Origin of the sequence: Pseudolysinimonas sp., from assembly GCF_049651805.1 — a bacterium.
GTDB lineage: Bacteria > Actinomycetota > Actinomycetes > Actinomycetales > Microbacteriaceae > Pseudolysinimonas_A.
Window position 1 is genome coordinate 1 of the sequence record NZ_JBASCU010000042.1, and the last position, 57,671, is coordinate 57,671.

At 68.4% G+C, this 57,671-nt stretch carries 50 protein-coding genes (1 of these 50 running past the window's edge); 30 read left to right on the plus strand and 20 right to left on the minus strand.

The annotated features are described in order from the left end of the window. The first annotated feature begins 49 nt into the window (after nt 1-49). From WBL06_RS10620 to WBL06_RS10675, 12 genes are all read left to right on the plus strand, one after another. Nucleotides 50-913 (plus strand): carbohydrate ABC transporter permease, encoded by an 864-nt coding sequence (locus tag WBL06_RS10620; protein WP_424455971.1) that lies wholly within the window; start codon nt 50-52, stop codon nt 911-913. After that, on the plus strand, nt 910-1,749 hold the full coding sequence (locus tag WBL06_RS10625) for a carbohydrate ABC transporter permease (protein ID WP_424455972.1): 840 nt from the start codon (nt 910-912) through the stop codon (nt 1,747-1,749). The genes WBL06_RS10620 and WBL06_RS10625 overlap by 4 nt, the downstream gene beginning before the upstream one ends. A gap of 34 nt (nt 1,750-1,783) precedes the next feature. Beyond that, on the plus strand, nt 1,784-2,827 hold the full coding sequence (locus WBL06_RS10630) for a LacI family DNA-binding transcriptional regulator (RefSeq protein WP_424455973.1): 1,044 nt from the start codon (nt 1,784-1,786) through the stop codon (nt 2,825-2,827). Between the two features lie 14 nt (nt 2,828-2,841). Next, entirely contained in the window at nt 2,842-3,801 is a 960-nt protein-coding gene (locus WBL06_RS10635) for a glycosyl hydrolase family 32 (RefSeq protein WP_424455974.1), read from the plus strand. Next, on the plus strand, nt 3,798-5,141 hold the full coding sequence (locus WBL06_RS10640; RefSeq protein WP_424455975.1) for a NosD domain-containing protein: 1,344 nt from the start codon (nt 3,798-3,800) through the stop codon (nt 5,139-5,141). Before WBL06_RS10635 ends, WBL06_RS10640 begins: the two co-directional genes overlap by 4 nt. A gap of 87 nt (nt 5,142-5,228) precedes the next feature. Further along, complete coding sequence (locus WBL06_RS10645; RefSeq protein WP_424455976.1) at nt 5,229-6,584, plus strand: glycoside hydrolase family 172 protein; 1,356 nt, start codon at nt 5,229-5,231, stop codon at nt 6,582-6,584. A 45-nt stretch (nt 6,585-6,629) separates the two neighbouring features. Next, nucleotides 6,630-7,886 carry an ABC transporter substrate-binding protein gene (locus WBL06_RS10650; RefSeq protein ID WP_424455977.1) on the plus strand — a complete coding sequence of 419 codons (1,257 nt, stop codon included), beginning with the start codon at nt 6,630-6,632 and terminating at the stop codon, nt 7,884-7,886. 85 nt (nt 7,887-7,971) lie between these two features. Beyond that, nucleotides 7,972-8,868 carry a carbohydrate ABC transporter permease gene (locus WBL06_RS10655; RefSeq protein ID WP_424455978.1) on the plus strand — a complete coding sequence of 299 codons (897 nt, stop codon included), beginning with the start codon at nt 7,972-7,974 and terminating at the stop codon, nt 8,866-8,868. Nucleotides 8,869-8,871: 3 nt separating this feature from the next. After that, the gene (locus WBL06_RS10660) at nt 8,872-9,675 is read left to right on the plus strand and encodes a carbohydrate ABC transporter permease (RefSeq protein WP_424455979.1); all 804 of its coding nucleotides are present in this window, start codon (nt 8,872-8,874) and stop codon (nt 9,673-9,675) included. 29 nt (nt 9,676-9,704) lie between these two features. Beyond that, nucleotides 9,705-11,714 carry a hypothetical protein gene (locus tag WBL06_RS10665; RefSeq protein ID WP_424455980.1) on the plus strand — a complete coding sequence of 670 codons (2,010 nt, stop codon included), beginning with the start codon at nt 9,705-9,707 and terminating at the stop codon, nt 11,712-11,714. Nucleotide 11,715: 1 nt separating this feature from the next. After that, entirely contained in the window at nt 11,716-12,720 is a 1,005-nt protein-coding gene (locus WBL06_RS10670; RefSeq protein ID WP_424455981.1) for a LacI family DNA-binding transcriptional regulator, read from the plus strand. After that, on the plus strand, nt 12,713-13,624 hold the full coding sequence (locus WBL06_RS10675; protein ID WP_424455982.1) for a PfkB family carbohydrate kinase: 912 nt from the start codon (nt 12,713-12,715) through the stop codon (nt 13,622-13,624). The genes WBL06_RS10670 and WBL06_RS10675 overlap by 8 nt, the downstream gene beginning before the upstream one ends. A gap of 148 nt (nt 13,625-13,772) precedes the next feature. Here the strand turns inward: WBL06_RS10675 and WBL06_RS10680 are convergent, their stop codons facing one another. Further along, nucleotides 13,773-13,985, minus strand: coding sequence for a response regulator (locus tag WBL06_RS10680; protein WP_424455983.1), 213 nt, complete (start codon nt 13,983-13,985; stop codon nt 13,773-13,775). An 85-nt stretch (nt 13,986-14,070) separates the two neighbouring features. Here WBL06_RS10680 and WBL06_RS10685 point away from each other — a divergent pair, with 85 nt between their 5' ends. The 3 genes from WBL06_RS10685 (at nt 14,071) to WBL06_RS10695 (ending at nt 17,630) form a co-directional block, all read left to right on the plus strand. Next, complete coding sequence (locus WBL06_RS10685; protein ID WP_424455984.1) at nt 14,071-15,525, plus strand: flotillin family protein; 1,455 nt, start codon at nt 14,071-14,073, stop codon at nt 15,523-15,525. Nucleotides 15,526-15,605: 80 nt separating this feature from the next. After that, complete coding sequence (locus WBL06_RS10690) at nt 15,606-16,082, plus strand: nitroreductase/quinone reductase family protein (RefSeq protein WP_424455985.1); 477 nt, start codon at nt 15,606-15,608, stop codon at nt 16,080-16,082. 105 nt (nt 16,083-16,187) lie between these two features. Beyond that, the gene (locus WBL06_RS10695; protein ID WP_424455986.1) at nt 16,188-17,630 is read left to right on the plus strand and encodes a DUF222 domain-containing protein; all 1,443 of its coding nucleotides are present in this window, start codon (nt 16,188-16,190) and stop codon (nt 17,628-17,630) included. 22 nt (nt 17,631-17,652) lie between these two features. On the opposite strand, the gene WBL06_RS10700 is transcribed toward WBL06_RS10695, so the two are convergent. Further along, complete coding sequence (locus tag WBL06_RS10700; RefSeq protein WP_424455987.1) at nt 17,653-19,548, minus strand: FAD-binding monooxygenase; 1,896 nt, start codon at nt 19,546-19,548, stop codon at nt 17,653-17,655. 83 nt (nt 19,549-19,631) lie between these two features. Between WBL06_RS10700 and WBL06_RS10705 the strand changes: the two genes are divergently transcribed. From WBL06_RS10705 to hpaD, 5 genes are read left to right on the plus strand one after another with little or no spacing between them, the layout of a single operon-like run. Beyond that, nucleotides 19,632-21,092 (plus strand): fumarylacetoacetate hydrolase family protein, encoded by a 1,461-nt coding sequence (locus WBL06_RS10705; protein ID WP_424455988.1) that lies wholly within the window; start codon nt 19,632-19,634, stop codon nt 21,090-21,092. Then, complete coding sequence (locus WBL06_RS10710) at nt 21,089-21,763, plus strand: GntR family transcriptional regulator (protein ID WP_424455989.1); 675 nt, start codon at nt 21,089-21,091, stop codon at nt 21,761-21,763. The genes WBL06_RS10705 and WBL06_RS10710 overlap by 4 nt, the downstream gene beginning before the upstream one ends. A 9-nt stretch (nt 21,764-21,772) precedes the next feature. After that, a complete protein-coding gene (dapA, locus tag WBL06_RS10715; RefSeq protein ID WP_424455990.1) occupies nt 21,773-22,720 on the plus strand; it encodes a 4-hydroxy-tetrahydrodipicolinate synthase in 948 nt (315 codons plus the stop codon). Then, nucleotides 22,717-24,213, plus strand: a complete 1,497-nt coding sequence (gene hpaE / locus WBL06_RS10720; protein ID WP_424455991.1) for a 5-carboxymethyl-2-hydroxymuconate semialdehyde dehydrogenase — start codon at nt 22,717-22,719, stop codon at nt 24,211-24,213. The genes dapA and hpaE overlap by 4 nt, the downstream gene beginning before the upstream one ends. Nucleotides 24,214-24,228: 15 nt before the next feature. Continuing rightward, the gene (hpaD, locus tag WBL06_RS10725) at nt 24,229-25,308 is read left to right on the plus strand and encodes a 3,4-dihydroxyphenylacetate 2,3-dioxygenase (RefSeq protein ID WP_424455992.1); all 1,080 of its coding nucleotides are present in this window, start codon (nt 24,229-24,231) and stop codon (nt 25,306-25,308) included. 25 nt (nt 25,309-25,333) lie between these two features. On the opposite strand, the gene WBL06_RS10730 is transcribed toward hpaD, so the two are convergent. Further along, a complete protein-coding gene (locus tag WBL06_RS10730) occupies nt 25,334-26,836 on the minus strand; it encodes a DEAD/DEAH box helicase (protein ID WP_424455993.1) in 1,503 nt (500 codons plus the stop codon). A gap of 206 nt (nt 26,837-27,042) precedes the next feature. Beyond that, nucleotides 27,043-27,924, minus strand: a complete 882-nt coding sequence (locus WBL06_RS10735; protein ID WP_424455994.1) for a DUF4349 domain-containing protein — start codon at nt 27,922-27,924, stop codon at nt 27,043-27,045. A gap of 185 nt (nt 27,925-28,109) precedes the next feature. Between WBL06_RS10735 and WBL06_RS10740 the strand changes: the two genes are divergently transcribed. Beyond that, nucleotides 28,110-28,307 carry a hypothetical protein gene (locus WBL06_RS10740; RefSeq protein ID WP_424455995.1) on the plus strand — a complete coding sequence of 66 codons (198 nt, stop codon included), beginning with the start codon at nt 28,110-28,112 and terminating at the stop codon, nt 28,305-28,307. A 33-nt stretch (nt 28,308-28,340) separates the two neighbouring features. Beyond that, complete coding sequence (locus WBL06_RS10745) at nt 28,341-29,120, plus strand: alpha/beta fold hydrolase (protein ID WP_424455996.1); 780 nt, start codon at nt 28,341-28,343, stop codon at nt 29,118-29,120. A gap of 138 nt (nt 29,121-29,258) precedes the next feature. On the opposite strand, the gene WBL06_RS10750 is transcribed toward WBL06_RS10745, so the two are convergent. From WBL06_RS10750 to WBL06_RS10780, 7 genes are all read right to left on the minus strand, one after another. Next, the gene (locus tag WBL06_RS10750; RefSeq protein WP_424455997.1) at nt 29,259-30,299 is read right to left on the minus strand and encodes a LacI family DNA-binding transcriptional regulator; all 1,041 of its coding nucleotides are present in this window, start codon (nt 30,297-30,299) and stop codon (nt 29,259-29,261) included. Further along, the gene (locus tag WBL06_RS10755; RefSeq protein ID WP_424455998.1) at nt 30,286-31,818 is read right to left on the minus strand and encodes a sugar ABC transporter ATP-binding protein; all 1,533 of its coding nucleotides are present in this window, start codon (nt 31,816-31,818) and stop codon (nt 30,286-30,288) included. Before WBL06_RS10755 ends, WBL06_RS10750 begins: the two co-directional genes overlap by 14 nt. A gap of 37 nt (nt 31,819-31,855) precedes the next feature. Then, nucleotides 31,856-32,869, minus strand: coding sequence for an ABC transporter permease subunit (locus WBL06_RS10760; RefSeq protein ID WP_424455999.1), 1,014 nt, complete (start codon nt 32,867-32,869; stop codon nt 31,856-31,858). Continuing rightward, entirely contained in the window at nt 32,866-33,897 is a 1,032-nt protein-coding gene (locus WBL06_RS10765; RefSeq protein WP_424456000.1) for an ABC transporter permease, read from the minus strand. Before WBL06_RS10765 ends, WBL06_RS10760 begins: the two co-directional genes overlap by 4 nt. Continuing rightward, nucleotides 33,894-35,441 carry a sugar ABC transporter ATP-binding protein gene (locus WBL06_RS10770; RefSeq protein WP_424456001.1) on the minus strand — a complete coding sequence of 516 codons (1,548 nt, stop codon included), beginning with the start codon at nt 35,439-35,441 and terminating at the stop codon, nt 33,894-33,896. Before WBL06_RS10770 ends, WBL06_RS10765 begins: the two co-directional genes overlap by 4 nt. Before the next feature lie 74 nt (nt 35,442-35,515). Further along, complete coding sequence (locus WBL06_RS10775) at nt 35,516-36,484, minus strand: ABC transporter substrate-binding protein (protein ID WP_424456002.1); 969 nt, start codon at nt 36,482-36,484, stop codon at nt 35,516-35,518. A gap of 256 nt (nt 36,485-36,740) precedes the next feature. Beyond that, nucleotides 36,741-37,949 (minus strand): MFS transporter, encoded by a 1,209-nt coding sequence (locus tag WBL06_RS10780; RefSeq protein ID WP_424456003.1) that lies wholly within the window; start codon nt 37,947-37,949, stop codon nt 36,741-36,743. A 287-nt stretch (nt 37,950-38,236) separates the two neighbouring features. Between WBL06_RS10780 and WBL06_RS10785 the strand changes: the two genes are divergently transcribed. The 4 genes from WBL06_RS10785 to WBL06_RS10800 all read left to right on the plus strand — a co-directional run bounded on the left by WBL06_RS10785 (nt 38,237) and on the right by WBL06_RS10800 (nt 42,543). Next, nucleotides 38,237-40,693 (plus strand): ribonucleoside-diphosphate reductase subunit alpha, encoded by a 2,457-nt coding sequence (locus WBL06_RS10785; RefSeq protein WP_424456004.1) that lies wholly within the window; start codon nt 38,237-38,239, stop codon nt 40,691-40,693. Nucleotides 40,694-40,889: 196 nt separating this feature from the next. Beyond that, a complete protein-coding gene (locus tag WBL06_RS10790; RefSeq protein WP_424456005.1) occupies nt 40,890-41,888 on the plus strand; it encodes a ribonucleotide-diphosphate reductase subunit beta in 999 nt (332 codons plus the stop codon). Nucleotides 41,889-41,926: 38 nt separating this feature from the next. Then, entirely contained in the window at nt 41,927-42,139 is a 213-nt protein-coding gene (locus tag WBL06_RS10795) for a CopG family transcriptional regulator (RefSeq protein ID WP_424456006.1), read from the plus strand. Next, a complete protein-coding gene (locus WBL06_RS10800) occupies nt 42,136-42,543 on the plus strand; it encodes a PIN domain-containing protein (RefSeq protein ID WP_424456007.1) in 408 nt (135 codons plus the stop codon). The genes WBL06_RS10795 and WBL06_RS10800 overlap by 4 nt, the downstream gene beginning before the upstream one ends. A gap of 12 nt (nt 42,544-42,555) precedes the next feature. On the opposite strand, the gene WBL06_RS10805 is transcribed toward WBL06_RS10800, so the two are convergent. The 4 genes from WBL06_RS10805 to WBL06_RS10820 all read right to left on the minus strand — a co-directional run bounded on the left by WBL06_RS10805 (nt 42,556) and on the right by WBL06_RS10820 (nt 48,320). Then, complete coding sequence (locus tag WBL06_RS10805) at nt 42,556-43,110, minus strand: NUDIX domain-containing protein (protein ID WP_424456008.1); 555 nt, start codon at nt 43,108-43,110, stop codon at nt 42,556-42,558. Between the two features lie 81 nt (nt 43,111-43,191). Continuing rightward, on the minus strand, nt 43,192-46,926 hold the full coding sequence (gene hrpA, locus WBL06_RS10810; protein WP_424456009.1) for an ATP-dependent RNA helicase HrpA: 3,735 nt from the start codon (nt 46,924-46,926) through the stop codon (nt 43,192-43,194). A 34-nt stretch (nt 46,927-46,960) separates the two neighbouring features. Then, nucleotides 46,961-47,938, minus strand: a complete 978-nt coding sequence (locus WBL06_RS10815) for an SRPBCC family protein (protein WP_424456010.1) — start codon at nt 47,936-47,938, stop codon at nt 46,961-46,963. Between the two features lie 43 nt (nt 47,939-47,981). Next, entirely contained in the window at nt 47,982-48,320 is a 339-nt protein-coding gene (locus WBL06_RS10820; protein WP_424456011.1) for an ArsR/SmtB family transcription factor, read from the minus strand. Between the two features lie 67 nt (nt 48,321-48,387). Here WBL06_RS10820 and WBL06_RS10825 point away from each other — a divergent pair, with 67 nt between their 5' ends. Genes WBL06_RS10825 through WBL06_RS10840 form a run of 4 tightly spaced genes read left to right on the plus strand, consistent with a single transcriptional unit; the run spans nt 48,388 to nt 52,452 of the window. Beyond that, a complete protein-coding gene (locus tag WBL06_RS10825; protein ID WP_424456012.1) occupies nt 48,388-49,230 on the plus strand; it encodes a sulfurtransferase in 843 nt (280 codons plus the stop codon). Between the two features lie 24 nt (nt 49,231-49,254). Continuing rightward, nucleotides 49,255-50,091, plus strand: coding sequence for an aldo/keto reductase (locus tag WBL06_RS10830; protein WP_424456013.1), 837 nt, complete (start codon nt 49,255-49,257; stop codon nt 50,089-50,091). Between the two features lie 4 nt (nt 50,092-50,095). Next, nucleotides 50,096-51,916 (plus strand): thioredoxin domain-containing protein, encoded by a 1,821-nt coding sequence (locus tag WBL06_RS10835; protein ID WP_424456014.1) that lies wholly within the window; start codon nt 50,096-50,098, stop codon nt 51,914-51,916. Continuing rightward, the gene (locus tag WBL06_RS10840; RefSeq protein WP_424456015.1) at nt 51,913-52,452 is read left to right on the plus strand and encodes a hypothetical protein; all 540 of its coding nucleotides are present in this window, start codon (nt 51,913-51,915) and stop codon (nt 52,450-52,452) included. Before WBL06_RS10835 ends, WBL06_RS10840 begins: the two co-directional genes overlap by 4 nt. Before the next feature lie 55 nt (nt 52,453-52,507). Here WBL06_RS10840 and WBL06_RS10845 read toward each other — a convergent pair whose 3' ends face one another. The 5 genes from WBL06_RS10845 to WBL06_RS10865 form a co-directional block, all read right to left on the minus strand. Continuing rightward, complete coding sequence (locus WBL06_RS10845) at nt 52,508-53,380, minus strand: sulfurtransferase (RefSeq protein ID WP_424456016.1); 873 nt, start codon at nt 53,378-53,380, stop codon at nt 52,508-52,510. 140 nt (nt 53,381-53,520) lie between these two features. Then, the gene (locus tag WBL06_RS10850; RefSeq protein WP_424456017.1) at nt 53,521-54,105 is read right to left on the minus strand and encodes a CoA-binding protein; all 585 of its coding nucleotides are present in this window, start codon (nt 54,103-54,105) and stop codon (nt 53,521-53,523) included. Between the two features lie 7 nt (nt 54,106-54,112). Further along, nucleotides 54,113-55,429: an O-acetylhomoserine aminocarboxypropyltransferase/cysteine synthase family protein gene (locus WBL06_RS10855; RefSeq protein WP_424456018.1), complete on the minus strand. Its 1,317-nt coding sequence runs from the start codon at nt 55,427-55,429 to the stop codon at nt 54,113-54,115. Nucleotides 55,430-55,438: 9 nt separating this feature from the next. Then, nucleotides 55,439-57,190: a hypothetical protein gene (locus WBL06_RS10860; RefSeq protein ID WP_424456019.1), complete on the minus strand. Its 1,752-nt coding sequence runs from the start codon at nt 57,188-57,190 to the stop codon at nt 55,439-55,441. A 154-nt stretch (nt 57,191-57,344) separates the two neighbouring features. Then, nucleotides 57,345-57,671, minus strand: the 3' portion of a protein-coding gene (locus WBL06_RS10865) for a hypothetical protein (protein ID WP_424456020.1). 3,474 nt of this gene lie beyond the right edge of the window; only the last 327 of its 3,801 coding nucleotides appear in the window; its start codon lies off the right edge, out of view; the stop codon is at nt 57,345-57,347.

The window sequence follows — 57,671 nt, forward strand, 5'->3', positions numbered from 1 at the left end:
GGCCGGCTCCGGCCGGCCACCGCTCCACCTACGACCTGAGGATCCACCCGTGCGACTCACCGATCGCCGGTTCGCCCTGTTGCTCATGGCGCCGGCCGCGCTGTTCCTGATCGCGTTCGTGCTCTGGCCGATCGTGCGCTTCGTCAGCAACGCCTTCTTCGAGATTTCACCGATCGCGGGCGGCGCGCGGGAGTTCGTCGGCTTCGACAACTTCGCGACCGCGTTCGCGTCCACGGCCTTCCAGGGCGCATCGATCCGGACGATCGCCTACACCCTGATCGTGGTGGCGCTCGAGTTCAGCATCGGTCTGATGGTCGCGCTGCTGTTTGCAGCCCTCGGTCAGCGCTCGGCGATCTTCCGCACGATCTTCATGTACCCGCTCATGGTGGCCCCCGTCGTGGCCGGGCTCCTTTGGCGCTTTCTCCTGATCGACAACTTCGGCATTCTCAACGAGCTTCTCGGCATCAACGTCGGATGGCTGAGCGATCCCCGTATCGCGCTCTTCTCGGTCGCGTTGCCCGACATCTGGCTCACCACCTCGTTCATCACGCTCGTGCTCTTTGCCGGGCTTCAGAATATTCCCGGCGACGTGCTCGAGGCGGCACGCCTCGACGGCGCGGGGTATCCCACCCTGCTGTTCCGCGTGCTCATCCCGCTGCTGCGCCCCGTCATCGCCGTGGCCCTGGTCGTGCGCGGGATCGACGCGGCGCGGGCGTTCGACATCATCCTGATCCAGACCAACGGCGGCCCCCAGGAGAGCACCACGACGCTCAGCCTGCTGATCTACCGCACGATGACCCGGTACGGCGACCCCGGCCTCGCCAGCGCCATGGGCACCGTCTACCTGCTCGGGATGCTGCTGGTCGCCACCGCGGCGATCTTCGCGATCTGGCGACCAGGGGCCGAACGATGAACGGGCTCGAAACGCGCCGGCTGGCGCCGAAGGTGATCCTCTGGATCCTGCTGCTCGCCGTCATCGTGCTGTACGGCTTCCCGTTCCTCTACCTCCTGCTGACCTCATTCAAGACGCCGAGCGATGCGATCGCGGTTCCCCCGGCCGTCCTGCCGCGGGCGTGGACGCTGGAGAACTACGTCACGGCGCTCGCGAAGGAGGGCGTTGTGCCGGCGCTCCTCAACAGCGTCGTGACGGCCGTGCTCAGCACCGCGATGTCGCTCGTGCTCGCGGTCCCGGCCGCCTACGCCATCACGCGATACCGCACCCCGTCGGGCCGCGTCTTCGTGATCGCCTCCCTCGTGACGCGGATGGTGCCGACCATCGCCGTCGGCGCGCCTCTCGTCGAGACGATGCGGACGCTCGGCATCAACGACACGTCTGTCGGTCTGGCCATCGCGCACACGACGATCTCGCTTCCGCTCTCGATCTGGCTGATGGCGAGCTTCTTCGAGGCTGTCCCGGACGAGCTCGAGGAGGCGGCGCGTGTCGACGGCGCATCGCGGCTCGGGGCTCTGTGGCGGGTCGTGCTGCCGGTGGTGTCGGGCGGGCTCGCCGTGACGGCGATCTTCGCGTTCCTCGCGTCGTGGAACGAGTTCCTCTTCTCGCTCCTCCTGACCGCGGTCCGCGCCCAGACCACTCCGATCGTCATCGCGAACTTCCAGACGCAGTTCGGCGTCGACTGGGGATCGATGACGGCGCTCGCGGCGCTGTACTCGGTCCCCGTCGTGCTCCTCACCTTCGCCCTGCAGCGCCACATCGTGGCGGGTCTCACGCTCGGCGCGGTGAAAGGATGAACGATCACGACCCGAAGAAGGGAGTGCGTCCGCCGTGGCAGTGAAAGGCGTGGGGATCCGCGACGTCGCCAAACTGGCGGGGGTCTCCATCACCACGGTGTCGCATGTGCTGAACGACACGCCGCAGATGCGCGTCGCCGGGGAGACCCGCGCGCGCGTCCGCGCCGCGGCGAAGACGCTCGGCTACGGACCGAATCGGGCCGCGCGGGCGCTGCGCACCAACAGATCGGGACTCATCGGCCTGCTGAGCGAGGAGATCGCGACCACGCCGCACGCCGGAAGGATCATCCTGGGCGCCCAGAACGCGGCGCGCGAGCACGACCTCACGCTCGTGATCGTGAACGCCGACCGCGAGTCCGGCGACTCGCACCGCGACGACGTGCAGACCCTGATCGACCGGCAGGTCGAGGCCGTACTCTACGCGACGATGTATCACCGTCAGGTCTCGCTGCCGCCCAACCTCCGAGGCCTGCCGGCGGTGCTGATCGACTCGACGGATCGGGCGGGCCTCGTGCCGGCCGTGGTGCCCGACGAAGTCGGGGGAGCGGTCGCCGCGGTCACCCACCTGGTCGAGGCCGGCCACCGGCGCATCGGCTTCCTCAACAACGACGACGACGTGCCGGCGACTCACGAGCGCCTCGTCGGCTTCCGGCAGGTCCACGCCGAGCACGGCCTCCCGCTCGACGAGAGCCTCATCGTGCAGGCGCCGTCGGAGACCCTGCCCGGCTACGCCCTGGCGCGGGAGGTGCTGGCGCGGCCTGACCGGCCGACCGCGCTCTTCTGCTACAACGACCGAATGGCGATGGGCGCCTACCGGGCCGCGGCGGAGCTCGGCCTCGACATTCCGCGCGACCTCTCGATCGTCGGCTTCGACAACCAGGAGCTCATCGCCGCGAACCTCTTCCCCGGCCTCACGACGGTCGCGCTGCCCCACTACGAGATGGGCGCCTGGGCCATCGACACACTCGTGCAGTTGCTCCGCGGAGAAGCGGAGTACCAGCTGCTGGCCGACCTCCCCACCCGTCTCGACTGCCCGCTGACCGTCCGAGGCTCCGTCGCCCCGCCCCAAGAACACTGAGAGGTCCCCCCAGAATGCTTCGACTTGCCGCATCGTGGGTGTGGGACTTCTGGATCGCCGACGACGGCGACCGCTTCCATCTCTTCTTCCTCAAGGCCCCCCGGGCTCTCGTCGACCCCGACCGGCGGCACTGGCGCGCCACGATCGGTCACGCGACCTCGACGGACCTCACCACCTGGACCGAGCAGATCGATGCCGTGCTCCCCGACGACTCGCCTGCCTTCGACGACCTCGCGACCTGGACAGGATCGGTCGTGCGGCAGGACGACGGCAGATGGCGGATGTTCTACACCGGAGTCAGCCGCGCCGAGGGAGGGATCGTCCAGCGGATCAGCTCCGTCGTCTCCGACGATCTCTTCACCTGGCGCCGAGAGCCTGCACGGCAGGTGATCGAGCCGGATGCGCGCCGATACGAGACCGCGGCGACGAGACAATGGCCGGACCAGGCGTGGCGCGACCCCTGGGTGTACCGCGGCGCCGACAGGTGGCACATGCTCATCACGGCCCGCGCAAATCACGGCGCGCCCGAGGACCGCGGGGTGATCGGACACGCCACGTCGCCGGACCTGGAGCGCTGGACGGTGCACCCCCCGGTCTCCGAGCCGGGCGCCGGCTTCGGGCACCTCGAGGTCCTCCAGCTCGCGACGGTCGAGGGCATCCCCGTCGGGCTGTTCTCGTGCCTCGGCAGCGAGCTGGCGGGGGAGCGCGCCTCGGCCGATCCGGTCGGGGGCGTCTGGGCGTTCCCGATCGACTCGACGACCGGCGCGTTCCGGGTCACCGACGCGTATCGGCTCACCGACGAGCGTCTGTACGTCGGTCGGTTGGTGCAGGATCGGGGAGGTCAGTGGCGCTTCCTCGCGTTCCGCAACGACGACGATCACGGCGGCTGGGTTGGGGAGATCAGCGATCCCCATTTCGTCCAGTGGGTCGACGGGCGGCTCGCGATCGAGCTGGAAGACCGGGTCCTGTCGTGAGCGCGGCGGGCGCCAACTACTACGACGTCACGAGGTGGCCGATCGGCGATCCGGCCGACGACGTCGGGGCGGTGCTGAACAGCATCATCGACGACATCAAGAGCCGGCAGACGGCGACCGATGTGAACGACGGGGGCAAGCCCGGCGCGGTCATCTATCTCCCGCCCGGCGACTACCGTCTCCGCACGCAAGTGCGGATCGACATCAGCTTCCTGCGGATCGAGGGCTCCGGGCACGGCTTCACGTCGTCGAGCATCCGCTTTAACGTCCCCGAGTCCGAATGGACCGGTCTCCACGAGCTCTGGCCGGGGGGCAGTCGCATCCTCGTCGACATCCCGGTGGGCGAGGACGACGACGAGTCCGCTGGCGCGGCCTTCTACGTCGAGCGGGAGGGCAGTCCGCGCCTGAGCTCGGTCGAGTTCTCGAACTTCTGCATCGACGGGCTGCACTTCGACCCCGACGCTTCCGACCTGCATCCCGAGAACACCTACGTCAACGGCAAGACCGGAATCCTCGTCGCGGGGCCCAACGACTCGTTCCGCGTCACGTCGATGGGCTTCGTCTACCTCGAGCATGCGCTCACCGTCTACGACGCCGACGCCCTCTCCATCCACGACAACTTCCTCGCCGAGTGCGGGAACTGCATCGAGCTGCGCGGGTGGGGCCAGGCGTCGAAGGTCACCGACAACCTGATCGGTGCGGGGTTCAGGGGCTACTCAATCTACGCCGAGAACCACGGCGGGTTGTTGATCGCCGCGAACAACGTCTTTCCCCGCGGGGCGAGCAGCATCCATCTGCGGGGGGTCTCGCGGTCGAGCATCACCGGCAACCGGCTGCACTCGTTCTACCCGGCGATGGTCGTGCTCGAGGACAGCTCGGAGAACCTCGTCGGCTCGAACCATGTCCTCCGCGACCACGAGCCGTGGATCCCCTTCCTGCGGGTCGACAACGGACGCGAGGATGTCGACGGGCTCCTGCGCGTGAGCGGCCGCCACAACTCGGTCATCGGCAACCACTTCTCCGAGGTCGTCGACTCGGCCGGCATCCGCCCCCCGGGGGCGACCCCCGTCATCATTCGGCTAACGGGCGGAAGCGACAACTACGTCTGCGCCAACCATGTCGCCGCGCTCGACGTCCGCGGCACGTCGAGCGGATCGGCGTTCGCCGCGCAAGTGGAGGCGCTGCTCGGGACGGGGGCCGCCGACGACCTCGCAGTCACGACGGTATTGGTCGACCCCGAGTCCGTCCGGAACACCATCCTCGACTCGGGGACCGAGGCTCAAGTGGTCGTCGACACCGCCGTCAACGCCTTCCGAGCGACCCCCGCGATCGGCCGCTAGTCGATCTGAGTCGACTTGACAGGACCGCTCGGGGATTTGTAGTCTTCCAGCTAATCGTTTACGTAATCGTTTAGCTGAAGGAACTCCATGACGAGCACTGGTCCAAGTTCGACTCTGAGCGCGCTCACGCGACTGCACGCCGGCCGGTCGGCGCGCGCGTCCAGCTGGGACCAGTCCGGTCGCAACAAGGACTACTGGCTGATCGCCCCGGGGACGACCGCGGTGCTCGCCGACCTCCGGGGTCCTGGCGCGATCACCCACATCTGGATGACGAGCTTCTGCCGACGCATTATCGGTCCGAGCATTCAGGTCCCCGAGCTCCATGCCGACGTCGCGCCGGTGACGGAGATGGAGAACGCCATCGGGGTCAACTGGGAGATCAACGACCCCGACTACTACCGCAAGGTGCTGCTGCGGTTTACCTGGGAGGACTCCGACAAGCCGGCGGTGCTGGTGCCTCTCGGAGACTTCTTCGGGCTCGGTCACGGGATGCCGGGCTCCTACAACTCCGTGCCCTTCGTGGTCACCTCACGGCCTCAGGAAGAAGGCACTTTCGGTGGGACGGCTTCGATGAACTGCTACTTCGCGATGCCGTTCAACGAGGCCGCGAAGGTCGAGGTGATCAACGAGAACGACCTCCACGTCGGCCTGTTCTTCCACATCGACTACGACCTGTACCCGGAGCGGCTCGATGAGATCGCCTACTTCCACGCCTCGTGGGCGTACGCGAACCCCAACGACGGCTGGGGCGACGACATCGCTGTCAACACGCCCGAGGTCAACTCGGTCCGCAACGACGACTCCGGCAACTACGTGATCGCCGACATCCGCGGCCGCGGTCACTTCGTCGGGTGCAACCTCTCCGTGGCCCACTTCCAGGGCAGCTGGTGGGGCGAGGGCGACGACGTGATCTACATCGACGACTTCGACGAGCCCGCCATCCTCGGGACGGGGAGCGAAGACTACTTCAACCACGCGTGGGGGATGCAGCGGAACGCCTCGCCCTACAGCGGCACGATCCTTCACGAAGGCGACACCGGGGGCTACCAGGTCTCCTACCGCTTCCACATCGCTGATCCTCTGCTCTTCAACACCGGCATCAAGGTGACCATGGAACACGGGCACGGCAACCACCTCGCCGACAGCTGGGCGTCGACCGCCTACTGGTACGAGGCGGCGCCCGGGGCTGATCTTTCGGTGCCGCAGGCCGACAAGCGGCCGGCTCCGAAGAAGACCTGGGATCGGCCGGTAGCGCCGATGCCCGAGCTCGATGCCGACATGCGTGCGGCTTCGGACTCCTATCAGGAACGTTGGCGCGTCCAGCAGGAGCAGAAGACCGATCTCCTGCGGAAGAACGCCGAGAGGACCCCGCACGCCGAGCGCGGGAACGTCGAGCAGGCCCGCAAGGCGAGGTCGAGCTACGACGGGTTCACCAGCAACTGATTCGGCATCCCAACACGGCATCACCAACCATCAACGGAGATCACAGTGAGAAACATCAGCAGTAGACTCGCCACCGCGCTCGCCGCCGTCGCGGCCGGCAGCGCGGTCGTCTTCACGGCCGGATGCTCGACGTCGGGCGGTGACGGCGACGTCGTCACGCTCGAGTTCTGGAGCTTCTACCAGGGCTCCGAGGCCGACTTCGTCGCCTCGTGGGTGCAGGACTACAACGCGTCGCGCGACGATGTCCAGATCAACCACACCGTAGTGAGTCAGTCGGACTACACGACGACGCTCATCCCGACGGCGCTCGCGAACGGATCGGCTCCCGACATCCTGTACGTCGAGCCGTCGACCTTCACGAAGTACGCCGAGTCCGGCGCGCTCGCCGACCTCACCCCGTACTACACGGACGAGCTGAGGGCCGACATCCTGCCCGCCGTGCTCGACTCGGCGAGCTACGACGGCAAGATCCTCGCGCTCCCGACGGAGCTCGAGACCCTCGGCCTCTTCTACGACGAGGAGCTGCTTGCGGCGGAGGGCATCGAGCCGCCGTCGACCTGGGACGAGCTGAAGTCCGCCGCTCAGGCGCTGACCACCGCCGACCGCTACGGCCTCGTGCTGCCGGTGGAGGACAGCGGGTACACGCTGTTCAATTTCTATCCGTTCATGTGGATGGCAGGTGCCGACGTGACCGACGGCGACGGGAACTACACGGTCGATACGCCGGAGTTCGCCGACGCGCTGAACTTCTGGGGCTCGTTCACCGCGAACGGCTACAGCCCCTCGTCGCTGCAGATCGGTCCATGGGACGTAGGCAACATCGCGACCGGCGTCGCCGCCATGCAGGAGTCGGGCTCGTACGCCATCAAGGCGACCGAAACGGACTACCAGGATGCCGCGATCGCTGCTGCGCCGCTGCCCGCACCCGCGGGTGGCGAGCCCTTCACCGTCGCGGGCGGCCAGAAGCTCGCAGTCAACGCCGCGTCGGAGCACATCGAGGAGGCGGCCGACTTCATCTTCTCCGGCTTCGGCAGCGACGACATCAGCGTCGCGAGCGGCTGGGTGACGGAGGCGAAGTTCGCCTACCCGGCGCGACAGTCGGTCATCGACGCCAATCAGGACGTCTTCGACGAGGGCCTGCGCGCGACCTTCACAGCCTTTTACGACACGGCGAGGCCCGAGCCGAGCTACCCCGCCGTCGTCACCGAGGCGCTCCGTACCGCGCTGCAGGATGTGATGTTCGGTGGAATGTCGGGCGCCGACGCGGCCAAGAAGGCGCAAGCCGCGATCGAAGCCGGATAGCCCGCCGACTCTGCCGGTCGGGTCCCTCGCGCACCCGGCCGGCAGAGCCATGAGAATCGAACCGACGAGTCAGGAAGGAGTCGCCGTGACCCGCCGTCGGACACTCACCCGCCGCAAGCGCGAGTCCATCGCAGCAGCCTTCTTCATCGGCCCGGACCTGATCGGCCTGATCGTCTTCGTGCTGCTGCCGATCGCCTTCGCCGTCTACGTCAGCTTCTTCGACTGGAACCTCATCGGCCCGATGACGTTCGCAGGCATCTCCAACTACCAGCGGTTGATGGCGGATGCCGACTGGTGGATGTCGCTCGCGCGGACCCTGCAGTTCGCAGCCATCTACGTCCCCGCACTGTTCGCGCTCTCGCTCGCGCTCGCTGTGGCGTTCACCAAGATTGCGGGTCGTGCGTCGCAGGTCCTGCGCTCGGCATACCTGCTTCCGTTCGCGGTGACGTCGGTGATCGCCTCGACACTCTGGATGTTCCTGTACACCGAGAAGACCGGGTACCTGAACGCCTTCCTCAACACGTTCGGCATCCCCGACCAGCAGTACATCGGCTCGCCGCCGCAAGCCATGGTGTCGATCGTCGTGGTGGTGCTGTGGATCAACCTCGGATACACGTCACTGCTGTTCTTCTCGGCCATCAAGGAGATCCCGGCGAGCATCCTCGAGGCTGCCCGGCTCGACGGCGCCGGCGGGTGGCAGACCTTCTGGCGCATCACCCTCCCGCTGGTCCGCCCGACGTCGATCTTCGTGCTCGTGACTTCGACGATCGCTGCATTCCAGGTCCTCGACATCATCCTCGTCATGACGAAGGGCGGCCCCGCCGACGCGACCCAGGTGGGCGTCCTCTACATCTACCAGCGCTCGTTCGAGCGACTCGAGATGGGCTACGGCTCCGCACTGTCCGTCGTGATGTTCCTGATCCTGCTCGTCATCTCCCTAGTCCAGCTCCGGCTCTCCCGGCGCAGCAACCTGGAGGACTGACCGATGCGACTTCGCGCCTGGATCATTGGGGTCATCCTCGCCTTCGGGGCGATCGCGATGATCGTCCCGATCGCGATCCTGTTCCTCAGCAGCTTCAAGACGAAAGCCGCGGTCTTCGACATCACTTTCGACCCGACCGGGTTCACGTTCGACAGCATCGCGCAGGCGTTCACTCCGGAGCTGTTGCACGCCCTGCTCAACTCGCTCATCGTCTCGACGGTTGTGACCGTCGTGGCGATGTTCATCCACGCGATGGCGGGCTACGCCCTCGCCCGGTTCGACTTCCCTTTCAAGCGCGCGACGTTCATCGTGATCCTCGGCAGCCTGATGATCCCGCTGACGACGATCCTCGTCCCGCTCTACATGGTCGTGCGCCAGCTCGACCTCACCAACAGCATGCTCGGGCTTATCCTGCCGCTGCTGTTCAACGCCTACGGCATCTTCCTGTTCAGACAGTTCTATCTCGACTTCCCGCAAGAGCTGATCGAGGCCGCGGAGCTCGACGGCGCCGGCCGCTTCGGCACCTTCGTCCGCGTCGTGCTCCCGTTGTCGCGCCCCGTGATCGTGCCGCTCACCGTGGCGTTCTTCCTCGGCACCTGGAACAACTACTTGTGGCCGCTCGTGGTCAACCAGGACAAGGCGTTCGAGACCGTGCAGGTCTATCTCGCCAACCAGATCTCGGGCTACAACACGTCCTGGAACGTCGTGATCGCGTCCGCCGCCATCTCGGTGATCCCGGTGTTCGTGCTCTTCTTCTTCCTGCAGCGTTACCTGCGCGACGGCATCACGACGACGGGCATCAAGTGAGCGGAGCGCGTGTCTGGGAGCGGCGTGCGATGCCGTCCGAAGTCGGCGCTCTCGAGCTGCCGCTCCGCTTCCGAGTGGTGCCGGGACTCTGGCCGGAGATCGAGCTCGCTCCGCCGGACGGCACCCGCGCCGATGTCTCGGCGACGGGCTACGAGGTCCGCGTCGTCGCCGACACCGGCGAGCGCGGCACGCTCCTGCTCGACGTCGCGGGGTTCCGGGTCGCCCTGTCCGGACGTTCTGTCTCGATCGGTGCTAGCGAGTGGAAGCTGCCGGGTTCGGGTCCGATCGAGCTCGCGCTCGAGACGCGCGGGGACACCGCCGTCCTGACCGTCGACGACGCCCACCGGGCGCACCTCGTCGCTTCCGCGGCGGAAGAGCAGGGGGCGGCGCCCGTCACCGAGAACATCACGGGCTTCCGGCTCCGCGCGCGGCCCGCGGCGGCGGGGCGACTCGAGCCCGGCGGGGACACCCGGATCCTCGACGCGCGGGTGTGGGGACTCCGGGACGCCGAGTCGGGGCTCTACCGCGCTGCCGCGTCCGTCGCTCCCGACGCGGGGCGCACGTTCTTCGCGACGCCCACCTACACCATCGCGGACGCTCAGGTGCGCGACGACGCGGACGTGCCGGCCCTCGTCCCGGATTCGCGCACCATCGTCTCACCGATCCGCGTGGTCGAGGAGTTCGAGTGGCGCGACACCCCGTACGGGGACATGACCCGAGTCGCCGACCGGTCGGAGCTCTGGCGCTCGGCCGTGGAGCCCGGCCGCTTTCCGCGACTGACGACCTCGTTCCGCGCGGTCGACGCCGCGTTCGAGCTCGGCCTCGAGACCTTCCAGCGCAACGCGAGCGAGGAGTTCGCGCTGCCCGGAGAGGTCGGACTCTGGTCGGCGGGGTATTTCCAGGGGTCCGGACAGGGGTTCGGGTCATGGCGCCGGGACACCGCGCACATCGCGCTCCGCGCCGGCAATCTGATCGATCCCGACGTAGCGCGCGCCTCGCTGCACTACGTCGTGAGCGGAGGGTTCGACAACGGAACGGACGGCGACGCACTCCCAGCAGTCGCCGTCTGGGACCACTACCTCGCGACCGGGGACGCAAGCCTCGTGGAAGCGACGTGGCCGGCTCTCGCGGACCTCGCGTCCGCCCTCGATGAGCGATTCGACACGCGTCGCGGACTGGTCGCGGCCCCGCAGTCCACTTCGAACGACCTTTTCGACGAGCCGGAGGCTGGGGGATTCGCGCTCGGTACCGAGGTCTACGCGATGGCGAGCTACGACGCGCTGGCTCGGATGGCGGCGCTGCCGAAGGTGGCGGATGACCGCGCCGCAGCGTGGGCCGAGCGCGCGGCGGTGATGCGCGCCGCGATCCTCGCCTCCTACTGGAACCCGGAACTCGGATACTTCACGTCGGGACCGGCGGGCAGCTCCGGTCATGCCTCGGGGGTCTGGGAGACCTCGGGCGCGGAAGCCGCGCTCTGGTTCCTCGGGGTGGGCGACCACCAGGTCCGCTCAACCCTCGAGGCCATGCAGTCGGTCGCGATGTCCGACTACGGGGTGGTGCTCTTCCCGCACCGCGACGACGACAACCACTTCTGTCACTCGGTCTGGTACTGCTGGGAGGCCGGGCTCGCGCGTGCCGCCGCCGGGGTGGGGGACGCCGCGCTCGTCCATCGGCTCATCGCGCAGCAGGTCAGGACGGTCGTGCTCAACAAGACCTTCTACGAGGTCACGGACGCCCGGGACGGCACGTCGTGGCGCTGGCCGGGACAGCTGTGGCATGCCGCCGGGTTCGTCTCGAAGGTGCTGTCGGGAGTCTTCGGCATCCGGTATGACGAACGCGGGATGACCTTCGTCCCGGCGGTCGCTCGGGAGTTCGAGGGCGCGCGGCTGGAGGGTCTGCGGTATCGTGCGGCAACGCTTGACGTCGAGATCCAGGGCTCCGGCACCCACTGCACTCTCCTGGTCGATGGGTACCCGGCCGACCGGCTGGATGCCGCGATCAGCGGTCGGCATGACGTGATTCTGGCGATGAGAGGCTGAAGTGTCTGCGAGCATCAAGGAAGTCGCGCGGCTCGCCGGGGTGTCGGTCGCCACGGTGTCGCACGTCATCAACGGCACCAGATTCGTGTCCGACGCGACGCGCAGCAGGGTGCAGTCGGCCATCGAGACCTTGCAGTACTCGCCCAACATCCTGGCCCGCAAGTTCAAGACCGGCTCGCGCGACACCGTCGGGTTCATCGTCCCCGACATCGCCAACGGCTACTTCGCAACACTCATCGAGGAGGTCGAGGACGTACTGCAAGGCCGCGGCTTCCGGCTCATCGTCTCGAATACGCGGGAGAACGCGGCGCGGGAGCTCGACAGCCTGCGCATGCTCAGCTCGGGCGTGGTAGACGGGTTCGTCATCGCGTCTGCCGTCGACGACTACGAGGACATCGCAGCCGTCCTGCCGCGCAACTTCCCCGTCGTGCTCATCGACCGCGCTCTCGCCCATGCCCCGGTCGACATCGTCACGACCGACAACACCGATGCCATCACTGAAGGGGTGTCCGCACTGATCGCCCACGGCCACACCCGGATCGGCTTCATGGCGAGCGTGCGCCACCTCAGTACGACGGCCGAACGAGTCCGGGCCTACCGGTCGGCGTTGACGAAGCACTCGGTGCCTCTCGACCCGACGCTCGTCCGCTACCTCGAATCGATGAGCGACCCGGTGCAGCCGTGCGCCGAGAGCCTGATGGATGCGGGGTGCACGGCGATCGTGGCGAGCAACAACGTGCTGACGAGCCAACTGCTCGCCGCCTTCCACGCCGGTACGCTCTCGCACCGGAACGTCGAGATCCTCGGCTACCGCGATCCGGGCTACGGCGCCTACCCCCTGGACGACGCCCACTGGCTGGAGGAGCCGATCGGCGAGATGGGTCGGCTCGCGGGCGAGGCGATCATCCGCCGGCTCGCGGACCCGCTCGCGAGGCCACAGCAGACCGTCCTCCGTGCGTCCTATGCGCCGCGGGGCGCCACTGAGGCGGGAGTGCGTCGTGGCTGATCGGGTGCTCGTCATCGGCGAAGCCCTGATTGATGTCGTCGAACGTGAAGGCCGCGTGCCGGAAGAGCACGTGGGGGGCTCTCCCGCCAACGTCGCGCTCGGGCTCGGTCGGCTGGGCGTGGCGGTGCGCCTGCGGACCGCGATCGCTCGAGACGAGCGCGGGAGGCGGATCCACGATCACCTGGCCGCCTCCGGAGTCGAGGTCGAGCCCGAGTCGTTCGTGCTCGACCGGACCTCGAGCGCCGTGGCCCGCATCTCGCGGGAGGGCGACGCGCGTTACGAGTTCGACATCGAGTGGCGTATCGGGGAGCCTCTCGAGCTCGGAGACGCCCACGTCGTTCACGTCGGCTCGATCGGATGCTTCGTCGAACCGGGCGCCACGAGCGTCTTCGACGCGCTTCGCGCGTGGGGCGGCCGCGTTCGGCTGACCTTCGACCCGAACATCAGGCCCTCGCTCATCGGGGACCGGGACGCGGCGATCCGCACCACTGAGGAGATCGCGTCAGCGAGCGACCTGGTCAAGCTGAGTCGGGAAGACGCCGAGTGGCTGTATCCGGACGCGGGTCTCGACGACATCCTCGATCACTTCCTCGCGACGGGCTCACGCGTCGTCGCAGTGACCCTCGGCGGCGAGGGCGCGCTGATCGCATCGGACACCGCACGAGTGCGCGTCGCTCACCCCGTCGAGCGGCTCGAAGACAGCGTCGGCGCGGGCGACACGTTCATGGCGGCCATGGTGGCGACCGTGGCCGACTCGGGAGTCGGGCCCGACGCAGAGGCCCTCACGACCGTGGGGCGACGCGCGGCGGCCGCCGCTGCGATCACGGTGAGCAGAGCAGGCGCCGACCTGCCGACCCGCGAGGAGGTCGAGCGCGAACTCGCGCGCCGACCTTCCGAGGACTGACGATCCGCGGCACCACGACGGTTCACCGCGGGGCCGGGGTCACTCCGAGGCGCGGACGACCAGCTCCGGGGTGAACGCATCGAGGAGGTCAGGGGTTCAATTCCCCTAGGGTCCACCAAACGTTTCACCCGTCGACTCGACGGGCTCGCTACATCTGGGTGTCGAACCGGTACGGCACCGTTGTCGGGCCGTCATGCTCGCCCGTGTTCTCGGCGGCGCCGGCCTTGCGGTAGACGACGTGGCCGGTGTCCCACGGCAGGACGAGTTCTTCTTCGACCTGCGTGACATCGTCTGCCTGGAGCGGGATGATCTGGCCGTCGAGCGGTCCACCGCTCAGTCGTCCGAGGATGTTGCCTGCCATGTCGACCTCCTGCCCCGAGCGTAGCGCCGGGCACCCCCGAAACACGGAGCTGAGCTTCTCGCGGTTTGCCGACATACTGGTCGACATGCTGCCGTTCCTGCCCGACCCGACCCTGTTCATCCTCATCGGGGTCGCCGCGTTCATCCTTCTGATCCTGCTCATCGTCATCGTGCGGGGCATCAAGATCGCCAAGCCCGACGAGGCGATCATCGTCACCTCGCGGCGTCGTCGTGGCGGCGAAACCGACGAGAACGCCGGGCAGAAGGTCGTCTTCGGCTCGCGCGTCTTCGTCAAGCCGATCGTCGAGGCGTACTTCAAGCTCAGCCTGCGCAGCCGGCAGCTCAACGTGCAGGCCGTCGCCCAGACCCGGGATGCCATCACCATTCGCGTCAACGCGGTCGCGGTCGTGAAGGTGGGCGGCTCGGAGCCGATGGTGCGGGCGGCAGCCCAGCGGTTCCTCAACCAGCAGGACCAGATCGAGTCGTCCACCGAGGAGGTGCTGTCGGGGTCGATCCGCTCGATCGTCGGTCAGCTCACGGTCACCGAGATCATCACCAACCGGCAGGCGCTGCAGGGTCAGGTGCTCGAAGCGGTCGGCGAGTCGCTCGACGTGCAGGGTCTGCAGATCGACACGCTGCAGATCAAAGAGATCGACGACGACAACGGCTACATCAAAGACCTCGGTCGCGCCGAGGCGGCCCGCGTGAAGCAGGTCGCCGAGATCGCCGAGGCCGAAGCCCGCCGGGCGTCCGAGCAGGCGCGCATCGCCGCCGACCAGGCCGTCGCCGAAGCGCAGCGCGAACTCGACCTGCGCACCGCCGACATCCAGAAAGAGACCGACAAGGCCCGCGCCGAAGCCGCCGCGTCGGCCCCGCTCGCCGAGGCGATCGCGCAGCAGGAGGTCGTCTCGCAGCAGGAGATCACCGCCGGCAAGCGGGTCGGGCTGCGGAAGCAAGAGCTGGATGCCGAGATCCGCGCCCAAGCGGACGCCGAGGCGTACGCGCTCGAGAAGCAGGCGCAGGCCTCCGCCGCGGCCTCGGTCGCATCCGCCAACGCCGACCGTGATTCCCGCCGCTCGGCGGCCGAGGCGCTCGAGTCCGAAGGTCTCGCCGAGCGCAACCGCCGTATCGCCGCCGCCGAGGCCCTCAAGGCGGAGGGTGAGGCCGAAGCCGAGGCGATCCGCGTCAAGGGTTCGGCCGAAGCCGAGTCCCAGCGGCTGCAGGCAGAGGCCCTCGCGGAGCGCAGCGGCGAGCTGCTCAAGCAGCAGATCATCGCGCAGCTTCCCGACATCGTGCGGGCGGCATCCGAACCGCTCTCGGCGATCTCGAACATGACGGTCATCTCGTCGGACGGCACCGGGGCCTCCGCGGTCGGACAGGGCGTTGCCGGTCAGCTGGCGACGTCGCTGCAGATCGTGAAAGACGTCACCGGCATCGACATCGCCCAGGTGATCAACGCCCGGGTGACGGGTGAAGCCCTCGGGGAGGGGCTCAACACCCCGCCGCGCAAGCCGCGCACGACGAAGCCGCCTACGGCTTAGCGCTACCGCACCGGAGAGTCCGGCAAGAGGACGTGTAAAGAAAGCTGGACACGGTGTCTGGATTAGTTGACACTCGGGTCATGCCCACTTCGCCCGCCAATCCCGCAGCCCGCATCCCTCCGCGTTGGGTGGTGCGCGCCGCGTGGGTGATCCACCGGGCGATCTACCGGGTCAGCGGCGGCAAGCGCGGCCTCACCCGCCCGCGACCCGGCCACTATGGGATGCTGCGGCTGCGCACCGTCGGACGGCGCAGCGGCGTCGAGCGGGCCGTCATCCTCGGGTACTACCTCGAGGGTGACGCTTTCGTGACGATCGCGATGAACGGCTGGGCGGAAGCGCACCCCGGATGGTTCTACAACCTGCGCTCCAACCCGCAGGCGGTCGTCGATCTCGTCGACGGCAGCCGCGAGGTCATCGCGCGCGAAGTGCACGGCGGCGAGCGTCAGCGCCTGTGGGACGGCTTCAACGCCTATGAGCCCGGGGCGAGTCTCGACGACTACTCGGCCCTGCGGTCGACACTCACGCCGGTCGTCGTGCTCGAACCCGTGGCGGCATAGTCGCGGACGAAGTCGTCGAGTCCTTCACAGGGTGATTTCGCGGGAGTTCTTGTACTTTCGAAAGTTTGTTCTCTTGGGGAGGATGGATCTCGAAAGGATTGGTTCATGACTTCGACTGCTGCTCTGGCGACCGCTGTTGCGGTGTTGCGGGATGTGCCGCGGTCGGTGTCGGCGTGTCGTTCGGCGTCGGATGCGTCGGTGCTGGAGTGGATGCGGCTCGCCGGTGAGGCGCGGAAACTCGCGGATGCGCATCTTGCGCTCGCGGCGGGGGAGATGGCTCGGCGGTCTGACCCGTCGCTCGGTGGTGCCGGTTTGGCGCGGCGGGAAGGGGCCCGCACCCCGGAGGAACTCGTGAAGACGCAGACCGGGTCGACCGGTCGGGATGCCGTGGTCGCTCTCAGGGTGGGCCGGCTCGCGCAGGCCGAGGGTTCGGTGCTCGGGGATGCCGTCACGGCGGGGGTGGTGTCGGTGCCGGCGGCGGAAGCGATTCGTGCCGGGCTTGAGGGGGCCGATGCGCCGCCGGAACTGGTGGATCAAGCCACCGAGTTGTTGTGCGCTGAGGCCGCGACGCTCGACCCGGATCGGCTGCACAAACGTGCCCGCGAAGTACGGGATGAACTCGATGAGGCCGGCATCGCGTCCCGGGAGGCGCGTCTGCGGGGGCGGCGATCGCTGCGCCGACTCGAGCTGCGGGATGGGATGAAGCGGCTGATCTGGGATTACGACCCGCTCACCGCCGGCGTCGTGGACGAGATCTACGACCGGGCCACCTCACCACGACGTGGTGGACCTCGGTTCGTGGATTCGGAGCAGAAAGCCCGGGCCGAAGCGCTCGAGAAAGATGACCGCACCACCGAGCAGATCGCGTCGGATGCGTTCACCGAACTGCTCCGGCAGGCGGGGAGTCTGCCGACCGATGTGCTGCTGGGCAAAGGTGCCCCGGCGGTGCGGGTGCTCGTCCCCGCTGCGGACCTGGCCGCCGGCACCGGGCATGGCGTGATCGAAGGCTCCGGTGAAGTGCTCTCGATCGGGACCGTGCAAGCCCTCGCCTGCAACCAGGGCACCCAGACCGCGCTCCTCGACTCCCTCGGGGATGTGCTCGACCTGGGCCGGGAACAGCGGCTCTACTCCCGCCATCAGCGTGTGGCCCTCGCGATTCGTGACGGGGGCTGTCTCTGGTCCGGTTGCGAACGACCACCCTCCTGGTGTGAGGCACATCACATCGACCACTACGCCCGAGACCACGGCCGCACCGACCTCGCCCGCGGCGTGCTGCTCTGCAAGCACCATCACCTGAAACTGCACAACGAGAACTGGCAGATCCGCCGACAAGATGGACGCTACTGGCTCCACCCACCACCCGACCGGCCAGGGCCACCGGTACTGCTGGTCACCAAATCACGAGCCATCCGCGAACACGTGGCGAGGCGGTCCGACCGATCGGCGACGCCAGGCCGATCGGCGTCGGGGGCAACACACAGCCCCGGAGCGCTCTCAGCAGGCACCGAGCATCCGCCGTCGATGACGGGCGCGCCAGTGAGTGGCTGACGGAGTCGTCGGTGGTCGCGAGTTATGACGCCTTCACCTGAGCCGTCCGAAGCAGCGGACGAAAGAACGCGGCCAGTTCGTCGGTCGCCGACAGCGGCAGCACGTGCGAGACGTAGTGGTCGGGCCGCACGACGACGACGACTCCGCCGCGGTCGATGCCGCGCTGGGTGAAGATGTCGTCGGTCGGTTCGATCGCGAACACCTTCTCGTCGTCGAACAACCGGTGCTTTCCCACCCGCGGCCGGAAGACGGGCGGAACCGTCGTGATGTCGACGTCGGTGTGCAGCTTCGGGTAGATCACCTTGACGTCGAACCAGGCGTCGGGGTCGGCATCCGCCGGGGTCGCCGCAAGGGGCGAGTCGGGCGAGCTCTCCAGCCAGTCGGCGAACGTCGCGAGGCGGGCCCGGGAGTCGGGTGCGTCGGCGGCGAACACGTAGATGCGCCACCGCCCGTCCGCAGTGGCCAGATGTCCGAGCTGCACGTCGTTGCCGTCGCAGACCCGCCGCACGACGGCGGAGCGGAACCGCTTGCCGACCGGGTAGCCGCTCGCCAGCTCCTGATGGATGTTCTCGCCGACCAGCATCGACGGCGCGTACTCGGTCATGAACCCCGCCGGGAACTCGGCGGTGCGCACGTAGAACTCTTCGAGGTACTTCGGGTCGGGTAGATCCTCGGGCTTGGTCGCCATGAGGGTCGACCACTCCTTGTCGAAATCGATGAGGTTCTGCGCGATCACCTGGCGCTCGGCCGAGTACGTCGACAGCAGTGCCTCCGGGCTGCGGCCCTCGAGCACGTGGCCGAGCTTCCAGCCGATGTTCCAGCCGTCCTGCATCGAGACGTTCATGCCCTGGCCGGCCTTCGCGCTGTGGGTGTGGCAGGCGTCGCCCGCGATGAACACGCGCGGGGTCTGGATACCGACGGCCTCCGGCAGCACGTCGTCGAACCGCGAGGTCAGCCGGTGCCCCACTTCGTAGACGCTGTTCCAGGCGACATCCTTCACGTCGAGCACGTACGGATGCAGGATCTCGTTCGCCTTCGCGATCACCTGCTCGATCGTCGTGGCGCGCACCTTCTTCTCGCGCCCCTCCTCGACCTCGCCCAGGTCGACGTACATGCGGAACAGGTGACCGCCCTCGCGGGGGATGAGCAGGATGCTGCCGGCCGCCGATTGGATGGCGCACTTCATGCGGATGTCGGGGAAGTCGGTCACGGCGAGGACATCCATCACGCCCCAGGCGTGGTTCGCCTGGTCGCCGTCGAGCGTGCAGCCGATCGCCTCCCGCACGCGGCTGCGAGCACCGTCGCCGCCGACCACGTACTTGGCGCGGATCGTCCGCGGCTCGCGCCGGCTGACATCCGACGAACGGGTGACCGTGACGTGCACCGGGTAGTCGGGGTCGTCGGTGACCTCGAGGCCGGTGAAGTCCCACCCGTAGTCGGGAGTCATGCGGGTCGGCGAGTTGCGCATCCATTCGGCGAAGTAGTCGAGCACGCGCGCCTGGTTCACGAGCAGGTGGGGGAACTCGCTGACGCCGTGCTCGTCGTCGATCGCCCGGGCGGCGCGGAGAATGCGCGAGGGGTTCTCGGGGTCGGGCTTCCAGAACGCCATCTCGGTGATGCGGTAGGCCTCCGCGGTGATGCGGTCGGCGAACCCGAACGCCTGGAAGGTCTCGACGCTGCGGGCCTGGATGCCGTCGGCCTGCCCGATCTCGAGCCGGCCGTCGCGGCGGTCGATGATGCGGGTGGTGATGCCGGGAAACTGCGCGAGTTGCGCCGCCGCGACCATGCCAGCCGGCCCGGCTCCGACGATGAGCACGTCGACGTCGTCGGGCAGCTCGGCGGGGCGGTCGATGCCGGTACCGGCGGCGGGCTGGATGCGGGGGTCGCCCGAGACGTATCCGTTGTGGTGGAACTGCATCCGGTGCTCCTCGCTACGTTGCGCTTGCTCTCGAAGACAGATCGTATATGATTTCGGATACCGATTCTACGACGAGGATGTCCATGACTGGCAAGACCGAAGTCGCGAACGCTCTCACCCGGCCGGGCAAGGTCATCGCGCTGCACCTCAACTACCCGTCGCGCATCGCGCAGCGCGGGAGCACGCCCGAGCAGCCTTCCTACTTTCTCAAGCCCTCGACCTCGGTCGCCGCGTCGGGCGACGCGTTGGAGCGTCCCGCGGGCACGGAGTTGCTCGCGTTCGAGGGCGAGATCGCCCTCGTCATCGGTCGCACGGCGCGTCGGGTGACGCCCGACGAGGGGTGGGCTGCCGTCGCGGGCGTCACCGCAGCAAACGACTTCGGGGTCTACGACCTCCGCTGGGCCGACAAGGGGTCCAATCTTCGCTCGAAGGGCGGCGATGGTTTCACGCCGCTCGGGCCGGCCGTGATCCCCGCCGAAGGTCTCGACCCGGCCGACCTCCGCATCCGCACCTGGGTCAACGGGAAGCTGGTTCAAGACGACACCTCCACCGAACTGGTGTTCCCGTTCGGACGGCTCGTCGCCGACCTCTCCCAGCTCATCACCCTCGAGGCGGGTGACGTGATTCTCACCGGCACGCCGGCGGGCTCGAGCGTCGTCGGCCCCGGCGACGTCGTCGAGGTCGAGGTCGACGCTCCCCAGGCACCCGGCGCTCCGAGCACGGGACGCCTCGTCACGCCGATCACCGACGGGTCGCAGCCGCTCGCCGAGTACGGAGCGCGGCCCAGGATCGACGACCTGCAACGCGCCGAGGCGTGGGGGAGCCGGGCGGCGGCGGGTCTGCCGGCCGAGTTCGACCTCGACGACGAGTTGCGTGCCCAGCTCGCAAGCGTGAGCACCGCGACCCTCAGCTCGCAGTTGCGCAAGCGCGGCTACGACGACGTGTCGATCGACGGGGTGCACTCCAACCAGCCGGGGGCCCGGCTCGTCGGTCGGGCTCGCACCCTGCGGTTCGTGCCGTTCCGACCCGACCTGTTCGCCGACCACGGCGGCGGGTTCAACGCTCAGAAGCGCGCGTTCGACACGCTCGGTGCGGGCGACATCCTCGTCATCGAGGCGCGCGGCGTGACCACCACGGGGACCGTCGGCGACATCCTCGCCCTGCGCGCGCAGATGCTCGGTGCGGTTGGCATCGTGACGGACGGCGGCATCCGTGACTTCACCACGGTCGCCGAGCTCGGCATTCCGAGCTTCTCGGCCGGCCCACACCCCGCGGTGCTCGGCCGGCGTCACGTTCCCTGGGAGACGGACGGGACGGTCGCGTGTGGTGGCGCGACCGTCCAACCCGGGGATGTCATCGTCGGCGACGACGACGGCGTGCTCGTGATCCCCCCGCACCTCGTGCGCGAGGTCGTCGCCGACGCGATCGAGCAGGAGCGCGAGGAGCGTTTCATCGCCGAGCAGGTCGCCGGTGGCGCCTCGGTGAAGGGGCTCTACCCGATGAACGCCGAGTGGCGGGCCCGCTACGAGGAGTGGACCGAATGACCGACACCGTCACCACCTCAGCGCCGAGCAAGTCGCAGCAGGCCTACGCCTGGATCAAGGCCAAGATCGCCGACGGCACCTATGTGTCGGGCTACCGCCTCGTGCTCGGCACGATCGCGAAAGAGCTCGGCGTCAGTGTCGTGCCGGTGCGCGAGGCGATCCGGCTACTCGAGTCGGAGGGGCTCGTCACGTTCGAGCGCAACGTCGGGGCCCAGGTGGCGCTGCTGGATGAAGACGAGTACGTCAGCACGATGCAGGTTCTGAGCATCGTCGAGGGTGCGGCGACCGCGCTCTCGGCCCGCAAGGTCGGGCCCGACGAGATCGCCGGGGCGCGCGCGATCAACGACCGGATGAAGGCGACGCTCGCCGACTTCCAGCCGCACCACTTCACCGACCTCAACCTCGAGTTCCACTCGGTGCTGTTCGAGTCCTGCCCCAACCCGCACCTGCTCGACCTCGTGCACCGGGGCTGGGCACGCCTGCGGGTGCTGCGTGACAGCTCCTTCAGTTTCGTGCCCGGCCGTGCCGCGGAGTCGGTGCGCGAGCACGACGAGATCCTCGACCTCATCGAGGCCGGCGCACCCGCCCTCGACATCGAGCTCGCCGCTCGAGCCCATCGCGCCCGAACCCTCGACGCGGTGGTGGCCTACCAGGCCGCCCACCGCCACTGAAAGGACCCCATGCGCTACCGCACCGACCCCTCCCAGCTGCGCGGCTCGATCGTGCCGCTCATGACCCCGTTCACCGACGACGGAGCCGTCGATCACCTCAGCCTCGCCAACCTCGTCGAGTGGCAGCTCGCCAGCGGTACGCACGGCGTCTCGATCGGCGGGTCGACCGGCGAGCCCGGTGCGCAGAGCGTCGAAGAGCGGATCGCCGCCATCACGACGGTCGCCGAGACGGTCGCCGACCGCGTGCCGGTCGTCGTCGGCACCGGCACGGCGCAGTTGCACGAGACCATCGAGCTGACGGCCGCTGCGGTCGAGCTGGGTATCGACGCGTCGCTGATCATCACGCCGTACTACTCGCGCCCGACGCAGGAGGCGCTCTACGTCTGGTACCGCACGGTCGCCGCCGAGTTCCCCGACCTGCCGATCATCGCCTACAACGTGCCCTCGCGGACCGCCGTCGACATCGCTCCCGAGACGGTCGCGCGGCTCTACCGCGACGTTCCCAACTTCGTCGGTATCAAAGAGACCACGAAAGACTTCGAGCACTTCTCGCGCGTCATCCAGCTCTGTGGTCGCGACCTCATCGTCTGGTCCGGCATCGAGCTGTTGTGCCTCCCGCTGCTCGCGCTCGGCGGAGCCGGATTCCTCAGCGCCACCGCGAACATCGCACCGGCAGCGCACGCCCGCATGTTCGAGTTGTGGGAGGCCGGTGACCTCGAGGGCGCTCGCGAGATCCACTACGGGCTCCACCCCCTCGTCGACCTGCTGTTCGTCGAGACCAACCCCGCGCCCGGCAAGTGGGTGCTCGAGCACCAGGGCCTCATCCGCTCGGGCTTCGTGCGACCGCCGCTGATCACACCGACGGACGCCGGGCTGGCGAAGATCCGCGCCCTCCTCGCCGAGGGTGAGCAGTACCTGACGCCCACCGGCGACTTCTCGATCGGAGCCCGCGCATGACCACCCACCACGTTCCCGCGGGACTGCCCACGAGCATCCAGCACTACATCGACGGAGCGTTCGTCGACAGCGTCGATGGCGGCACCTTCGACGTTCTCGACCCGGTGTCGAACCAGACCTATGTGAAAGCAGCCGCCGGCCAGAAGGCCGACATCGACCTCGCGGTCGCCGCCGCGACCCGTGCTTTCAAAGAAGGCCCGTGGCCGCGGATGAAGCCGCGTGACCGCGCGCGCATCCTCAACAAGGTGGCGGATGCCGTGGAGGCCCAGGACGCGCACCTGGCGGAGTTCGAGACTTTCGACACGGGACTACCGATCACCCAGGCGCTGGGGCAGGCGCAGCGGGCGGCCGAGAACTTCCGGTTCTTCGCCGACCTGATCGTGGCCCAGGCCGACGACACCTACAAGGTGCCGGGAGCTCAGGTCAACTACGTCAATCGCAAGCCGATCGGCGTCGCCGGGCTCATCACCCCGTGGAACACGCCCTTCATGCTCGAGAGCTGGAAGCTCGCGCCCGCCCTGGCATCCGGCTGCACCGTCGTGCTCAAGCCGGCCGAGTTCACGCCGCTCTCGGCGAGCCTCTGGGCGGCGATCTTCGAGGAGGCCGCGCTGCCGCAGGGCGTCTTCAACCTCGTCAACGGGCTCGGCGAAGAGGCGGGCGACGCGCTGGTGAAGCATCCCGGCGTGCCGCTCATCTCGTTCACCGGCGAAAGCCGCACCGGGCAGATCATCTTCGGCAACGCGGCACCCATGCTCAAGGGGCTGTCGATGGAGCTCGGCGGCAAGAGTCCCGCCGTGGTCTTCGCCGACGCCGACCTCGATGCCGCGATCGACTCCACGCTGTTCGGGGTGTTCTCGCTGAACGGCGAGCGCTGCACGGCCGGCAGCCGCATCCTCGTCGAACGCCCCATCTACGACGAGTTCGTCGAGCGCTACGCGGCGCGGGCGGCGAACATCGTCGTCGGCGACCCGCACGACCCCGCGACCGAGGTCGGGGCGCTCGTGCATCCCGAGCACTTCGAGAAGGTCATGAGCTACGTCGAGATCGGCAAGTCGGAGGGTCGACTGGTCGCCGGTGGCGGCCGGCCCGAGGGACTGCCGACCGGCAACTACGTCGCGCCGACCGTCTTCGTCGACGTCGCCCCCGATGCGCGGATCTTCCAGGAGGAGATCTTCGGACCGGTCGTCGCGATCACCCCGTTCGACTCCGACGAGGAGGCGCTCGAGCTCGCCAACGGCGTGCGCTACGGACTCGCGGCCTACATCTGGACCAACGACCTCAAGCGCGCGCACTCGTTCGCGCAGAGCGTCGAGGCCGGCATGGTCTGGCTCAACTCGCACAACGTGCGCGACCTGCGCACCCCGTTCGGCGGCGTCAAGGCCTCGGGCCTCGGCCACGAGGGTGGTTACCGTTCGATCGACTTCTACACCGACTCGCAAGCCGTGCACATCACGCTCGGCGCCGTCCACACCCCCCGCTTCGGCGCGGCCTGATCCAGGAGATTGACGATGACCTCCACCCCCGCATTGACCGCCCCCGGCGTGACCCCTCCCGACATCGTGCGGTGCGCCTACGCCGAGCTAGTCGTCACCGACCTCGCCGCCGCACGCGAGTTCTACGTCGACATCCTCGGTCTCACCGTCACCTACGAGGACGCCGACACCATCTACCTACGAACTCTCGAGGAGTTCATCCACCACAACCTCGTGCTGCGCACGGGGCCGGTCGCCGCGGCCGCCGTCCTCGCCTTCCGGGTGCGCACCCCCGAAGACGTCGATCGTGCCGAGACCTATTACCAGGCGCTCGGCTGCCGCACCGAGCGGCGTCCCGGCGGTTTCGTACGGGGCATCGGCGACGCGGTGCGGGTCACCGATCCGCTCGGGTTCCCGTACGAATTCTTCTACGCCGTCGACCACGTCGAACGGCTCGCCTGGAGGTACGACCTCTACACCCCGGGCGCGCTCGTGCGGCTGGATCACTTCAACCAGGTGACCCCGGATGTTCCGCGCGGCATCGAGTATCTCGAGGGTGTCGGATTCCGGGTGACGGAAGACATCGAAGACGACGAGGGCATCGTGTACGCGGCCTGGATGCGCCGCAAGGCCACCGTGCATGACACCGCCCTCACGGGCGGGGCCGGCCCGCGGATGCATCACATCGCGTTCGCGACCCACGAGAAGCACAACATCATCGCGATCTGCGACAAGCTCGGCGCCCTGCGCCGCAGCGACGCGATCGAGCGCGGTCCAGGACGCCACGGCGTCTCGAACGCGTTCTACCTGTACATCCTCGATCCCGACGGCCACCGCATCGAGATCTACACGCAGGACTACTACACCGGCGACCCCGACAACCCGGTGGTGCGCTGGGACGTGCACGACAACCAGCGCCGGGACTGGTGGGGCAATCCGGTCGTGCCGAGTTGGTACACCGACGCGAGCCTCGTGCTCGACCTCGACGGCGACCCCGTCCCCGTCGCGGAGCGCGAGGAGCCGAGTGAGATGGCCGTCACGATCGGCGCCGACGGGTTCTCATACACTCGCGAGGGTGACACCGAGCACGGTTTCAAGCTCGGCAACCAGCTATGAGCGATCCCGCTCGACGCCGACGGGCCTAGCGGCCGCGACCGCCGCCGGCGGCTGCCGGACGACCACCTGACGGGCGACGACGGCGACCGCCGCCACCGCCTCCGGGCTGCTGCCGGTCGGAGCGCGGCTGCTGCAACGAACCGCCGCCCTCGGACGACCAGGCGACGCCACCGCGCTGCGGCCGTGCGGTCGACTGACCACCGGAACGCTGCGCGCCAGAACGCTGGGCGCGGGGCTGACCGTCACGCTGCGCGCGAGCCTGACCCTGCCCGGTGCGGCCCCCCGACGACTGCCGGGGCTTCGACGACGGGCGCTGCGGCTGCGTCGGCTGCTTCGGCGCGGGCTTCACGTGCGCGGCGACCTCGCCGACGAGCTCGACCACGGCGGGCGAGGCGGCGGTGACGGGCTGCACGGCGGCCTGGATGCCGGCCTTGCGCATCATGACGTCGAGGTCCTTGCGCTGCTCGGGCAGCACGAGAGTCACGACGACGCCCTCCTTGCCCGCGCGGGCGGTGCGACCGGAGCGGTGCAGGTAGGCCTTGTGCTCGGCGGGCGGGTCGATGTGCACGACCAGCTCGACGTCGTCGACGTGCACGCCGCGCGCCGCGATGTCGGTCGCGACGAGCACCCGGGTCTCACCGGAAGCGAACTCGGCGAGGTTGCGGTCACGCTGACCCTGGCTGAGGTTGCCGTGCAGGTCGGCGGCGGGGATGCCGGCGGCCGTGAGGTCGCGGGCCCAGCGCTTGGCGACGTGCTTGGTGCGGGTGAACATGATGCGCCGCCCGGTGCCCGAGGCGAGCGCGTGCACGAGGTCTTTCTTCGAGGCAGCGTCCGACGCGGCGAACACGACGTGCTCCATGACGCCCTGCGGAACGCCCGGGTCCTCGACCCCGTGACTGACCGGCTGCGACAGGAAGCGGTGGGCGATCTTGTCGACGCCGTTGTCCAGCGTCGCGCTGAACAGCATCCGCTGTCCGTCCGCGGGGGTCGCCGACATGATGCGGGTCACGCCGGGCAGGAAGCCGAGGTCGGCCATGTGGTCGGCCTCGTCGAGCACGGTGATCTCGATCGCGTCGAGGAAGACGTGCTTCTGCTTCATGAGGTCTTCGAGGCGGCCGGGGCAGGCCACGACGATGTCGACGCCCGATCGCAGCGCGGCGACCTGCTTCTGCTGCGAGACGCCGCCGAAGATCGTGGTGGTGCTGAGGCCGTACGCGGCCGCGAGCGGCGCAAGAGTCGCGGCGATCTGGGTCGCCAGCTCGCGCGTCGGGGCGAGTACGAGACCGAGCGGCCGGTTGGGGCGGCGCGGTCCGCCGGCGAGCCGGGTGCCGAGACGCGCGACCATCGGGATGCCGAAGGCGAGGGTCTTGCCGGAGCCGGTGCGGCCGCGGCCGAGCACGTCGCGTCCAGCGAGGGTGTCGGGCAGCGTCGCGACCTGGATCGGGAACGCCGAGGTCTTGCCCTGAGCGGTGAGGACCTCGACGAGAGGGAAGGGCACGCCGAGCGTGCCGAAGGTAGTGGTGGTCATGGTTGTTCCTGACGGCCGCGGCGCGTGTGAATGAGTTCACGAGGCGCGCGGCCGATTTGTTCGGGTTGGCGAAGGTGGGAATGCCCACATCCGTTCGCCGTAAGAGAGTCATCGACCGCCGAAATCGATCGGCGGGAGAGGAAGCGTTCTACGACGCAGAGTTCACGGATACGTGACTCAGTACCGGTAACGCTAGCAGACGAGCCTCAGGATGCCGTCTTCGCGGCGTTGCGCCGACGGTTGCGGCGCACGATCAGCACGATCGCGGCCGAGATGAGGCCGGCGGCGATGAGCCACGGCAACAGCACCCCGAGGGCGACGAGCAGCCCCGAGAAGAAGGCGACGAAAGCACTCCAGCCGGCCGACAGCCCGCTGAGGAAGTCCATCGGTTCCTGCTTCGGCGCCTCGGCTTCGCTGCGGAGGTAAAGCGAGATCGTCGAGAGCGCGACCTGGTCGGAGACCGACCGCTGTTGCGCCTCGAGGTCCTCGAGCGTCGCCTGGTGTTGCGCGATCGTGGTCTCGAGGGTGATCAGGTCATCGATCGTCGTCGCCCTCTCGAACATCGTGTTGAGCCGGTCGATGATGCCGCGCTGGGTCGCGATGCGCGACTCGAGGTCGGTCACCAGCACGGTGACGTCGCTCGTGCTCGTGGAGATCTCGTCGGCACGCCCGAGCGCGGCGAGGTCGTCGAGCACCGCCTGCAACCGCTCGGCCGGGATCCGCAGGATGAGGGTGGCGCTCCCGGCATCGCCGTTCGCCGGTGCGTACTCGGTGCGACCGTCGATGCGACCCCCCGCCGACTCGACGAGTCGCACGGCGTCGCGCGCTGCGGCGATCGGATCGTCGGCGGTGACGGTCATCGACCCGGTCACGATGACATCCCGGGCTCGTTCTTCGGCAGCGAAGCCGGTGCCGCCGTCGGTGGCGGAATCCCCACCTTGCATCTCGGGCGCCACGGGGACGCTCTGCTCGTCGCCCACCGGTCCGCTGTCGCCGGTCGCCAGACTGCCCGCACTGCATCCCGCGAGCAGGAGGGTGGCCGCCAGAACGGCTGCTCCGAGAGTTGTCGTCCGCGCGTTTCGCCTCATGAGGGCAACGGTAAAGTCCCCGGCGCCCGGGCGCCACACAACGTTCATCACGATTCGAGCGTCAGGCGATCACGTTTCCGTCACGGCCTACGCCCGCCATGAGGTGGTGTCAACCCCGTTCGATCCCGCAGCTTCGGGGCCTACCGTCGAAACCCCGATCGGGCATCCCACAAGGAGGACGAATCATGGGTTTCATGGACAACGCCAAGGATGCGGCTGACGCCACCGGCGACCGGATCGGCGAGGCCGTCGACGACACCAAGGAGCGCATCTCCGACAAAGTCGATGAGATGCAGGCCGACGCCGCCGTGAAGAACGCCGAAGCCGAGCGCGACGCCGTGCACGCCAAGAACGAGCACAAGGAGAACATGCGCGATCACTGACACTTTGTCGGATCGCCGCCGTAGCATGGCGGAATGGGGTGGCTGCGCCGACTGCTGCGGAGGCCGCCCCTTCTTCATGTCGCCGGGGATGTCGGCGCTGGCCCGCCGGTCGTGCTGCTGCACGGCATCGCCTCGTCGTCGGTGACGTTCGAGAACGTCGTACCGCTCATCGCCGACCGGCACCGCGCGATCTCGATCGACCTGCTCGGCTTCGGCTCCTCACCCGCGCCCGCGGATGCCAGCTACTCGATCGAAGAGCACGTCGCCGCCCTGCGCCACACCGTCCGCACGATCGGGCTGCGTGAGTTCGTGCTGGTGGGGCACTCGATGGGCGCCCTCATCGCCACTCGGTACGCCGCGAACCACCGGCGCCAGGTCACCCGACTGGTGATCGTCAGTCCGCCCGTGTACATCACGCCTACCGAGATCGCGGCTCCTTTCGACCGCGCGGCGATGGGTGGATACCTGCACCTCTACGAATTCCTGCGGGCCAACAAGGAGTTCACGATCCGCGCCGCCGCGGGCCTCGCGCGGCTGTCGCCGATCAAGAACCTGTTGGATGTCTCCGAAAAGAACTGGAACGCGTTCGTGCTGTCGCTCGAAAAGTCGATCGAATCGCAGACCATGGTGAGCGACCTGGTGCAGGTCGCCGCCCCGATCCACCTCGTCTACGGCACCCTCGACCCGCTGCTGCATCCCGCCGGGTTGCGCATCGTCGAGAACCTGCGCGGCGTCATGCCGCACCGGGTGCAGGGTGCCGACCACGTCATCCGGCCGCGCATGGCGCGGGTCGTGGCGACGGCGATCGGCTGATGACAGAGAACGAGAAGGAACGGCCGGGGGCGCCGGTGCGACACTGCTACGCGACGCCTCCTACTTTCCGGCCGCCGACACCACGTTCCCGTGGCTCGTGCTCGACGAGGCCGCCGCCTGATCCGGCGCTCGCCGCTCCTACCGCGGGGCGCGGGCTGACTCGCGCACGATCAGGGTCGTCGGCAGCGGGGTCGACTCGGTAGCCGTCTCGGGCTCCTCGATGGCGAGCAGTACCTTCTGCATGATGAGCGACCCGAGGGCCGCGAAGTCTTGGCGCACCGTCGTGAGCGGGGGGTAGAGGTATCCGGCTTCGGGCAGGTCGTCGAAGCCCACGATGCTGACATCCTCAGGAACGCGCAGGTCGCGTTCCCGCAACGCCGAGAGCACGCCGATCGACATGTGGTCGTTGGCGACGAAGATGGCGGTCGGACCGGCGATGTCGATCGTGCGGCCGAGGTCGTACCCGCTCGCCGGGGTCCAGTCGCCACGCGCGGGTTCGACGACCTCGAGGCGGTGAGCCGCGAGTTCGTCGCGCCAACCGCGCTCCCGCTCGATGGCATCCGGGGCCCGCGCCGGCCCGGCGACGTGCAGCACGCGGGTGTGGCCGAGCTCCACCAGGTGCCGCACGGCGGCGCGCGCCCCGCGGTACTGGTCGATCGACACCACCGTGGGCCCGCGGCGGGCAGACGCGGCGACGGCGACGAACGGGATGCCGAGGTCGAGACCGCGCACCACCTCGAGCACCGACACGTCGTCGACGATGAGCACGATCGCATCCACCCGTTGCCGCAACAGGGTCTCGACGATGGCCCGCACCCCCGGGGGTTCGATGTCGAGCAGCGACACCGTCTCGACGCCGTACCGCGCCTCGCGCGCGGCGAGGTTGAAGTGCATGGCGATGGATGCCGGACCGAGGTCGGCGGTGCCGGGCGCGATCAACCCGATGGTGCGGCTGCGGCGGGTGACGAGGGCACGGGCGGCAGGGGAGGGGCTGTAGCGCAGCTGCGAGATGGCGCTCTCGACCCGGGCGCGTGTCGTCGGGCGCACGTTCGGCAGGTCGTTGAGCACGCGCGACACGGTCTGGTGCGACACCCCGGCGAGACGGGCGACGTCGAAGATGTTGGCGGCGCGCGGGCCCGGTTCATCGGAACCCCGCCGCTTCGGGTCAGTCTCCGTCATCCGGCTGCGTCACCATCGCCATCAGCGAGCCACTCGACAATTCGTCGGCGGGGAGGGTCGCGACGACGAGCCCGTCGCGGAGCACGACGATGCGCGTGGACACCCTCAGAACCTCCTCGAGCTCGGCCGAGATGAACACGACGGACATGCCGTTCGCCGCCAGCTCCCCGACGAGATTCTGGACTTCGACCTTAGCGCCGACGTCGATGCCGCGCGTCGGCTCGTCGAGTAGCAGGGCACGCGGGGCGAGCGCGAGCAGCCGGGCGAGCAGCACCTTCTGCTGGTTGCCGCCCGACAGCGTGCCCGCGATCGCCTCCGGCGACTCGGGGCGGATGCCGAGGGCCTCGATCCACGAAGCCGCCAGCTCCGTCTGGCGCGCGCGGGAAATCAATCGCAGGATGCCGCGTTGCGCCTGAATGGCGAGCACGATGTTCTCGCGCACGGTGAGCTCGGCGATGATGCCTTCGGTTCGACGGTTCTCCGACGAGTAGACGACACCCAGGCGGATGCCGCGGCGGGGCCCCGTGATCGACGTCGGCGTGCCGTCGAGAATGATGACACCGCCGTCGGGCTGGTCGACGCCGGCGAGGGTGCGGGCGAGTTCGGTGCGGCCCGAGCCGAGCAGTCCGGCCAGGCCCACCACTTCGGCTTCGCGCACCTCGATGTCGGCATCGTGCACCCGGGGCCACCGACGCAGCTGTCGGGCACCGAGCACGACGGGCCCGCCCGGCTCGGGGTCGCTCGGCCGGCGCACGCGTTGTTCGGCGATCTCACGGCCCAGCATCTTCTGCACGAGGTCGATGCGCAGCAGCTCCGTCGTGCGGTACTCCCCGACGAGCACGCCCCCGCGCAGCACCGTGATGCGGTCGCAGATCTCGTACACCTGGTCGAGGAAGTGCGAGATGAACAGCACCGCCACTCCGCGCTCCTTGAGTTCGCGGATGACACGGAACAGTTCGGCGACCTCGTCGGCGTCGAGGCTCGACGTGGGCTCGTCGAGCACGAGCACGCGCAGGTCGGTCGAGATCGCGCGGGCGATCGCCACGAGCTGTTGCACGGCGAGCGAGTGCGTGCCGAGCAGCGAGGCAGGGTCGATGGTGAGTCCCAGTTCGGCGAGCACCTCGGAGGCGAGTCGTCGCATCGCGGGCCAGTCGATGCCGCCGTAGCGCCGCGGTTCGCGTCCGAGCGCGATGTTCTCGGCCACCGACAGATTCGGCAGCAGGTCGATCTCCTGGTACACCGTGCGGATGCCGTGACGCTGCGCCTCGAGAGGCGACGGCATCCGCACCACCTCCCCGTCGAGCCGGATCTCGCCGCCGTCCAGCGGCAGCGCGCCGGTGAGCGCTTTGATCAGCGTCGACTTGCCGGCGCCGTTCTCGCCCATGAGGGAGTGCACTTCGCCCGGGAACATCCGAAAGTCGACGCCGTCGAGCGCGGTCTCGCGCCCGAACCTCACGGTCGCACCCGAAACGTGAAGCACAGGCACGTCGAGTGCCGGCGTCGTCGTCGGGTCGCCCATCGTCACATTCTGGTGGACGCCGGCCGCCGCCGGGAGATCACCTGCGGCTCGAGCGCGACACGATCACCCGTTGCACGACGACGAAGATCAGCAGCAGAGCCCCGATGGTGATGCGGGTCCACGACTGTTCGGCGCCGAGGAACGAGATCGCGGTCTTGATCGTGCCGTAGACGAAGACCCCGATCATCGAGCCCAGCACGAAACCCGAGCCGCCGGTGAGCAGCGTGCCGCCGATGACGACGGCGGCGATCGTGTCGAGCTCGGTGCCGATTCCGTTGAGCGGATAGCCCGCCCCCTGGTAGGCGGTGAAGACCACTCCGGCGAGGCCGGCACAGGTGCCCGAGATCACGTAGGCCAGTAGCTTCGTGCGCACCACGGGAAGACCCATGAGCCGCGCGGACTGTTCGTTGCCGCCGATCGCGTAGATCGTGCGTCCGAATCGGGTGAACTGCAGCACGAGCGCACCCGCGACGACGACGAGCAGCGCGATGATGCCGGTCGGCGAGAGGTACCAGCCGTCGATGTTGAACAGCTTCGTCTGCAACCAGAGGATGGCCGGGTCTTCGACCTTGATCGACGAGAGGCTCACCAGGAAGGCGAGCCCCCGCGCCGCGAACAGGCCGGCGAGCGAGGCGATGAAGGGTTGCACGTCGAAGAACTGGATGAGCACGCCGATGAGCAGACCGATGAGGGCGCCGCCGATGAGCATGACCGGCACGACGACGACGACCGGGGTGCCTTCGGAGAGCAACCGGGCGCCCAGGATCGCCGTGAACGCCAGCACCGCGCCGACCGAGAGGTCGATGCCGGCGGTGAGGATGACGAAGGTCATGCCGACGGCGAGAATCAACAGGTAGGCGTTGTCGAGCAGAAGCGACGACAGCACCCGCGGGGTGAGGAAGTTGCCGAAGTACGCCTGCCCGACCAGCAGCAGCGCGAGCAGGATGGCGAGGGCCGCGAACACGGGGATCCATGACGCGCGGCGGCTGGTGAACCGGCGCACCCGGGTGGCGAGCCCCTCGGGAACCCGTGTCGACGTCGTCGCGCTCATCGTGCCACCTCCGCAACCTTCCGCGACGTCAGCGTCGCCCAGACCTTGCTCGCCCCGGTGCGCACGCGTTGCGACTGCACGAGCACCACGATCACCACGACCATCGCCATGAACAGCGGACTCACCGCGGGGGGCACCCCGAGAAACGTGATCGTCGATTTCAGGGTCTGAATCGTGAAGACACCGATCACCGTGCCGGCGATGCTGAACTTGCCGCCCATGAGCGACGTGCCGCCGAGCACGACCGCGAGGATCGCGTCGAGTTCGATGTACTGCCCGGCGGCGTTGGCGTCGGCCGCCATGATGTTCGAGCTGTAGAGGATGCCGGCGAATCCGGCGAGCAGACCGCTCACCGCGTAGGCGCCCCAGACGATGCCGCGGGAGCGCACCCCGGCGAGCCGACTCGCTTCGGGGTTGATGCCGACCGATTCGGTGAGCATCCCGAGCGCGGTGCGCCGCTGGATGAGCGCCACGAGCGTGATCGCGACGACCGAGACGTAGAACGCGAAGGGCAGCCCCAGCAGGTACCCCTGCGACATGAACTTGTAGGGCGTGCTGGTCACGGTCGTGATGAAGCCGCCGGTGATGAGCAGCGCGATGCCGCGGCCGGCGAGCATGAGCACAAGAGTCGCGATGATCGGTTGGATGCCGAGTACCGACACTAAGAAGCCGTTCCAGGCGCCGAAGATGAGGGTGGCGGTGACGCCCGCGGCGATCGCGATGCCGAGGGTCGCCGGGCTGTCGGGTGAGCCCGAGCCGTCGATGATCGTCAGCGCGACAGCTCCGGACACCGCCATGAGCGCTCCCACCGAGAGGTCGATGCCGCGGGTGGCGATCACGATGGTCATGCCGAGCGCGACCAGCATCAGCGGGGCGCTATTGCGCAGGATGTCGATGACCGAGCCGTAGAGCTGGCCGTCGCGCACGGTGATCGAGACGAACGAGGGGCGCGAGATCGTGTTGACGAGAATCAGCGCCACGAGCGCCGCGATCGGCAACACGAGCCGGTGTTTGAAGATCTTCGTCATGCGACGCCCTCTCGTGCTTCTGCGGCGATGGCCGCGACCACATCGTCCACGTTCGTGTCGTGCGCGTCCAGCTCGCCGATCTTGCGCCGGTCGCGCATGACGACGATGCGCTGGGCGAGACGCACGACTTCTTCGAGCTCCGACGAGATGAACACCACGGCGAGGCCCTCGGCCGCGAGCTCGGTCACCTTGCGCTGGATGTCGGCCTTAGCGCCGACGTCGATGCCACGAGTCGGCTCGTCAAGGATGATCAGCTGCGGGGCCGTGGCGAGCCAGCGCGCGAGCAACACCTTCTGCTGATTGCCGCCGGAGAGGTTCTTCACGAGCATCGACGGGTCGGCGGGGCGCACGCCGAGGGCGGCCATGTACTCGGTGACGATCGACTCCTGCTCGGAGCCGCCGATTCTGCGCCAGCCGCGGCGGGCCTGGATGCCGAGCACGATGTTCTCGGCGACGGTCAGGTCGCCGATGATGCCTTCGGCACGCCGATCCTCAGACGAGAACGCGATGCGCTGCTCGATCGCGTGCCGGGGAGTGGAGACTCGAACGGTCGACCCGCGCACCGCGACGCGACCGGTGTCGGCGTGGTCGGCTCCGTACAGGAGGCGCACGAGTTCGGTGCGGCCCGAGCCGAGGAGCCCGGCGATTCCGACGACCTCGCCGTCGAAGACATCCAGGTCGGCCGGTTCGAGCACGCCGCGCCGCCCGAGGCCCGTCGCCGACACGACGGGGGTGCCGCTGCGGTCGACCTCGCGGTCGGCGGCGCGCGAGATGTTCTCGAACTCGTCGACGACGCGCCCGAGCATCTGGGCGACGAGTTCGCCCCGGCTCAGGTCGGCGGCGGCGGAGGTTCCGACGAGCTTGCCGTTGCGCAGCACGGTGATGCGGTCGGAGATCTCGAACACCTGGTCGAGGAAGTGCGAGACGAAGATGATGGCGACGCCGCGTTCGCGCAGGTCGCGCACGACGCCGAAGAGCTGCTCGACCTCGCCGCGGTCGAGGCTCGAGGTGGGCTCGTCGAGCACGAGCACCTTGGAGTCGGTCACCATCGCGCGACTGATCGCCACGAGCTGCTGGAGGGCGATCGAGTGGCTGGACAGCAGCGACTGGGTGTCGATCGTGACGCCGAGGTTGCGGAGGTGCTGCGCGGCTTCGGCGTGGACGCCGCGCCAATCGATCCGGCCGGCGCGACGCGGCTCGTGGCCGAGCATGACGTTCTCGCCCACCGAGAGATTGGGCAGGAGGTTGACTTCCTGGTACACCGTCGAGATGCCGGCCGCCTGGGCGTCGGCAGTGGTCGAGAACGACCGCGGTTCGCCGTCGACATGGATGGTGCCGGAGTCGATCGAGTAGACGCCGGTGAGGGCCTTGATGAGGGTCGACTTGCCGGCGCCGTTCTCGCCCATGAGGGCGTGCACCTCACCGGGGTGGAGCGCGAAGTCGACGCCGTCGAGGGCGAGCACACCGGGGAAACGGATCGTGATCCCGTTCATCGCGACGATGGGGCGAACGGCGCCAGTCGGCAGAGGGTGCTGCTGAGTCATGGGAGGTGGTTCTCTCTCGACGGGCTGAAGTTCGGGGCGGGCGGCCACGTGTCGCCCGCCCCGAACTGGATGGATCAGTACAGACGCTCGTCGATGACTTCGGCTGCCTGCTCCGGAGTGAAGGAATCGTCTTCGACGTAGGTCGTCTTCGGGACGTCCTTGCCCGCCAACACGTCCTTGACGAGACTGGCGGCGAGGTCGCCCAACAGCGGGTTGCACTCGACGATGAAGTTGATCTTGCCGTCGATCAGGGCGAGCATGCCGTCCTTGACCGCGTCGATCGAGACGATCTGGATGTCGACACCCGGCACGAGTCCAGCGGCCTCGATCGCGTCGATCGCACCGAGAGCCATGTCGTCGTTGTGTGCGTACACCAGGTCGATCGTGTCGCCGTACTTCTGCAGGAACCCTTCCATCACGGTCTTGCCGTCGGCGCGGGTGAAGTTACCCGTCTGCGAGTCGAGCGTCGTGATGCCGGTGCCCTCGATGGCCTCGGCGAAGCCCTCGGCACGGTCGTTGGCCGGAGCCGAACCGGTGGTGCCTTCGAGAACGACCAGGTTGGTCGGGGTGTCGCCGAACGTCTCGGCCGCCCACTCGCCGGCCATGACGCCTTCGTTGCGGAAGTCGAGTCCGACCCACGCCGCGTACAGGTCGTCCGACGCGGTCACGGTGCGGTCTTCGAGGATGACCGGGATGCCGGCTTCCTTCGCTTCGGTGAGCACGTCATCCCAACCGTCTTCGACGATCGGCGCGACGACGATCGCGTCGACACCCTGGTTGATGAAGCTGCGCACCGCGGCGATCTGCGCCTCGATCTTGTTGTCGGCCGCGTTGAACACGAGCTCGAAGCCGTTCTCTTCCGAGAACGCGGTCTTCATCGACTCGGTGTTCGCCGAACGCCAACCACTCTCCGAGCCGGTCTGTGCGAAGCCGACGGTGATGAGTTCGTCGTCGCCTCCGGCACCCGGGCTTCCGGCGCATCCGGTCGCGGTCAGCGCAACCGCCGCCGCCAGGGCGATGCCGGTGATCAGTTTCTTCTTCATTGCCAAAACCTCCTCGTCTTGGCCGGCAGCAATGCCGGATCTTGGTGACAATCGACGGACATGGGGAAGTCCGTCGACTGAATGTTAGCCTTCACAATTCCACCCGCGGCAAGAGCAAACAGGTCACAGTTTGATAACAGCCCGTCCGGAGTCTCCCGTAATTGCAGGGAACTGTTGTGAATGCGGCCGGGAGGTCAGACGAATGTGACATCACATTGCCCTCACAATGGTCGGGACGGGTGACCTCGGCGCGACGCTAGCTCGGCTGGACAGGCACAGGCTCGGTGTCCGGAATCGGGCTCGCGTCGCGCCCACGCAGGTCGGGGAGCGCACGGCGGAAGATGACCGCGATGAGCACTGCGGCGGCCACCAGCACCGCGGCCGCCACGAACCCGCCGGTGGACCCGGCGGCGTCGATGAGGAAGCCCGCGACGGCCGAGCCGAGTGCCGCCCCGAGCAGCTGGCCCGTGCCCACCCAGCCGTACGCCTCGGCGGTGTCGCTGAAGCGCACCGTGGCCGACACCGCGGCGAACATGACCGCGAGCGCGGGGGCGACGCACAAGCCGGCGATCACCAGCGCGGCCGAGATCGTCCAGAACTCGAACGCGAATACCGCGAAGATCGACCCGACCAGGATGACGGCCATCCGACGCGCGAGCGCCCACGGGCCGATGGGGAGGTGACCGAACGCGAGGCCGCCGGCGAGCGAGGCCAGCGCGAAGATGCCCAACACGAGGCCCGACTCAAGCCCCCCGTGATCGAACATCGACACGACCCCGGCTTCGATCGCGGCGAAGCACCCGACCAGCAGCACGCCGAGCACCGTGATGAGCAACACCGACGGCCTCGCGAGCACGACGCCGAAGCGGCGTTTCGACCGCGGGATGCGCACCCGGCCGACCTCGGGGCTGGAGATGAACCAGATTCCACCCCCGACGAGGAAGACGAGCGACATGAGGATGCCCGCTGTCGACGACACCTGCGTCGCCACGAAAGTGACGATCACCGGGCCCGCGATCCAGATGATCTCCTGGGCGCTCGCGTCGAGGGAGAACAGCGGCGTGAGCTGCCGACTGTTGACGACCTTCGGGTAGATCGTGCGCACCGCCGGCTGGATGGGCGGATAGCTCAGGCCGCCCACGAGCGCGACCGCCATGAACCCCGGGATCGACAGCGGCGCGAACGCCAGCACGGCGAGCGCAGCAGCGCAGACGGAGCCGGTGAGGATGAGCACGGGGCGCATCGCCCAGGCCCCCATCCAGCGGCTGGTGAGCGGACCGGCGACCGCCTGGCCGATGCTCAGGCTCGCCAGCACCAGGCCGGCCACGCCGTACGAGTTGAAGATGCCCTCGACGTGGATGAGAAGGCCGAGCGAGAGCATCCCGCCGGGGAAGCGCGCCACCAATTGCGCGAAGAGCAGCCGGGCGATCCCCGGGTGGCGCAACAGCTCGGCGTACGTCTTCACAGCCGACCAACACTACATCTCTCAGAGGCTCTGGTGAGGGTGTCGGAAGGGCCGGGTAGCTTGTGGAAACTGTGGAGAAGTCCGCGGACTTATCCACAATCTGTGGACGACACGCCCACTAGATGTAGTGGTGGTGCACATGTCAGTACCCGGATATATAGTGATCAAACCTCCCGGCCAGGGGGAGGGGTCACACGGCCGGGAAGCGGTCGTTTTTGAAGGATTTCGGCGACTCACGAGGTCGCGCAACGGGGACGTGCCGATGAGGCACAGGAGGAGCAGAGTACGTGAGCATCACGGTCGTCAAGCGCAGCGGAGAGCGGGAGCCCTACGACGCGAACAAGATCAACCTCGCGATCGAACACGCGAGTGCCGGCCTTGACGAGAACATCACCTGGGTGACGCAGATCGCATCGGAGCTCGAGCTCACCCTGTTCGACGGCATCACCACGCAGCAGCTCGACGAGGCCGTCATCCAGGTCGCCCTCCAGAACGTCAAGGACGACCCGCAGTTCGACACCGTCGCCGCCCGCCTGCTGCTGAAGACGATCTACAAGAGCGTGCTCGGCGACTACCAGACCGCCGCGGAGCTGAAGGCGCTCCACGCGCAGTACTTCCGCGCGAGCGTCATCCGGGGTGTCGAAGAGAAGCTGCTCGACCCGCGCTTCCCCGACCTGTTCGACCTCGACCGGCTCGCGGCCGCCCTCGAGCCGAGCCGCGACGAACTGCTCAAGTACATCGGCGTTGTCACGCTCAACAACCGCTACGGCATCAAGGCCCGCAACGGCGAGCCGCTCGAGGTTCCGCAGTTCTTCTGGATGCGCATCGCAATGGGCCTCTCGCTCAACGAGGCCGACCCCACCACCGTCGCGATCGGCTTCTACGACAAGATGTCGAAGCTCGAGTACGTCGCCGCCGGCTCGACCCTGGTCAACGCGGGCACCGCGTTCCCGCAGCTCTCCAACTGCTTCGTCATGGAGATGCAGGACGACATCGAGAGCATCGCCAAGGGCGTGCGCGACGTCATGTGGCTCACCAAGGGCACCGGCGGCATCGGCCTCTCGGTCACCAAGCTGCGCGCGCAGGGATCGCCCATCCGCTCGAACAACACCACGAGCACCGGCCCGATCCCCTTCATGCACACGATCGACTCGGTGCTGCGCGCGGTCAGCCGCGGTGGCAAGAAGTTCGGCGCGCTGTGCTTCTACATGGAGAACTGGCACCTCGACTTCCCCGAGTTCCTCGACCTGCGCCAGAACTCCGGCGACCCGTACCGGCGCACCCGCACCGCCAACACCGCGGTGTGGATTTCCGACGAGTTCATGAAGCGCGTGCAGAACGACGACGACTGGTACCTGTTCGACCCGCTCGAGGTCAGCGACCTCAACGAGCTCTACGGCGCCGCGTTCTCGAAGCGCTACGCGGAGTACGTCGTGATGGCCGAAGCCGGCGAGCTCGGCATGTTCAAGAAGATCGGCGCCCGCGAGCAGTTCAAGGCGATCCTGATCTCGCTGCAGACCACCAGCCACCCGTGGTTGACCTGGAAGGACACGATCAACAACCGTGCCCTCAACAACAACACGGGCACGATCCACCTCAGTAACCTCTGCACCGAGATCTGCCTTCCGCAGGACGAAGAGAACATCTCGGTCTGCAACCTGGCCTCGATCAACCTGTCGACGCACCTCAAGCTCACTGCGCCCGATAAAGAGGGCAACGGGGGGCTCGGTTTCGACTGGGATCTCGTCGAGGCGAGCGCCCGCAGCGCCGTGCGGCAGCTCGACAACCTCATCGACATCACCGAGTCGTCGGTGGCGGAGGCCGACCACGCCAACCAGCAGAACCGGGCGATCGGCCTGGGCGTCATGGGCTTCACGGATGTCGTCGAGAAGCTGGGCTTCTCGTACGAGTCCGAAGAGGCGTACGACCTCATGGACGAGATCATGGAGCACGTCTCGTACGCGGCGATCGACGAGTCGGCCGACCTCGCCCGCGAGCGCGGCTCGTACAACAACTTCGCCGGGTCGCGCTGGTCGCAGGGCCTCGTGCCGTTCGACTCGATCGCGCTGACGGAGAAGGATCGCGGCATCGAGATCAAGGTCAACCGAAAGACCCGCCTCGATTGGGACGCCCTGCGCGCGAAGGTCAAGGGCGGCATGCGCAACGCGACCCTGATGGCGATCGCGCCGACGGCATCCATCGGTCTCGTCGCGGGCACCACGCCCGGTCTCGACCCGCAGTTCTCGCAGATCTTCAGCCGCGCGACGAGCAATGGCAAGTTCCTCGAGGTGAACCGCAACCTCGTCGAGGCGCTGCAGGCGCGCGGACTGTGGGATTCGGTGCGTGAGCCGATCCTGCGCAGCCAAGGCGACATCCAGAACATCGACGCGGTGCCGGATGACCTGAAGGCGGTCTACAAGACGTCGTTCCAGCTCTCGCCCTACTCGTTCCTCGAGGTCGCGGCGCGGGCGCAGAAGTGGATCGACCAGTCGATCAGCCGCAACATGTACCTCGAGACGCGCGACCTCGGCGACATGATGGACATCTACTACGCGGCCTGGGAGCGCGGCGTGAAGACGACGTACTACCTGCACATGAAGCCGCGGCACACGGCCGAGCAGTCGACCGTCAAGGTCAACAAGAGTGAAGACATCCCGCAGAAGGCGGAAACCCCCACAGAGGGTGTTGCGGCAACGGCGACCACGTCGGCGCCGGCGCGGCGCGGGTTCGGGGGCCTCAAATGACCGGGCCATTCGACACCTACGCGGCCGTCGCGGTCGACGCCGTCGGCGACTACGCGGTGCCGGTCGATCCGATGGACGACCTGCAGTGCGAGAGCTGCCAGTAACGGAGCCTGGGCGGTCCATCCGCGACTTTTCGTAGACAACGAGGGTCCATCCGCGCGAAAAGTCGCGGATAGACGAAGGAAGTGAAGCAGACATGGGAATTCTCGGCACCGGGATCAAGGAAGGGCTTCTGTTGAAGCCCGTCACCTACCAGTGGGCGATGGACCTGTACGACCAGGCGGTCGCCAACACCTGGTTCCCCAACGAGATCCAGTTGGGCGAAGACATCGCCGACTTCAAGAAGATGACGGATGAGGAACGCCACGCGATCACGTTCCTCATGTCGTACTTCAACCCCAACGAGTTGCTCGTCAACAAGGCGCTCGCGTTCGGGGTCTACCCCTATATCAACGCTCCCGAGGCGCACCTCTACCTCGCGAAGCAGATGTGGGAGGAGGCGAACCACTGCATGTCGTTCGAGTACGTGCTCGAGACGTTCCCGATCGACCGCAACGAGGCCTACAACGCGCACGTCGACGTGCCGTCGATGGCGCGCAAGGAGGAGTTCGAGGTCTCGTTCATCCGCCGCATGACCGAGGAGACCCTCGACATCACGACGACGGCGGGCAAGCAGGACTTCATCCGCAACCTCGTCGCCTACAACGTCATCCTCGAGGGCATCTGGTTCTACTCGGGCTTCATGGTCGCTCTGTCGTTCCGGCAGCGCAACCTGCTGCGCAACTTCGGGTCGCTCATGGACTGGGTCGTGCGCGACGAGAGCCTGCACCTGAAGTTCGGCATCAACCTCATCCTCACGGTACTCGACGAGAACCCCGACCTGCAGACGCCGGAATTCGCGAACGAGATCCGCCAGATGATCCTCGACGCCGTCGAGATGGAGGAGCAGTACAACCGCGACCTGCTGCCGAACGGCATCCTCGGCCTCAACGCCAACTACATCAACCAGTACGTGAAGTACCTGGCCGACCGGCGGCTCGAAGAGCTCGGGTTCGACCCGGAGTACAACGTCACCAACCCCGCGAAATGGATGGCGACGGCCAACGACACCCTGCAACTGGTGAACTTCTTCGAGTCGACGAACACCTCGTACGAATCCAACGCCTCCGCCTCGGGGGCGAAGAAGTCGGAGTAACCGGTCGTCTCGATGAGACGTATGGCAGCATGTATGGCATGACGAAGACAACGGTCTATCTGCCGGACGATCTCAAGCGCGCGCTCGAGGCCGAAGCCGGTCGCCGGGGCACCTCGGAGGCCGAAGTCATTCGCGACGCGATCAAGCACGCGGTCTCGGGCGTTGCACGTCGACCGCAGGGCGCCCTCTTCGCCGGACGCGAGCCGATTGCGGAGCGGGCCGATGAATTGCTCAACGGGTTCGGGGCGTGATCGTCGACACGAGTGCGCTGCTCGCCTACTTCGACCGGAGTGAGCCGTCGCACACCGCGGTGACGGCGATCATCGAGTCGGCGAACGAGTCGCTTGTCGTGTCACCCTATGTCGTCGCGGAAGTCGACTACCTCGTTCTCACGCGGCACGGGAGTGCCGCCGAGCATGCGGTGCTTCGCGAACTGTCGTCGGGAGCGTGGCACCTCGCCGAGATGTCGGCGGATCGGGTGGCCGAGGCACTCGAGATCGTCGAGCGCTACGCCGACCAGCCGATCGGAGTGGCCGACGCGTCCAATCTCGTACTCGCCCGGGCGTATCGCACGAAGACCGTGGTCACGCTCGATCGTCGCCACTTTTCGGTGCTGCGATTTTCGGATGGCAGCGCGCCCGAGATTCGTCCGTAGGCGCGGGTCGGGTCAGCGGGCGTCGGTGTCGCGGAGCAACTTGACGCGCAAGAGGGCGGCAACCGTGATGGCGTCGGTGATCCCGCCGTCCAGACACATCTCAAGCGCTTCATCGAACGGCACCACACGGCGCACCAGCTGTTCTGTACCCTCTGGCTCGGGCTCGCCGACCGTGAGGCCGGTCGCGAGCCAGATGATCGCGAGCTCGTCGGTGACCGAATTTGACAGGTCGAGTCGCAGGATCTCACGCCAGTCGCGTGCTTCAAGTCCAGCCTCTTCACGGAGCTCACGCTGGATACCGAGTAGCGGGTCGATTGCCGGGTCGCCGCCACCCTGCGGCAGCTCCCAGGAGTAGCGATCCAACGGGTAGCGCCACTGGCCGATCAGGTGGACCCGGTCCTCGGCGTCGAGCGCGACCACGCCGAGCGCGACCGCCTTGAAGTGAACGGTGCCGTAGATGCCCGGGTTGCCGTCGGGCCCGAGCACATCGTGGTGGACGACCGTGATCCAGGGATTGTCGTATCGGACCTCGCTCGCGAGGGTACGCCAGGGATTCTGCACGGTCACCTCTCCATCCTGCCCGTGGGAGGCAATCCTGCAGAATAGTTTCGAGATCGTCGCGTCCTACGCCTCAGACTCCATCCGTCGTCAGGCGAGCGCCTTGCGGATGCGTTGCACCGACACCGGGCCGGCGGCCCCGAGGTGCTGCGCGAAGAGCGAGAGCCGCAACTCTTCGAGCATCCAGCGCACCTCGGCGAGCCGGGCTGGGGTGTCGGGTGTGAGCGGCAGGGAACCGCCGGCGTCGAGGTAGAGCGTCGTCGCCTGCTCGACCTCGGTCTGCCACGCGCGGTCGCGGCCGGGGTTGTCGGCGAGCCGGGCGATGCGGTGCAGCAGTCCGGCGAGATACACCGGCATGCGGCGCAGGCGCGCGAGACCGGCGAGACCGGCGAACCCGGGATGCACGAGCGCGGCGAGCTGGCCGCGGGTGTCGCTGAGTGGCCCGATGAAGGCGAGAGAGGATGCCGCCGAGATCGCCCGATCGACCTCGCGCGCCGCGGTGAGCACCTTCGCGATCAGCGCCACGGTGTCGAACAGGGCGTCGACGAGTCCTGCCGAGACCTCGGCGCGCAGGGCGTCGAAGGCGGCCTGGTCGCGTGGCGAGCGGTTATCGACCGCGGCGGCGAGGGTGGCGAGCAGTGCGTCGTCCCACAGCGCGGCTGTCGAGGGGTAGGGGCTCGCGGCGAGGGCGAGCTTCTCGGCCGCCGTCAGGTGATCGCGCACGTAGCTGACGGGGCTCGGCACGGTGAGGGCGAGAAGCCGCAGCACGCCGCGCGAGTGGGCCACCTTCGCGTCGTCGTCCGTGGCGAACACCTTCACCGCGACGCTCGCGCCCTGGTCGATCAGAGCCGGGTAGCCGCGCACGCCTCCGGCCTCCACGATTTCGGGGAGGGTGCCGACATCCCAAACCGTGAGACCGGCGCGTTCGAGTTCGCGGCCCGGAGTGGCCCGCGCGGTCACGGCGGCGACCGTCGCGCGGGTCTTCTCGGCGAAGCGGTCGCGCAGGTCGCTCAACGACTTCGAGGTACCGAGGCGCTTGCCGCTGCGATCGACCGCCGCATACGTCATCCGCAGGTTCGCCGGCACCCGGTCGAGCTCGAAAGCAGCGGGATCGAGCACCGTGTGCGTGGCGGCGCGGATTGCGGCGGAGAGCGCGGGCAACAGCGGCTCGTCGGGATTCAGGGTGGGGAGCAGACGCCGCGCCCAGTCGGCGGCCGGAACAACGTTCTTGCGGATCGCCTTCGGCAGCGCCTTCAGCAGCGCGGTGACCAGCTCTTCGCGAAGGCCCGGCACGAGCCACTCGAACGGGGCGCCGTCGACGGTGGCGAGGCGTTCCACGGGCAGCTCGACGGTGACGCCGTCCTCGGGGTGGCCCGGCTCGAAGCGGTAGCGCAACGTGAAGTCGCCGAGGTGGTCGGGGAAGGCGGCGGGATCGAGTGCGTCGTCGTCTTCGTCGAGGAGATCGGCGCGGGTCATCGTCAACAGCGCGGGATCGCTGACGCGGGCATCCTTCCACCAGCGCTCGAACGCGCGCACATCGGTGATCTCACGCGGGATGCGGGCGTCGTAGAACTCGATCACCGCTTCGTCGTCGACCAGGATGTCGCGGCGGCGGGTGCGCTCCTCGACTTCCGCGAGCTCGGCCCGCAGCGCCCGGTTGGCGCGGTCGAAGTCGTAGAGCCCGTTGCCGCGGATCACGAACGGCCAGTCGCCCTCGATCAACGCGTGCCGCAGGAACAGTTCGCGCGCCTCGACCGGATCGATGCGGCCGAGCTGCACCGTGCGACGCGCGACGATCGGCAGCCCGAACAGCGTCACCCGCTCGAACGCAACGGCAGATCCCTGCTTCTTCGCCCAGTGCGGCTCGGAGTACGACCGCTTCGCGAGGTCGCCCGCGAGCTTCTCAGCCCAGGCGGGATCGATCGCCGCGACAGTGCGGGCGAACAGCCGGCTGGTCTCGACAAGTTCCGCGGCCATCACGAACTCGGGGTTCTTCTTCGCGAGCGCCGACCCGGGGAAGATCTGGAACCGCTGCCCCCGAGCCCCGAGGTAGTCGCGCTGCCCCTTCTCCCCAGGAGATCGGCGATCGCGCATCCCGAGGCGGCTGAGGAGGCCGGCGAGCATCGAGCGATGGATGCTGTCGGCGTCTGTCGACGGGTCGCCGGGCGTCAGCCCGAGCGGCTTCGCGGCCCGCACGATCTGGCGATACAGGTCGTGCCACTCCCGCACCCGCAGGTAGTTGAGGTACTCGGCCTTGCACATGCGCCGGAACGCGCTGCTCGACCGCTCCTTCTGCTCCTTCTCCAGATGGTTCCAGAGGTTGAGCAGCGTCACGAAGTCACTCGTCGGATCCACGAAGCGGGCGTGCTGCTGGTCGGCCTGCGCGCGCTTCTCGAGGGGGCGCTCGCGCGGGTCCTGGATGCTCAGCCCCGCGACGATCGCCGCCACCTCGCGCACCACCCCGTGCTGCTTCGCCTCGACCAGCATCCGCGCGAACCGCACATCCACCGGCAGCTGCGTCAGCATCCGCCCGGTCTTCGACAGCCGCCCGCCGTCGGTCGCACCGAGTTCGGCGAGCAGGTCGAGACCGTCGCGCACGCCGCGCTTGTCGGGCGGCTGCAGGAACGGGAAGGCGAGGATGTCGCCGAGACCGAGCGCCATCATCTGCAGGATGACGGCGGCGAGGTCGGTGCGCAGGATCTCGGGGTCGGTGTACTCGGGCCGCTTCGCGTAGTCGTCTTCGGCGTACAGCCGGATCGCGATGCCGTCGCTCGTGCGGCCCGCGCGCCCCGAGCGCTGGTTCGCGGAGGCCTGGCTGATCGCCTCGATCGGCAGCCGCTGCACCTTGGAGCGCGGGCTGTACCGCGAGATGCGGGCGGTGCCGGCATCCACCACGTACTTGATGCCCGGCACCGTGAGGCTCGTCTCGGCGACGTTGGTGGCCAGCACGACGCGACGACGGATGCCGGGGGCGCGCTTGGTGTCGAACACGCGGTGCTGCTCGGCGCTGCTGAGGCGGCCGTAGAGCGGCACGACCTCGGTGTGCGGGCGGCTGCTCAACGCATCCTGAGCGTCGCGGATCTCGGCCTCACCCGACAGGAACACGAGCACGTCGCCCTCGGGCTCCCGCGCCAGTTCGTCGAGGGCGGCCGCGATGCCCTGGAGGTAGTCGAGATCTTCGACCGGCTCGCCCTCTTCGTCGTCCATGCGTTCGGACACGAGCGGGCGGTAGCGGATCTCGACGGGGTAGGTGCGGCCGCTCACCTCGACGATCGGGGCGGGGGTGCCGTCGGCGGCGGCGAAGTGGCGGGCGAACGACTCGGGGTCGATCGTCGCGGAGGTGACGATCACCTTGAGGTCGGGGCGGAGGGGGAGGAGCTGGGCGAGGTAGCCGAGCAGGAAGTCGATCGTCAGCGACCGCTCGTGGGCCTCGTCGATGATGATCGTGTCGTAGCGCCTGAGGTCGCGGTCGCGCTGCAGCTCGGCGAGCAGCACCCCGTCGGTCATCAGCTTCACGCGGGTGTCGCGGGCCGACCGGTCGTCGAAGCGCACCTGATAGCCGACGATGCCGCCGAGCTCGACTCCGAGTTCGGATGCGATGCGCTCGGCCACCGACCGGGCGGCGATGCGCCGCGGCTGGGTGTGGCCGATCTTTTCGCGCCCGAGCTCGAGGCAGATCTTGGGCAACTGGGTGGTCTTGCCCGAGCCGGTCTCGCCCGCGACGATCACCACCTGGTTCGCCGCGATGACGTGCGCGATCTCGTCCCGCACCTGGCTGACGGGCAGCTCGGGCGGGTAGGTGATCGCAAGGGCGGCGGGAGACATGAGCCGTTCAGCTTATGGCTCCCGCCGCCGGTGATCAGCCCGTGGTGACGAGTTCTTGCTCCAGTCGGGCGTAGCTGGCCTCCATGCCGTCGGTCATGCCGGTGGCGAGGATGGCGTCGCGCTGAACAGCGTCGGCGTACGTGATGTAGAGGGTCAGCAGCGTCACGCCGTCCTCTTCGGCGAAGGACAGGTCGTTCGTCGTCGCCGGGAAGTCGGCGCCGGTCATCCGCTCGGTGGTGACGATGCGGCGTTCCGGCTCGAACACGAGGGTTTCGCCGTCGAAACCGAAGCCTTCGCCGCCATCGATGGGCTCCCAGAAGTAGCGGTAGGCACCGCCCGGCCTGTTGTCGACCTCGCAGACGGTCAGCTTCCAGCCGTCGGGGCCGAGCAGCCAGCGCTTCATCAGCTCCGGCTCGGTGTGGGCCCGCCAGATGAGGTGCAGCGGCGCCTCGAACGCCCGCGTGATGCGCACGTGCTGGTCGTCGAGCACCTCGACCTGCGTGCCCTTGCCGAGCGCGTAGTCGCGCAGGTCGGCGAGCACGACGTCGAGCTGCGACAGCGCTTCGCGGAACCCTTCGACCATGCCCATCGCGACGAGCTTCTCGAGATCGGCGGTGCTGTCGAAGCGAGAGACGACCTTGAGTCGCGATCCGCCGTCGGTCTCCTCGAAGCTCATCGTCGTGCGGTTGGTCGGCATGCCAGCGTCGATCTTCCCGTCGGCATCGGTGAAGCTGTCGACGACCTCGATCGAGTGCGGGGCGTCGACCGTGGTGAACGTCCACGCGGCGTGGTGGTTCTCGCCGTCGGGGCCGGTCATCCGGTATCGCGCCGAGCCGCCGGGCCGGAGGTCGTACTCGCCGAACGTCGCCGGGTATCCGGGTGGGCCCCAAAAGCGCTCGAGGCGACGCGGGTCAGCGAAGGCGTTCCAGAGCCGGCTGGCCGACACGGGGAATTCGGCTTCGACGGTCAGAGTCAGGGCCTCGGGGTCGGTGGTGACGTTGGTCACGGGCATGACTTCATCCTTCTTCTCGGTAGTGGTGGTCAGTCGCGGTGGGTCAGTCGTCGTCGGCGAGAACGGCGTCGAGCCGGTCGATGCGCCCGCGCCAGAGTTCGGCGTAGCCGTCGAGCAGGGTGCGGGCGCGAGCGATGGTGGTCGCGTCGGCGCGCACGATGCGCTCGCGGCCGCGGGCCTCCTTCGTCACCAGTCCGGCTCCTTCTAGAACGGCGACGTGCTTCTGTACGGCGGCGAACGACATCGCGTATGCACCCGCGAGTTCGCTGACGGATGCCTCGCCGACAAGGGTGCGCCGCACGATGTCTCGCCGCGTCGCATCGGCGAGGGCGTGGAAGATGCGGTCGACCTCGGCGTCGCTCAACTCAATATCTACAACCATTTGGTTGTACGTTAGCCGCAAGATCCCGCGGTGTCAACCCTGGGCGGGACGCCTACCCTGGAACACCATGACCGCGACGCCACACCTGATCACCGCCCACGACCTCAACGGGGTGCTCGGTGCCGTCAGCATCCTCGACGTGCGGTGGCGGCTCGACCAGCCGGATGGGCGCCCTGACTACCTCGCCGGCCACATCCCGGGCGCCGTCTACGTCGACCTCGACACCGAGCTCGCCGACCACTCCCGCCCCGCCACCGAGGGTCGGCATCCGTTGCCCCCGGCCGGTGTTCTGCAGACCGCCGCTCGACGGTGGGGCCTGCGCAACGATCGCACTGTCGTCGTCTACGACGACCTCGGCAGCATGTCGGCCGCTCGAGCCTGGTGGATGCTGCGCGACGGCGGGCTCGACGACGTGCGCGTTCTCGACGGCGGGCTCGGGGCGTGGCGCGCGGAGGGCTACCCGCTCGAGACGGGCGAGGTCGTGCCGCGCCCGGGCGACGTGCGGCTGCGACGCGGCGTCATGCCCGTGATCGGCATCGACGACGCCGCCCGTTTCCCCGACCTCGGCACCCTCTTCGACGCGCGGGCCGCCGAACGGTACCGCGGCGAACAGGAGCCCGTCGATCCCCGGGCGGGCCACATCCCCGGAGCGGTGAGTGCGCCATCCGCCGCGAATCTCGACGCCGACGGGCGCTTCCTGCCGGCCGAGCAGCTGCGGGCGCGGTTCCTCGGGCTGGGTGCCGACCCCGGGGCTCCGGTGGCGACCTACTGCGGCTCCGGCGTGGTGGCGGCCCACCAGGTGCTCGCCCTCACGCTCGCGGGCTTCGAGCCGGCTCTGTACCCGGGCTCGTGGAGCCAGTGGTCGCAACATCCCGACCGTCCCGCGGCGACCGGACCCAGCCCGCGCTGAGGCGTCGGTGGCAGGATGGGAGGGATGACTACGACGATCCCCACCCTGAAACTCAATGACGGCCACGACATCCCTCAGCTCGGATTCGGAGTATTCAAGGTCGATCCCGACGAGACCGAGCGCATCGTCTCCGACGCCCTCGCAGCCGGCTACCGGCACATCGACACCGCGGCGGTCTACGGCAATGAGGTCGGCGTGGGTCGCGCGATCGCGGCATCGGGCGTTCCGCGCGAAGAGCTGTTCATCACCACGAAGCTGTGGAACTCCGATCAGGGCACCCAGTCGGCGTTCGACGCGATCGACCTCAGTCTCGACAAGCTCGGGCTCGACAGCGTCAACCTCTACCTGATCCACTGGCCGCGCCCGGATCTCGACCGATACCTCGAGACGTGGTTGGCGATGGAGCAGATCCGGGATGACGGCAAGGCGACGAGCATCGGCGTCTCGAACTTCCACATTCCGCACCTCGACACGATCATCGCCGGGTCGTCGACCGTTCCCGCGGTCGACCAACTCGAACTGCACCCGACATTCCAGCAGCGCGAACTGCGCGCGTTCGGCGCTGAACACGGCATCGCGATCGAGTCGTGGGGTCCGCTGGGGCAGGGCAAGTACGACCTGCTCGGGATGCCCGCGATCACCCGGATCGCTGCGGCGCATGGGGTGACCCCGGCCCAGGTGGTCATCCGCTGGCACCTGCAGAGCGGCATCATCGTGTTCCCGAAGTCGAACTCGGCCGAGCGGATGCGGGAGAACTTCGACGTCTTCGGCTTCGAGTTGACCGCGGATGAGCTGGCGGCGATCGACGCGCTCGACGCGGGCAACCGTGTGGGATCGAACCCCGAGACGGCGACGTTCTAGAGCGATGACCGGCAGCAGGCTCGCCGACTCGACGAGCCCGTACCTGCGCTCGCACGCCGGCAACCCGGTCGACTGGTGGCCGTGGAGCGAGGAGGCCTTCGCCGAGGCCGCGCGGCGCGATGTGCCGGTGCTCATCTCGATCGGCTACGCGACCTGCCACTGGTGTCACGTGATGGCGCGCGAGAGCTTCTCCGACCCCGAGGTGGCGGCCCAGCTGGCGGCCGGATTCGTCGCCATCAAGGTCGATCGCGAGGAGCATCCCGATGTGGATGCCGCCTATCTCGCGGCGGCGAGCGCGTTCACCCCGTCGCTCGGCTGGCCGCTCACGGTGTTCACCACCCCGGCGGGCGCGGCCTTCTACGCCGGCACCTACTTTCCGCCGCGACCCGTGCAGGGTATGCCGGCCTTTCGTGAGGTGCTCGACGCGATCACCGACGCGTGGACGCAGCGCCGCGACGACGTCGAGCAGACGGCGACCGCCCTGGTCGCGGCGCTGACCGCCGACCGCCCCGTCACCGAGCTCGACGGCCTGCCACCCGCCGCCCTCGACGACGCCGTCGGCGGCCTCCTGGCGGCGGAAGACCGGGAGTTCGGCGGATTCGGTACAGCGCCCAAGTTTCCGACGACGCCAGCGCTCGCCTTTCTGCTCGAGCATGGCGGTGAGCCGGCCCGAGCGCTCGCGGAACGCACGCTGGCACGCATGGCGGCATCCCCGCTGCGCGACGCGGTCGAGGGCGGCTTCTTCCGGTATGCCGTGCATCGCGACTGGAGCGAGCCGCACTACGAACGGATGCTGACCGACAACGCCCAGTTGTTGGCGTGCTACGCCGCGGTGGGCGACGAAGCGACGGCAACCGGCATCGCGGAGTTCCTGCTCGGCGTGCTGCGGTTGCCGGGCGGCTTCGCGTCGGGGCAGGACAGCGAGAGCGAGATCGACGGGGTGCGCGACGAGGGCGGCTACTACGCACTCGACGCCGCGGCCCGCAGCACCCAGCCGCCGCCCCCGCTCGACGCCAAGGTGCTGACCGGGCTCAACGGGCTGGCGATCGGCGCGCTGGCCGACGCCGGGGTACGGTTCGGGAACCGCGAGTGGATCGCCGCGGCGCGCGAGGTCGCGGATGCCGTGCTGGCCGTGCACGGGTCCGTTGCGCCGCTGCGCCGGGCATCGCTCGACGGCCGGGTGTCGGATGCGGTGGCGACTCTCGAGGACTACGGCGGGTTCGCCGGGGGGCTCGCGCGACTGGCCCTCGCCGCCGGGGAACCGCGCTACGCCACGGTGGCTCGAGACCTGATCGAGTCGTGCGTGGATGGCGACCACATCGCGGCACCGTCGGGGGCAGACCCGGTACTGGCGGCGCGCGGCCTCGCTCTGCCCCCGGAGATCTCCGACGGGGCGACACCGTCGGGGCGCGCGCTGCTCGCCGATGCGGCCCTGCTGCTCGCGGCGCTCAGCGGCGACGACGCCCATCGGCGGATCGCGGAACGGGCGATCGCGCCCGCGCTCGCGTCGGCATCCGCGCAGCCGCTGTCGTTCGGTGGTGCGCTCAGCGTCGCGGTGCGCCTGGGTCGTGCGGTCGCCCAGCTCGTCGTTGTCGGGCCCGGAGACACGGCGCTCGCCGACGTGGCGCGAGGCTGGGGCGGGCCGACCCGCGTGCTCGCGATCGTCACCGACGAGCAGGCGGCAACCTTCGCGGCGGAGGGCTTCGGGCTCTTCGATGCGCGGACGAGCCGTGAGGGCCTCGACACCGCGTACCTCTGCGAACACTTCGTCTGCGACCTGCCGCTCACCGACGCGGCCGCGCTCGCGGATAGGCTCGCTTCATGATGCGTGTGCTTGGGACTCCTGTCGCACTGGTGGGCATTGCGGTCGCGAGCCTGCTGCTCGCCGGCTGCACGAGCGACTTCCTCAGCGACGACGGCACCGCTGCCCCCTCTCCGACAGCGACAGAGGCCACCCCGCAACCCACCGAATCGAGCCCGGCCGAGCCGGTCGAACAGTTCGACTGCGACGACGTGCTCATCGACCGTCCCGGCAACTACGTGCTGGGAGAGTGCGGCACCGTCACGCTCGAGGGCGGCGGCATCGACCTCACGGTCTCCTCGATCGCGAGCCTCGTCATCCGCGGTGACGGCGTCGACATCGTGGGCGAGATGCTCGGCAAGGTCGACCTGCAGGGTCAGCGTGCCGACATTTCGGCGATCAGCATCGACGACCTGACGATCCGCGGCGAACAGAACACCGTCGTCGTCGACACGACCATCGGCACCGTCGTCGTCAACGGCAACGAGAACGTCGTGAGCACCGGCGAGGGCATCGATTCACCGGTCATCGACAACGGCCTCCTCAACGAGATCAGCTGAGACGACATCGCTGGTCGAGTAGCGCACAGCGAAACGACGCGCGTGTCGAGACCCGCTAAACCAGCGCGCCGCTTCCCGTCGTCACCAGGGGCGCGTCCGGGTCAGCCGCCCACTCGTTGAGCGACCCGTCGTAGATGGCGACGTGGGTCTCGCCGAGCCGCACGAGCTGCAGCGCCGCCGTGGCCGCCGCGATGCCGCCGCTGCAGTACACCACGACGCGAGGTGCGCCGAGCGCGGGGGCGAGTGCGTCCCGAAGCTGGTCTTCCGCGAGGGTGGTTCGCGCCTGGCGGTCGACGAGTCGTGTCAGTGCCACGGCGCTGGAACCCGGGATGTGGCCGGGCCGACCTCTGCCGTCGATCTCTTTCGCGGAGAGCGCGCAGACCAGCGAGGCGTGCTCCTCGCCGCGGACGACACGCTCGACGAAGGCCTTGTCCACCCAGGCATCCGGCCGCTCGATCGCGACGAAAGTCGCCGGCGACGGCTCCACGTGCCCGCGCTCCGTGGGCCGATCGTCGGCGATCCACGCGGTCAGCCCGCCGTCGAGGACGGCTGCGCTGTCGTGGCCGAACGCGCGGAACAGCCACCACAGACGGGACGCGAACTGGCCGAACCCGGTGTCGTAGACCACGACCGTCGTCTCCGGGCCGATTCCGAGGGCGCCCGCGGCCACCGCGAATCGGGCCGAGTCGGGTCGCGTGTACGGGAATCGGCCGTCGGGGTCGGAGAACTCGTCGATCAGGTCGGCGAACAGCGCCCCCGGGATATGGCCGTCGACGATGTACTGCTCGTGACCGCTGAGTCTGCCCGGTTTGCCGTTCGGCTGCGTAAACGAGACGACCGACGCATCCACGACGACGAGGTCGTCGGCACCCAAGTGGTCGGCGAGCCACTGGGTGGAGACGAGCGGAGACGGGAGTGTGGTGGCCATGTGTTTGACGGTAGCTGCGCATCCCTCGGTGGGCACGATGACCTGTCACACTCCGTCATCCGCGACTTTTCGTCGCGCCGGAGCGTCGATCCGCGCGAAAAGTCGCGGATGGACGCGGGGTCAGCCGATAGACAGGTGCGTCAGCGCAGGGTCTTGCGGGAGGTGATCTGGCCGGTGTCGAAGCCGAGCAGGTGTAGGCCGCCGTGGAAGCGGGCGTGCTCGACCTTGATGCAGCGGTCCATGACGACGGTGAGCCCCTTCGACTCGCCGTAGTACGCCGCCTCCTCGTTCCAGATGCCGAGCTGCACCCAGATGGTCTTCGCGCCGATCGCGACGACGTCGTCAATGACCGAAGGGATGTCGCTGCCCTTGCGGAACACGTCGACGATGTCGGGTACGACCGGCAGGTCGGCGAGCGACTTGTAGACCTTCTGGCCGAGGATCTCGTCGGCGTTCGGGTTGACGAAGTACAGCTCGTAGTCGCTGGACTGCTTGAGGTAGGTGGCGACGAAGTACGACGAGCGCGCTGGGTTGGGCGAGGCGCCGACGATCGCGACGGTCTTGGCCTTCTGCAGGATCTTCAGCCGGTCCTGCGCCGACGGTCCGACCCAGGTGCGCTTGCTCTTCAGCAGCTTCGCGAGCGGCGAGGACGCCGGGATCTCGCACGTGAGCCCGTTCGTCAGGTGAACGGTCTCGAGGTCGACGTCTGCCGTTGCGGTGCTCATATCCCGATTATCCCTTCACGGCCGCGGCGAGCGCTTGGTCGAGGTCGGCGATGATGTCTTCGACATCCTCGATGCCGACGCTGATGCGCACCAGACCCGGCTGCACTCCGGCATCCACCAGCTGCTGCTCCGAGAGCTGGGCGTGCGTCGTCGAGCCGGGGTGGATGACGAGGGTCTTCGCGTCGCCGATGTTCGCCAGGTGCGAGGCGAGGTTGACGCTCTCGATGAAGGTCTGGCCGGCGGCTCGGCCCCCCTTGACGCCGAACGAGAACACCGAGCCCGGCCCCTTCGGCAGGTACTTCTTGGCGCGGTCGAAATGCGGATGCTGTGGCAGCCCCGCCCAGTTGACGAAGTCGATGCGCGGGTCGGCATCCAGCCATTCGGCGACCGTGCGGGCGTTGTCGACGTGAGCCTGCATCCGGTACGGCAGAGTCTCGACGCCGAGCGCGAGCAGCCACGCTGAGTGCGGCGCGAGGGCCGGGCCGATGTCGCGCAACTGCTCGGCGCGCAGCCGGGTCAGGAAGGCGTACTCGCCGAAGTTGCCGTGCCAGTTCAGGCCGCCGTAGTGGGCCACCTCGGTGTCGAACAGCGGGAAGCGCTCGTTCGCCCAGTGGAAGCGGCCCGACTCCACGACGACGCCGCCGAGGGTCGTGCCGTGACCGCCCAGGAACTTCGTGGCCGAGTGGATGACGACATCCGCCCCCCACTCGATCGGGCGGTTGAGGTAGGGGGTCGCGACCGTCGAGTCGACGATGAGCGGCAGGTGATGCGCGTGCGCGACGTCGGCGAGGCCCTCGAGGTCGGCGATGTCGCCCGACGGGTTGGTGACCGACTCGGTGAAGATCAGCTTCGTCGTGTCGGTGATCGCCGCGGCGTAGTCCTCGGGGTTGGTGCCGGCGACGAAGGTCGTGTCGACGCCGAAACGACGCAGCGTGACGTCGAGCTGCGTGACCGAGCCGCCGTACAGCGACGCGGCCGACACGATGTGATCACCGGCGCCGGCGAGCGAGGCGAAGGTGATGAACTCGGCTCCCAGGCCGGATGCCGTCGCGACCGCGCCGAGGCCGCCCTCGAGGCTTGCGATGCGCTCCTCGAAGGACGCGACGGTCGGGTTCGCCAGCCGGCTGTAGATGTTGCCGTACTTCTGCAGCGCGAAGCGGGCGGCGGCATCCGCGGTGTCGTCGAAGACGAACGCGCTCGACTGGTAGATCGGCAGCGCGCGGGCGCCGCTCACCGCGTCGGGGATGTTGCCGGCGTGGATGGCGCGGGTCTTGAAGCCGTAATTGCGGTCGGCGTGCGACGTGTCGTCGGGTAAATCTGACATCCCGCCAGATTATCCGGTTGGCTCCACCTGTTGCTCTGTACTACGTTCCGCGTCACTCGCGGCGCGCTCCTCGCGGCGATTGATGATGCGGAACGTGAGCCAGACCGCGGCGACCAGGAGGCTGAACACCACGAGCACGCCGATCCACAGTGCGATCGGCTGCCGCGGGCCCTCCGACGTCGTCACCGACGGCAGCACGATGAGCGCGAACGTGAACGCCGTCGGCAGGGCGAGGGCGACCCACCGGCGCTTGGCATCGTCGAACAGTTCGCGACCCTCGAGGAAGGTCACCGGCAGGATCGCGACCATGACACCCGCGAGTCCCTCTGAGGCGGCGGCTCCGAGGGTTTCGAGCGTGAGCTGCCCGAGAACGTCGGGCGCCGCGCTGGCGAAGAGCCCCGACAAGACCGAGTATCCGACCCAAGCGGCGAGTGCGATTCCGAGTGTCGACGCGAGCCGGATCGTGGTGGCGCGGTTGCGGTCTTCGGCGCGCGCACTGCGAGCCAGCTCGAGTCCGAGCACCAGACCGACGAGGATGCCGGGGCTGAAGCCGATGGTGCGCGACGCGACGACTCCGAGGAGCGCGAGCACGAAGGCGCCGGGGCGCGCGACGATCTGCGCGGGCACGTGCCACCGCCGACCCATGGCGATCCGAGTGATCACGGCGGGAACGAGCACTACGAGGATGAGGCCGAGCGCGAGCGACAGGGTCATGCGCAGCGACGTCGCGTCGACCCCGAAGTCGGGGCTCGAGAAGCCGAAGGCGACGGTGGACAGGATGATCACCAGTGGCGCCGCTGGGATCGGGATCTTGGGCAGCTTCGCGGTGAGGGCGCGCACCCGGTCGCCGAACCGCACCAGTCGGGTGAACGGGGCGCGGATGCGGTCCCAGTTGGCCTCGATCGTGGCATCCAGGATGTTGGCGGGGATCGCGACGAGCAGCAGGATCAGGCCGCCGATGCCCGCCGCCATCGCGACCGTCAGCGGGTTACGGAAGATGTCCTGCAAGGTCGTCACGGCCTCGCTGAGGGGGCTCGGCGCGGCCGGGTCGCCGCCGAGGAACGACACCGGTCGCTGATCCGTCGGCGCCTCCGGCTCTTCGGCGACGGGTGCGGCGACGGGCCCGCTCACCGAGACGGGCGTCGCAGTCGGCGCGGGCGTCGCATCCGGCAGGGCAAAGGTTTCGAGCTCCTCGTCGCGGTCGGCGTCGGGGGCCGGCGACACGTTCGACGCTGGCGGGGTCGGCTTGGCGGACGACGTCGGGCTGGGAGTTGCCGTGACGCTCGGCGTCGGCGTCGGCGTGACCGTCGGCGTCGGCGTCGGCGTCACCGACGGGGTGGGATTCGGAGGCGGCGGCGCCACGACGCCGCTCACCGCGTGCGGAACGACCTCGAACTTCGCGGTGGTGCTCGACGCGACGCCGTCGATGGTCTCCGTCACCAGGATCTGGTGATTGCCGTAGGCGCGCTCCCCGCTGGGGGCCGCGCACGACCACGCGGCGGAGCCGACGCCGGTGCCGGAGCAGGAGAGGGAGATCCACGTCGCCCCGGGCGGACGGAGGGCGACAGCCACCTCGCCCGCGGGGTCTTTAGAACCGGAGATCGTGACGGCGCTGTCGGGATGCACCAAACCCGGAGACACGGCGATCGAGACGGCCGCACGAGCGCTCGAGGTGGTCGCGAGGAGGGTGGCGGCCGCCACCACGAGGAGGAGCGCGAGGGCACCCATGAAGGGTCGCGCGAAGACTCTGATTTCTGGCACGTCGGATCCAATGCGGGTTGGCAATGCCGGGGGACGCGGGCGCATCCGGGTAAGCAGAGGCGCTCCGCGGGTGAAACGGGGGTGACCACATCTTGGCGCAACCAGGTGTGGTGAATGTTTCCAGGAGGTGAGACTTCTCTCACCTTTTCAGAGGCTACGCGTCGACCCTTTCGCGGTCGCTAGCTGCCCGCTTGTCGGCTCGCACGAAGATCACCCACACCGCGAGCGAGACGGCCCCGAACACCGCGAAGACGATGAGCCACACCCCGTAGTCGGCGACGTCGGTGCCTTCGACGGCCGTCGGCAGCACGAGCAGCGCGAAGGCGACGGCCACCAGCAGGAACGCTCCCGCCCAGAGGCGTTTCGAGACCTCCCACAGTTCGCGACCGTCGAGGAACTTGAGGGGGAATACGGCGATCAGCGCACCCGTCAGACCCTCGGCGGTGATGGCGACCATCGTGTCGTCGACGAGCATCCCGAC

Coding starts and splice junctions, on each gene's coding strand:
- WBL06_RS10730 (WP_424455993.1), bottom strand. CDS start 26,836: ATGACCACCACTACCTTCGGCACGCTCGGCGTGCCCTTCCCTCTCGTC.
- WBL06_RS10665 (WP_424455980.1), top strand. CDS start 9,705: ATGCCGTCCGAAGTCGGCGCTCTCGAGCTGCCGCTCCGCTTCCGAGTG.
- WBL06_RS10645 (WP_424455976.1), top strand. CDS start 5,229: ATGACGAGCACTGGTCCAAGTTCGACTCTGAGCGCGCTCACGCGACTG.
- WBL06_RS10635 (WP_424455974.1), top strand. CDS start 2,842: ATGCTTCGACTTGCCGCATCGTGGGTGTGGGACTTCTGGATCGCCGAC.
- WBL06_RS10770 (WP_424456001.1), bottom strand. CDS start 35,441: ATGACTCAGCAGCACCCTCTGCCGACTGGCGCCGTTCGCCCCATCGTC.
- WBL06_RS10755 (WP_424455998.1), bottom strand. CDS start 31,818: ATGGGCGACCCGACGACGACGCCGGCACTCGACGTGCCTGTGCTTCAC.
- WBL06_RS10815 (WP_424456010.1), bottom strand. CDS start 47,938: ATGCCCGTGACCAACGTCACCACCGACCCCGAGGCCCTGACTCTGACC.
- WBL06_RS10760 (WP_424455999.1), bottom strand. CDS start 32,869: ATGAGCGCGACGACGTCGACACGGGTTCCCGAGGGGCTCGCCACCCGG.
- hpaD (WP_424455992.1), top strand. CDS start 24,229: ATGACCTCCACCCCCGCATTGACCGCCCCCGGCGTGACCCCTCCCGAC.
- WBL06_RS10710 (WP_424455989.1), top strand. CDS start 21,089: ATGACCGACACCGTCACCACCTCAGCGCCGAGCAAGTCGCAGCAGGCC.
- dapA (WP_424455990.1), top strand. CDS start 21,773: ATGCGCTACCGCACCGACCCCTCCCAGCTGCGCGGCTCGATCGTGCCG.
- WBL06_RS10625 (WP_424455972.1), top strand. CDS start 910: ATGAACGGGCTCGAAACGCGCCGGCTGGCGCCGAAGGTGATCCTCTGG.
- WBL06_RS10765 (WP_424456000.1), bottom strand. CDS start 33,897: ATGACGAAGATCTTCAAACACCGGCTCGTGTTGCCGATCGCGGCGCTC.
- WBL06_RS10775 (WP_424456002.1), bottom strand. CDS start 36,484: ATGAAGAAGAAACTGATCACCGGCATCGCCCTGGCGGCGGCGGTTGCG.
- WBL06_RS10705 (WP_424455988.1), top strand. CDS start 19,632: ATGACTGGCAAGACCGAAGTCGCGAACGCTCTCACCCGGCCGGGCAAG.
- WBL06_RS10795 (WP_424456006.1), top strand. CDS start 41,927: ATGACGAAGACAACGGTCTATCTGCCGGACGATCTCAAGCGCGCGCTC.
- WBL06_RS10830 (WP_424456013.1), top strand. CDS start 49,255: ATGACTACGACGATCCCCACCCTGAAACTCAATGACGGCCACGACATC.
- WBL06_RS10825 (WP_424456012.1), top strand. CDS start 48,388: ATGACCGCGACGCCACACCTGATCACCGCCCACGACCTCAACGGGGTG.
- WBL06_RS10835 (WP_424456014.1), top strand. CDS start 50,096: ATGACCGGCAGCAGGCTCGCCGACTCGACGAGCCCGTACCTGCGCTCG.
- WBL06_RS10740 (WP_424455995.1), top strand. CDS start 28,110: ATGGGTTTCATGGACAACGCCAAGGATGCGGCTGACGCCACCGGCGAC.
- WBL06_RS10695 (WP_424455986.1), top strand. CDS start 16,188: ATGACTTCGACTGCTGCTCTGGCGACCGCTGTTGCGGTGTTGCGGGAT.
- WBL06_RS10680 (WP_424455983.1), bottom strand. CDS start 13,985: ATGGCAGGCAACATCCTCGGACGACTGAGCGGTGGACCGCTCGACGGC.
- WBL06_RS10790 (WP_424456005.1), top strand. CDS start 40,890: ATGGGAATTCTCGGCACCGGGATCAAGGAAGGGCTTCTGTTGAAGCCC.
- WBL06_RS10660 (WP_424455979.1), top strand. CDS start 8,872: ATGCGACTTCGCGCCTGGATCATTGGGGTCATCCTCGCCTTCGGGGCG.
- WBL06_RS10750 (WP_424455997.1), bottom strand. CDS start 30,299: ATGACGGAGACTGACCCGAAGCGGCGGGGTTCCGATGAACCGGGCCCG.
- WBL06_RS10690 (WP_424455985.1), top strand. CDS start 15,606: ATGCCCACTTCGCCCGCCAATCCCGCAGCCCGCATCCCTCCGCGTTGG.
- WBL06_RS10700 (WP_424455987.1), bottom strand. CDS start 19,548: ATGCAGTTCCACCACAACGGATACGTCTCGGGCGACCCCCGCATCCAG.
- hrpA (WP_424456009.1), bottom strand. CDS start 46,926: ATGTCTCCCGCCGCCCTTGCGATCACCTACCCGCCCGAGCTGCCCGTC.
- WBL06_RS10735 (WP_424455994.1), bottom strand. CDS start 27,924: ATGAGGCGAAACGCGCGGACGACAACTCTCGGAGCAGCCGTTCTGGCG.
- WBL06_RS10745 (WP_424455996.1), top strand. CDS start 28,341: ATGGGGTGGCTGCGCCGACTGCTGCGGAGGCCGCCCCTTCTTCATGTC.
- hpaE (WP_424455991.1), top strand. CDS start 22,717: ATGACCACCCACCACGTTCCCGCGGGACTGCCCACGAGCATCCAGCAC.
- WBL06_RS10820 (WP_424456011.1), bottom strand. CDS start 48,320: ATGGTTGTAGATATTGAGTTGAGCGACGCCGAGGTCGACCGCATCTTC.
- WBL06_RS10685 (WP_424455984.1), top strand. CDS start 14,071: ATGCTGCCGTTCCTGCCCGACCCGACCCTGTTCATCCTCATCGGGGTC.
- WBL06_RS10840 (WP_424456015.1), top strand. CDS start 51,913: ATGATGCGTGTGCTTGGGACTCCTGTCGCACTGGTGGGCATTGCGGTC.
- WBL06_RS10850 (WP_424456017.1), bottom strand. CDS start 54,105: ATGAGCACCGCAACGGCAGACGTCGACCTCGAGACCGTTCACCTGACG.
- WBL06_RS10855 (WP_424456018.1), bottom strand. CDS start 55,429: ATGTCAGATTTACCCGACGACACGTCGCACGCCGACCGCAATTACGGC.
- WBL06_RS10845 (WP_424456016.1), bottom strand. CDS start 53,380: ATGGCCACCACACTCCCGTCTCCGCTCGTCTCCACCCAGTGGCTCGCC.